General features: G+C 60.9%; 53 protein-coding genes, 4 tRNA genes and 2 pseudogenes (1 of these 59 only partly in view). 27 read left to right on the plus strand and 32 right to left on the minus strand.

The annotated features are described in order from the left end of the window. The coding region (locus ACQKEN_RS20985; protein ID WP_427688433.1) for a ribonuclease E/G at positions 1-2495 on the plus strand (2495 nt) is incomplete at its 5' end. Positions 2496-2595: 100 nt separating this feature from the next. Here ACQKEN_RS20985 and ACQKEN_RS20990 read toward each other — a convergent pair. The 8 genes from ACQKEN_RS20990 to ACQKEN_RS21025 all read right to left on the minus strand — a co-directional run bounded on the left by ACQKEN_RS20990 (position 2596) and on the right by ACQKEN_RS21025 (position 9680). Beyond that, positions 2596-3192, minus strand: coding sequence for a nucleotidyltransferase family protein (locus ACQKEN_RS20990; protein WP_427688435.1), 597 nt, complete (start codon positions 3190-3192; stop codon positions 2596-2598). A 59-nt stretch (positions 3193-3251) separates the two neighbouring features. Then, on the minus strand, positions 3252-4271 hold the full coding sequence (murB, locus tag ACQKEN_RS20995; RefSeq protein ID WP_427688437.1) for a UDP-N-acetylmuramate dehydrogenase: 1020 nt from the start codon (positions 4269-4271) through the stop codon (positions 3252-3254). Positions 4272-4317: 46 nt separating this feature from the next. Next, complete coding sequence (gene kdsB / locus ACQKEN_RS21000) at positions 4318-5082, minus strand: 3-deoxy-manno-octulosonate cytidylyltransferase (RefSeq protein WP_427688439.1); 765 nt, start codon at positions 5080-5082, stop codon at positions 4318-4320. Next, the gene (locus tag ACQKEN_RS21005) at positions 5079-5264 is read right to left on the minus strand and encodes a Trm112 family protein (RefSeq protein ID WP_003174668.1); all 186 of its coding nucleotides are present in this window, start codon (positions 5262-5264) and stop codon (positions 5079-5081) included. The genes kdsB and ACQKEN_RS21005 overlap by 4 nt, the downstream gene beginning before the upstream one ends. Before the next feature lie 17 nt (positions 5265-5281). After that, positions 5282-6277 (minus strand): tetraacyldisaccharide 4'-kinase, encoded by a 996-nt coding sequence (gene lpxK, locus ACQKEN_RS21010; RefSeq protein WP_427688441.1) that lies wholly within the window; start codon positions 6275-6277, stop codon positions 5282-5284. Then, entirely contained in the window at positions 6277-6708 is a 432-nt protein-coding gene (locus ACQKEN_RS21015; protein WP_427688442.1) for an ExbD/TolR family protein, read from the minus strand. The genes lpxK and ACQKEN_RS21015 overlap by 1 nt, the downstream gene beginning before the upstream one ends. After that, a complete protein-coding gene (locus tag ACQKEN_RS21020) occupies positions 6705-7379 on the minus strand; it encodes a MotA/TolQ/ExbB proton channel family protein (RefSeq protein ID WP_172609193.1) in 675 nt (224 codons plus the stop codon). Before ACQKEN_RS21020 ends, ACQKEN_RS21015 begins: the two co-directional genes overlap by 4 nt. Positions 7380-7463: 84 nt before the next feature. Further along, the gene (locus tag ACQKEN_RS21025; RefSeq protein WP_427688445.1) at positions 7464-9680 is read right to left on the minus strand and encodes a DNA internalization-related competence protein ComEC/Rec2; all 2217 of its coding nucleotides are present in this window, start codon (positions 9678-9680) and stop codon (positions 7464-7466) included. Between the two features lie 153 nt (positions 9681-9833). Here ACQKEN_RS21025 and ACQKEN_RS21030 point away from each other — a divergent pair, with 153 nt between their 5' ends. Further along, complete coding sequence (locus tag ACQKEN_RS21030) at positions 9834-10355, plus strand: DUF2062 domain-containing protein (RefSeq protein WP_427688447.1); 522 nt, start codon at positions 9834-9836, stop codon at positions 10353-10355. A 165-nt stretch (positions 10356-10520) separates the two neighbouring features. Here the strand turns inward: ACQKEN_RS21030 and ACQKEN_RS21035 are convergent, their stop codons facing one another. From ACQKEN_RS21035 to ACQKEN_RS21045, 3 genes are all read right to left on the minus strand, one after another. Then, on the minus strand, positions 10521-11300 hold the full coding sequence (locus tag ACQKEN_RS21035; RefSeq protein ID WP_065993104.1) for an ABC transporter permease: 780 nt from the start codon (positions 11298-11300) through the stop codon (positions 10521-10523). Continuing rightward, positions 11297-12229, minus strand: coding sequence for an ABC transporter ATP-binding protein (locus ACQKEN_RS21040; RefSeq protein WP_427688449.1), 933 nt, complete (start codon positions 12227-12229; stop codon positions 11297-11299). Before ACQKEN_RS21040 ends, ACQKEN_RS21035 begins: the two co-directional genes overlap by 4 nt. Before the next feature lie 216 nt (positions 12230-12445). Next, complete coding sequence (locus ACQKEN_RS21045) at positions 12446-13069, minus strand: glutathione S-transferase family protein (protein ID WP_427688451.1); 624 nt, start codon at positions 13067-13069, stop codon at positions 12446-12448. A gap of 213 nt (positions 13070-13282) precedes the next feature. Between ACQKEN_RS21045 and ACQKEN_RS21050 the strand changes: the two genes are divergently transcribed. The 3 genes from ACQKEN_RS21050 to ACQKEN_RS21060 all read left to right on the plus strand — a co-directional run bounded on the left by ACQKEN_RS21050 (position 13283) and on the right by ACQKEN_RS21060 (position 16608). Continuing rightward, on the plus strand, positions 13283-15727 hold the full coding sequence (locus ACQKEN_RS21050) for an acyl-CoA dehydrogenase (protein ID WP_427688453.1): 2445 nt from the start codon (positions 13283-13285) through the stop codon (positions 15725-15727). Between the two features lie 202 nt (positions 15728-15929). Beyond that, positions 15930-16133, plus strand: coding sequence for a hypothetical protein (locus ACQKEN_RS21055; protein ID WP_427688455.1), 204 nt, complete (start codon positions 15930-15932; stop codon positions 16131-16133). Between the two features lie 64 nt (positions 16134-16197). Beyond that, the gene (locus ACQKEN_RS21060; protein WP_133776461.1) at positions 16198-16608 is read left to right on the plus strand and encodes a PA2817 family protein; all 411 of its coding nucleotides are present in this window, start codon (positions 16198-16200) and stop codon (positions 16606-16608) included. A 662-nt stretch (positions 16609-17270) separates the two neighbouring features. Here the strand turns inward: ACQKEN_RS21060 and ACQKEN_RS21065 are convergent. Together ACQKEN_RS21065 and ACQKEN_RS21070 are read right to left on the minus strand one after the other, a co-directional pair. Next, on the minus strand, positions 17271-17915 hold the full coding sequence (locus ACQKEN_RS21065) for a DUF1109 domain-containing protein (protein WP_427688457.1): 645 nt from the start codon (positions 17913-17915) through the stop codon (positions 17271-17273). Further along, the gene (locus ACQKEN_RS21070) at positions 17915-18484 is read right to left on the minus strand and encodes a sigma-70 family RNA polymerase sigma factor (RefSeq protein WP_427688458.1); all 570 of its coding nucleotides are present in this window, start codon (positions 18482-18484) and stop codon (positions 17915-17917) included. Before ACQKEN_RS21070 ends, ACQKEN_RS21065 begins: the two co-directional genes overlap by 1 nt. A 261-nt stretch (positions 18485-18745) precedes the next feature. Between ACQKEN_RS21070 and ACQKEN_RS21075 the strand changes: the two genes are divergently transcribed. The 6 genes from ACQKEN_RS21075 to msrQ all read left to right on the plus strand — a co-directional run bounded on the left by ACQKEN_RS21075 (position 18746) and on the right by msrQ (position 22820). Then, a complete protein-coding gene (locus ACQKEN_RS21075) occupies positions 18746-19012 on the plus strand; it encodes a BufA1 family periplasmic bufferin-type metallophore (protein ID WP_073163725.1) in 267 nt (88 codons plus the stop codon). A 45-nt stretch (positions 19013-19057) separates the two neighbouring features. Then, positions 19058-19891, plus strand: a complete 834-nt coding sequence (locus tag ACQKEN_RS21080; protein WP_427688460.1) for a DUF692 domain-containing protein — start codon at positions 19058-19060, stop codon at positions 19889-19891. Beyond that, entirely contained in the window at positions 19891-20637 is a 747-nt protein-coding gene (locus ACQKEN_RS21085; protein ID WP_427688462.1) for a putative DNA-binding domain-containing protein, read from the plus strand. The genes ACQKEN_RS21080 and ACQKEN_RS21085 overlap by 1 nt, the downstream gene beginning before the upstream one ends. A gap of 21 nt (positions 20638-20658) precedes the next feature. Next, positions 20659-21099, plus strand: coding sequence for a DoxX family protein (locus tag ACQKEN_RS21090; protein ID WP_427688518.1), 441 nt, complete (start codon positions 20659-20661; stop codon positions 21097-21099). A 69-nt stretch (positions 21100-21168) separates the two neighbouring features. Continuing rightward, positions 21169-22182: a protein-methionine-sulfoxide reductase catalytic subunit MsrP gene (gene msrP / locus ACQKEN_RS21095; protein WP_427688464.1), complete on the plus strand. Its 1014-nt coding sequence runs from the start codon at positions 21169-21171 to the stop codon at positions 22180-22182. After that, a complete protein-coding gene (gene msrQ, locus ACQKEN_RS21100; protein WP_427688466.1) occupies positions 22182-22820 on the plus strand; it encodes a protein-methionine-sulfoxide reductase heme-binding subunit MsrQ in 639 nt (212 codons plus the stop codon). Before msrP ends, msrQ begins: the two co-directional genes overlap by 1 nt. 50 nt (positions 22821-22870) lie before the next feature. Here msrQ and ACQKEN_RS21105 read toward each other — a convergent pair whose 3' ends face one another. The 3 genes and pseudogenes from ACQKEN_RS21105 to ACQKEN_RS21115 all read right to left on the minus strand — a co-directional run. Beyond that, a complete protein-coding gene (locus ACQKEN_RS21105) occupies positions 22871-24112 on the minus strand; it encodes a cation:proton antiporter (RefSeq protein WP_427688468.1) in 1242 nt (413 codons plus the stop codon). A 155-nt stretch (positions 24113-24267) separates the two neighbouring features. Continuing rightward, entirely contained in the window at positions 24268-24966 is a 699-nt protein-coding gene (locus ACQKEN_RS21110; protein WP_427688470.1) for a haloacid dehalogenase type II, read from the minus strand. 308 nt (positions 24967-25274) lie between these two features. After that, positions 25275-25649, minus strand: a pseudogene (locus ACQKEN_RS21115) (efflux RND transporter permease subunit); the annotation flags it as partial. Between ACQKEN_RS21115 and ACQKEN_RS21120 the strand changes: the two are divergent. Continuing rightward, positions 25642-26454: pseudogene (locus ACQKEN_RS21120) on the plus strand (TolC family protein); the annotation flags it as partial. The pseudogenes ACQKEN_RS21115 and ACQKEN_RS21120 sit on opposite strands and share 8 nt — an antisense overlap. An 86-nt stretch (positions 26455-26540) precedes the next feature. Here the strand turns inward: ACQKEN_RS21120 and ACQKEN_RS21125 are convergent. After that, positions 26541-27446: a LysR family transcriptional regulator gene (locus tag ACQKEN_RS21125; RefSeq protein WP_427688472.1), complete on the minus strand. Its 906-nt coding sequence runs from the start codon at positions 27444-27446 to the stop codon at positions 26541-26543. A 211-nt stretch (positions 27447-27657) separates the two neighbouring features. Here ACQKEN_RS21125 and ACQKEN_RS21130 point away from each other — a divergent pair, with 211 nt between their 5' ends. The 4 genes from ACQKEN_RS21130 (at position 27658) to ACQKEN_RS21145 (ending at position 32592) form a co-directional block, all read left to right on the plus strand. Beyond that, positions 27658-28266: a cysteine dioxygenase gene (locus ACQKEN_RS21130; protein WP_427688474.1), complete on the plus strand. Its 609-nt coding sequence runs from the start codon at positions 27658-27660 to the stop codon at positions 28264-28266. Continuing rightward, the gene (locus ACQKEN_RS21135) at positions 28263-29843 is read left to right on the plus strand and encodes a rhodanese-related sulfurtransferase (protein WP_427688476.1); all 1581 of its coding nucleotides are present in this window, start codon (positions 28263-28265) and stop codon (positions 29841-29843) included. Before ACQKEN_RS21130 ends, ACQKEN_RS21135 begins: the two co-directional genes overlap by 4 nt. 331 nt (positions 29844-30174) lie before the next feature. Then, positions 30175-31197 (plus strand): ABC transporter substrate-binding protein, encoded by a 1023-nt coding sequence (locus tag ACQKEN_RS21140; protein WP_427688478.1) that lies wholly within the window; start codon positions 30175-30177, stop codon positions 31195-31197. A gap of 24 nt (positions 31198-31221) precedes the next feature. Further along, positions 31222-32592, plus strand: a complete 1371-nt coding sequence (locus tag ACQKEN_RS21145; RefSeq protein WP_427688480.1) for an LLM class flavin-dependent oxidoreductase — start codon at positions 31222-31224, stop codon at positions 32590-32592. A 250-nt stretch (positions 32593-32842) separates the two neighbouring features. Here the strand turns inward: ACQKEN_RS21145 and ACQKEN_RS21150 are convergent. From ACQKEN_RS21150 to ACQKEN_RS21165, 4 genes are all read right to left on the minus strand, one after another. Then, positions 32843-32918: transfer RNA gene (locus ACQKEN_RS21150), tRNA-Gly, on the minus strand. A gap of 3 nt (positions 32919-32921) precedes the next feature. Next, positions 32922-32997 (minus strand) — tRNA-Glu (locus ACQKEN_RS21155). A gap of 103 nt (positions 32998-33100) precedes the next feature. Then, a tRNA-Gly gene (locus ACQKEN_RS21160) sits at positions 33101-33176 on the minus strand. 2 nt (positions 33177-33178) lie between these two features. After that, positions 33179-33254, minus strand: a tRNA-Glu gene (locus ACQKEN_RS21165). Between the two features lie 264 nt (positions 33255-33518). On the opposite strand from ACQKEN_RS21165, the gene ACQKEN_RS21170 reads away from it, so the two are divergent. Continuing rightward, positions 33519-34292 (plus strand): hypothetical protein, encoded by a 774-nt coding sequence (locus tag ACQKEN_RS21170; protein WP_427688482.1) that lies wholly within the window; start codon positions 33519-33521, stop codon positions 34290-34292. 43 nt (positions 34293-34335) lie between these two features. On the opposite strand, the gene ACQKEN_RS21175 is transcribed toward ACQKEN_RS21170, so the two are convergent. Together ACQKEN_RS21175 and ACQKEN_RS21180 are read right to left on the minus strand one after the other, a co-directional pair. Continuing rightward, entirely contained in the window at positions 34336-34818 is a 483-nt protein-coding gene (locus tag ACQKEN_RS21175; protein WP_427688483.1) for a GAF domain-containing protein, read from the minus strand. Continuing rightward, complete coding sequence (locus ACQKEN_RS21180) at positions 34815-35708, minus strand: ATP-binding protein (RefSeq protein WP_427688485.1); 894 nt, start codon at positions 35706-35708, stop codon at positions 34815-34817. The genes ACQKEN_RS21175 and ACQKEN_RS21180 overlap by 4 nt, the downstream gene beginning before the upstream one ends. 86 nt (positions 35709-35794) lie before the next feature. Here ACQKEN_RS21180 and ACQKEN_RS21185 point away from each other — a divergent pair, with 86 nt between their 5' ends. Next, positions 35795-38113 (plus strand): response regulator, encoded by a 2319-nt coding sequence (locus ACQKEN_RS21185; RefSeq protein ID WP_427688487.1) that lies wholly within the window; start codon positions 35795-35797, stop codon positions 38111-38113. Between the two features lie 12 nt (positions 38114-38125). Here ACQKEN_RS21185 and ACQKEN_RS21190 read toward each other — a convergent pair whose 3' ends face one another. Beyond that, a complete protein-coding gene (locus ACQKEN_RS21190; RefSeq protein ID WP_133776433.1) occupies positions 38126-38626 on the minus strand; it encodes a glutathione peroxidase in 501 nt (166 codons plus the stop codon). An 85-nt stretch (positions 38627-38711) separates the two neighbouring features. Next, positions 38712-39110 (minus strand): peptide-methionine (R)-S-oxide reductase MsrB, encoded by a 399-nt coding sequence (gene msrB, locus ACQKEN_RS21195; protein ID WP_427688490.1) that lies wholly within the window; start codon positions 39108-39110, stop codon positions 38712-38714. 191 nt (positions 39111-39301) lie between these two features. On the opposite strand from msrB, the gene ACQKEN_RS21200 reads away from it, so the two are divergent. Both ACQKEN_RS21200 and htpX read left to right on the plus strand, forming a co-directional pair. Then, positions 39302-40513 carry a pyridoxal phosphate-dependent aminotransferase gene (locus ACQKEN_RS21200; protein ID WP_122535600.1) on the plus strand — a complete coding sequence of 404 codons (1212 nt, stop codon included), beginning with the start codon at positions 39302-39304 and terminating at the stop codon, positions 40511-40513. Positions 40514-40779: 266 nt separating this feature from the next. Continuing rightward, positions 40780-41667 (plus strand): protease HtpX, encoded by an 888-nt coding sequence (htpX, locus tag ACQKEN_RS21205; RefSeq protein ID WP_037011815.1) that lies wholly within the window; start codon positions 40780-40782, stop codon positions 41665-41667. 73 nt (positions 41668-41740) lie between these two features. Here htpX and ACQKEN_RS21210 read toward each other — a convergent pair whose 3' ends face one another. After that, complete coding sequence (locus tag ACQKEN_RS21210) at positions 41741-42397, minus strand: thiopurine S-methyltransferase (RefSeq protein WP_427688493.1); 657 nt, start codon at positions 42395-42397, stop codon at positions 41741-41743. Between the two features lie 105 nt (positions 42398-42502). Between ACQKEN_RS21210 and ACQKEN_RS21215 the strand changes: the two genes are divergently transcribed. Continuing rightward, positions 42503-43270: a DODA-type extradiol aromatic ring-opening family dioxygenase gene (locus tag ACQKEN_RS21215; RefSeq protein WP_427688495.1), complete on the plus strand. Its 768-nt coding sequence runs from the start codon at positions 42503-42505 to the stop codon at positions 43268-43270. A gap of 244 nt (positions 43271-43514) precedes the next feature. Here ACQKEN_RS21215 and ACQKEN_RS21220 read toward each other — a convergent pair whose 3' ends face one another. Next, on the minus strand, positions 43515-45191 hold the full coding sequence (locus ACQKEN_RS21220; protein ID WP_133776427.1) for a DEAD/DEAH box helicase: 1677 nt from the start codon (positions 45189-45191) through the stop codon (positions 43515-43517). A 415-nt stretch (positions 45192-45606) separates the two neighbouring features. On the opposite strand from ACQKEN_RS21220, the gene ACQKEN_RS21225 reads away from it, so the two are divergent. Continuing rightward, a complete protein-coding gene (locus ACQKEN_RS21225; RefSeq protein ID WP_427688498.1) occupies positions 45607-46398 on the plus strand; it encodes a crotonase/enoyl-CoA hydratase family protein in 792 nt (263 codons plus the stop codon). Here ACQKEN_RS21225 and ACQKEN_RS21230 read toward each other — a convergent pair whose 3' ends face one another. After that, on the minus strand, positions 46399-47154 hold the full coding sequence (locus tag ACQKEN_RS21230; protein WP_427688500.1) for a spermidine synthase: 756 nt from the start codon (positions 47152-47154) through the stop codon (positions 46399-46401). 226 nt (positions 47155-47380) lie between these two features. Between ACQKEN_RS21230 and ACQKEN_RS21235 the strand changes: the two genes are divergently transcribed. Then, a complete protein-coding gene (locus ACQKEN_RS21235; RefSeq protein WP_369306425.1) occupies positions 47381-48727 on the plus strand; it encodes a class II 3-deoxy-7-phosphoheptulonate synthase in 1347 nt (448 codons plus the stop codon). A gap of 260 nt (positions 48728-48987) precedes the next feature. On the opposite strand, the gene ACQKEN_RS21240 is transcribed toward ACQKEN_RS21235, so the two are convergent. Both ACQKEN_RS21240 and ACQKEN_RS21245 read right to left on the minus strand, forming a co-directional pair. Beyond that, on the minus strand, positions 48988-50235 hold the full coding sequence (locus ACQKEN_RS21240) for a winged helix-turn-helix domain-containing protein (protein WP_427688502.1): 1248 nt from the start codon (positions 50233-50235) through the stop codon (positions 48988-48990). Positions 50236-50284: 49 nt separating this feature from the next. Next, complete coding sequence (locus ACQKEN_RS21245) at positions 50285-50518, minus strand: DUF1127 domain-containing protein (RefSeq protein ID WP_427688504.1); 234 nt, start codon at positions 50516-50518, stop codon at positions 50285-50287. A gap of 96 nt (positions 50519-50614) precedes the next feature. Between ACQKEN_RS21245 and ACQKEN_RS21250 the strand changes: the two genes are divergently transcribed. Beyond that, entirely contained in the window at positions 50615-51469 is an 855-nt protein-coding gene (locus ACQKEN_RS21250) for a LysR substrate-binding domain-containing protein (protein WP_065993052.1), read from the plus strand. A 17-nt stretch (positions 51470-51486) separates the two neighbouring features. Here ACQKEN_RS21250 and ACQKEN_RS21255 read toward each other — a convergent pair whose 3' ends face one another. Next, positions 51487-52218: a sulfite exporter TauE/SafE family protein gene (locus tag ACQKEN_RS21255; protein ID WP_427688520.1), complete on the minus strand. Its 732-nt coding sequence runs from the start codon at positions 52216-52218 to the stop codon at positions 51487-51489. Positions 52219-52459: 241 nt separating this feature from the next. Here ACQKEN_RS21255 and ACQKEN_RS21260 point away from each other — a divergent pair, with 241 nt between their 5' ends. The 3 genes from ACQKEN_RS21260 (at position 52460) to ACQKEN_RS21270 (ending at position 54591) form a co-directional block, all read left to right on the plus strand. After that, on the plus strand, positions 52460-52933 hold the full coding sequence (locus tag ACQKEN_RS21260; protein WP_427688506.1) for a MarR family winged helix-turn-helix transcriptional regulator: 474 nt from the start codon (positions 52460-52462) through the stop codon (positions 52931-52933). Between the two features lie 167 nt (positions 52934-53100). After that, entirely contained in the window at positions 53101-53520 is a 420-nt protein-coding gene (locus tag ACQKEN_RS21265; RefSeq protein WP_065993050.1) for an organic hydroperoxide resistance protein, read from the plus strand. Between the two features lie 51 nt (positions 53521-53571). Beyond that, on the plus strand, positions 53572-54591 hold the full coding sequence (locus tag ACQKEN_RS21270) for an alpha/beta hydrolase (protein WP_427688509.1): 1020 nt from the start codon (positions 53572-53574) through the stop codon (positions 54589-54591). 210 nt (positions 54592-54801) lie between these two features. Here the strand turns inward: ACQKEN_RS21270 and ACQKEN_RS21275 are convergent, their stop codons facing one another. Then, on the minus strand, positions 54802-54942 hold the end of the coding sequence (locus tag ACQKEN_RS21275) for an elongation factor P (RefSeq protein WP_037011849.1). 429 nt of this gene lie beyond the right edge of the window; only the last 141 of its 570 coding nucleotides appear in the window; its start codon lies beyond the right edge, outside the window; the stop codon is at positions 54802-54804.

Raw genomic sequence — 54942 nt, forward strand, 5'->3', positions numbered from 1 at the left:
GCAAGCGCGAGGCGGCGCAGATCCGCTCTGCCGCCGAACGCGACGCGCGGATTGTCGAGGCCGACGCCACCGTGAAAGCCGCCGACATCGAAGCGACCGCCCTGCAGACCAACCTTGAAGCGGCTGAGGAAATCGCCCGTCAACTGCGTCTGCGCGACATCGGCGGCCTGATCGTCATCGACTTCATCGACATGACCCCGGCCAAGAACCAGCGCGCCGTGGAAGAAAAGGTCCGTGAAAGCCTTGAGGCCGACCGTGCCCGCGTTCAGGTCGGTCGCATCTCGCGTTTCGGCCTGCTGGAAATGTCCCGTCAGCGTCTGCGCCCCTCCCTGGGCGAGAGCAGCGGCATTGTCTGCCCGCGTTGCAACGGCACCGGCATCATCCGTGACGTTGAATCGCTGTCCCTGGCGATCCTGCGCCTGATCGAAGAAGAAGCGCTGAAAGACCGCACTGCCGAAGTGCGCGCTCAAGTGCCGATCCCGGTCGCTGCGTTCCTGCTCAACGAAAAACGCAACTCGATCACCAAGATCGAACTGCGCACCCGCGCGCGCATCATCATCCTGCCGAACGACCATCTCGAAACGCCGCACTTCGAAGTGCAGCGTCTGCGTGATGACAGTCCGGAAGCCCACAGCCTGCAGACCAGCTATGAAATCGCTGCCGCTGCTGCTGAAGTGGAAGAGGTTGCACCGCCTGCCGCCGCTACCCGCACCCTGGTTCGCCAGGAAGCAGCGGTCAAGACCGCCCCGGCCCGCGCCAACGCACCGGTTCCGGTTGAAGCCGCTGCGCCGGTTGCCGCTGCGCCTGCACCGGCCGCCCATGAGCCAAGCCTGTTCAAGGGCCTGGTGAAATCGCTTGTCAGCCTGTTCGCTTCCAAGGAAGAGCCTGCTGCTGCCGCGCCTGCCGCTGTGGTCGAAAAACCGGCTACGGAGCGCCCTGCACGCAACGACGAGCGCCGTAATGGCCGTCAGCAGAGCCGCAGCCGCAACGGCCGTCGCGACGAAGAACGCAAGCCGCGTGAAGAACGTGCCCCGCGTGCCGATCGCGAAGAACGCGCACCCCGTGAAGAACGGGCCCCACGCGAGGAGCGCGCGCCTCGTGAAGAGCGTGCACCGCGCGAGCCGCGTGAAACCCGTGACGAAACCACTGCACCGCGCGAAGAGCGCCCGGCCCGTGCGCCACGGGAAGAGCGTCAGCCACGTGCTGGGCGTGAAGACCGCAAGCCTCGTGAAGAGCGTGTGCGTGAACTGCGTGAGCCGATCGACGCCGCACCGGCTGTCAACCTGCCCCGCGAAGAACGCCCTGAGCGCGCCCCGCGTGAAGAGCGTCAGCCACGTGCGCCGCGTGAAGAGCGTCAACCACGCGTTGAACAGGCTGCGGTCGCTGCCGAAGACGAAACCCTGCTGACCACCGAAGAGCAACAGGATGACAACCAGGAGCACGCCGAAGGCGATCGCCCTCGTCGTCGTTCACGCGGTCAGCGTCGTCGCAGCAACCGTCGCGAGCGTCAGCGTGATGCCAATGGCAATGAAATCGAAGGCAGCGAAGGCGTCGAGGGTTCAGAAGGTTCTGAAGCCAATGACGGCGAAGGCAACGAGCACGGTCATGAGTCCCATGACGAAGTGCACGCGAACGCCGACCGTGGTGATGTCGCCGCCGGTGCAAGCGTTGCTGCTGTAGCCGAGCGCGTCATCAGTGCCACCGCCGAAGCCGATGCCCACCGCCAGGCTGAACGTGCCAACACGGCCGTTGAAGCCAGCGCGACTGAAGCAGCGCCGGTCGCTCAGGCGTACGACGCAGCGCCAGAAGCGCCGCTCGTCGAAACCCCTGCGCCTGAAGCCAAGCGTTCGGTGATGCCGGAAGTGGAAGTGGCCACATTCGACGCCTCGTTGAGCCCGTTCGAACGTCAGGTGAAAGCAGCCGCTGAAGCCGAATCGACCGACGCGCCAGCGAGTGCCGAGACTCCGGTCGCTGTTGAAGCGCCAGCGGTTGTCGAAGCCCCGGCTTTCATGCCGACTCCTGCGCTGGTGCATGAGGCGGTTGAAGTGGCCGTCGCCGAGCCGGTTCACGTCGTTGAGCCTGTTAAAGCGGCTGAGCCTGTTCAGGCTGCCGAGCCTGCCAAAGCACCCGAGCTCGTTCAGATCACTGAACCGGCTCAGGCTGCAGAGCCAGAGCAAGCCAAGGCGCCGGAAATCGAAGCACCGAAAGTCGTCGAACCGGTTGCTCAGCAGCCAGTGGCGGCTGAACCGGTCATCGCGCCAGCCGTGGAAGCAGCCGATCAGACCGCAGCGCCGGAAATCGTCGCTGCCCCAGTCGCTGTTGAACCTCCTCAGGCGCCGGTTGCAGAACCAGCCAAAGAAGAGGCGCCTGCGCTGCCGGTTGCCAGTAATGGCCGTGCACCGAACGATCCTCGTGAAGTGCGCCGCCGTCGTCTGGAAGCCGAGCGTCAGCAGAAAGAGGCGCAAGCCTCGGATGAGCCTAAACCGCTCGTTTAATCGGCTGTAACCAAAAAGCCCCACCTGTGTGAGCAGGTGGGGCTTTTTTATGCCTGGCGGTCAGGGTGTGACAATTAGCGCGGTCGGGCTTGACTGAGAATCAGCGCGGTTGGAAGGTCAACGCAGCAGGCACGTCCACGTCCCACAACACGCCTGGGTCGTCGACCTCGATCTCCTTGATCCGCGCGCCCTGGAAAAGCCTTTTGGCGCCCTTCTCCCCGGCCAGCGCCATGAGCGCCGGCCCGAACGCACGACCAAAAGCGACGGGGTGACCATACCGCCCACCATGGACCGGTACGCTGATGGCGTCGTCCTCCACCGAGCGGGCCATGCGCTCAAGGGTGTCAGCATGGATGAAGGGCATGTCGCCCAATGCAATCAACCAGCCGCAATGGGCTGGCTCGGCCGAAACGGCCGCGGCAATACTGTCGCCCATGCCGGGGGAATCCAGCACTACCACTTCGCAGCCGTGGCGCAAACCCAACTCGGCCACGCTGCAATAGTCGGATCGGGTCAGAAGGACGGTCTTATCGCTGAGAGGTCTTACGTGGGCGAGCACCTGCTCCAGCACCGATCGCTCCGCACCGTCACGCCCGATGCATTGCGCCAGCAGCTTGTTGCGGTGGTGACCGGCAACCGCTCGATAACGACTCCCGAGGCCCGCTGCCAGCACGATGGCACACAGGGTTTCACTCATGCTCAACCCTCACTGAGTACAGGCCAAGTGAAGCTCAAACCGGAAGAGGACGCAGCCGGTCAATAAAGGTTGGGTTCCATTTCCAGCGCAACACCGAAGCGCTCCAGGATGTCCGCCTGAATCCGTTGCGCGAGGCCGAGCAATTGGCCGCCCGATGCCTCGCCATAATTGACCAGCACCAGCGATTGCAGCGCATGAACCCCGGCGTCGCCATCACGAAAACCCTTCCAGCCCGCCTGCTCGATCAACCAGCCGGCCGCCAGCTTTACCTGGCCATCGGCCTGAGGGTAGCCGACCACACCAGGGTGCGTGAGTTTGATGACAGCCACACGATCGGCGGACACCAGCGGATTCTTGAAGAAACTCCCTGCATTGCCCAGCGTCGCGGGGTCCGGCAGTTTTTCGCTGCGAATGGCGCAGATCGCCCGGCTCACGTGCATCGGCGAAGGTTCTTTGATGCCCTGCTCTTCCAGCCGCTGACGCACCGGACCGTAATCGAGATGAAGGGTCGCCGAGTAACTGAGCTTGAAGCGAACCCGCAGGATCAGCCAGCGGTTGGGCTGATGCTTGAACAGGCTGTCGCGGTAGCCGAACTCGCAGTCGGCCAGGGCAAATTCCCGCAGCTCGCCGCTGTGTCGATCGATCGCGGTCAGGCTGTGGAAAACATCCTTGAGCTCAACGCCGTAAGCGCCGATGTTTTGCATTGGTGCGGCGCCGACGGTGCCGGGTATCAGGCTGAGGTTCTCCAGCCCGGCCAGGCCCTGGGCGAGCGTGTCCAGCACGAAAGGATGCCAGGGCTCCCCCGCCTCCGCCTCAACAATGGCGCCGCCGCAATCCTCGTGGGTGATGCGGATGCCACGGCTGGCCATGCGCAACACGAGGGCATCGACATCACGGGTCAGCAGCAGATTACTGCCGCCACCGATGACCATCAGTGGCACATCGTGGCTGGCCGAATACGCGAGAGCCTCGCGCACGTCGTCGTCGTTGAACGCCTCGGCAAAACGCCGGGCGCGAACCACCACGCCGAACGTGTTGTAGGGCTTGAGGGACACGTCGTGCTGCACATTCAGCGTCATGGGTGCATCCGCGAAAACAGTGGAAGAACGACCGGAGCCATGCTCATCAACCCTCCAGCAGACGACGAACGCGTTCCAGGTCTTCAGCGGTGTCGACGCCGGCCGGTGGCGCTTCAAGGGCATCGGCCACATGAATGCGCACGCCGTGCCACAGCGCACGCAATTGCTCGAGGTTTTCGGTGTTTTCCAGCCAGCATGGCCCCCAACTGACGAAGTCGTGCAGGAACCCGGAGCGGTAGGCATAAATGCCGATATGGCGGCGATACGGTACGCCTTCCGGCAGCTCGTCGCGGGTCTTCGCCAGCGCATCGCGAGCCCAGGGGAGCGGCGCGCGGCTGAAGGTCAGCGCCAGGCCGTTGAGGTCCGAGCAGACCTTGACCACGTTGGGATTGAACAGCGATGCCACGTCCTCGATTGGCTCGGCAAGGGTCGATATCCGCGCTTCAGGGTGCGCGGCGAGGTTGTCGGCGACCTGATCGATCACGGCGGGCGGGATCATCGGCTCATCGCCCTGGACGTTGACCACGATGGCGTTGTCGGCCAGACCCAGCTTGGCGGCGACTTCAGCCAGGCGGTCGGTGCCGGAATTGTGATCGTCGCGGGTCATCAGCACTTCGGCGCCGAACGCCTGGCAGGCCTCGACGATGCGCTGATCATCAGTGGCAACCACCACACGCTCCGCGCTGCTTTTGCGCGCCTGTTCCCAGACGTGCTGGATCATCGGCTTCCCGGCGATGGTTTTCAGCGGCTTGCCCGGAAAGCGACTCGACCCGTAGCGCGCCGGAATGACAACGGTAAACGCTGCGGTCATTTGTCCAGACGCTCGTCGGTGGTGAGGGTGCGCGCTTCGCTTTCCAGCATTACCGGGATGCCGTCGCGAATCGGATAGGCAAGGCCGGCGCCTTTGCTGATCAGCTCGGTTTTGTCAGCGCTGAGCTTGAGCGGACCCTTGCAGATCGGGCAGGCAAGAATGTCGAGCAATTTGGTGTCCATAAGAGATCCTGAGCGAGTCATGGCAAAAGACGGGTTAACTGCGAATCGAACCAACTGACGAACGCCGGCGAAGGCACGGCTTCGACGGTCAGGTACCACCAGTCCGGTGCGGCGAAGGACGCGCATTTGACGGCGTCCTTCTCGGTCATGACCACGGGCAATGCCGGGGTAAACGACAGGGCCTGGGCACCGAACACGGCGTGGTCGGCGAACGCATGTGGAACAGGCCGCCAGTGTAGTCCTTCGAGGGTGTTGAAGAAACGTTGCGGATTACCGATGCCCGCCACCGCGTGCACCTGTTGACCGGGCGGGAAATGATCGACCGGGCGGCGTTCACCAGTGACCAGATTGACCAGCGCCGAGGGCTTGAGCTGAAACCCGAAGCCGTCGTCGCGATCCGCGCCCGCGCCGTTGTACAGCAGCGCATCAACGCTCTGCAGCCGCTCGACCGGTTCGCGCAGCGGGCCTGCCGGCAGGCAGCGGCGATTGCCAAGCCCGCGAACGGCATCGATCAGCACCAGTTCGAGGTCGCGATTCAGGCGATAGTGCTGCAGGCCGTCGTCGGAAAGAATGAGATCGATGGGCTCTTCAGCCAGCAAGGCGCGCACGGCTTGCGAGCGTTCCGGGTCGATCATCAGCGGCACACCGGTACGATTGACGATCAGCAGGGGCTCATCGCCCGCGTGCTCGGCGGGCTGTTGCGGCAGTACGCGCCAGGGCAGGCTCGGCGGCTTGGCGCCGTAACCCCGGCTGACCACACCGACGCGCAGCCCGCGCGCCCGGCAATGGTCGATCATCCAGAGAATCAGCGGCGTCTTGCCGGTGCCGCCAATGGTGATATTGCCGACGACCACGACCGGAACGGGCGCTTTATAGCTGTTGCCCTGCCCTGCGAGAAAACGCGCGCGCTTGCGGTTCACCACGCGCCGGTACAGGCATTCGAGCGGGCGCAGCAGCACCAGCGCCGGGTGGCCTTTGTACCAGGCGTCGAGCAGTCGGTCGGTGAATGCCATCAGTTCGCCGATGCGGCCTCGACGGTGGTCATGCGCAAATGAGCGAAACCGAGTTTGCCGGCGGCATCCATGGCGGTAATCACCGCCTGATGGGGGGTCTTGCCGTCGGCGCTGATCGACAGCGGCAGACTGGTGTCGCCCTCGGATTCCTTCTGCAGGGCATCAATGAGGGTTTCCAGTTTGCTGTCGCCCAGCAACGTGTTGTTCACCGAATAAACGCCGTCGGCATTGATGGTGATGTCGAGGTGTTTTTTGTCGACGTCATCGGCCGAAGCGCCGGTCACCGCTTGGGGCAGGTCGACGCGCAGCTGGGTTTCCCGGGTGAACGTGGTGGTCACGACAAAGAACAGCAGGAGGATGAACACCACGTCGATCAGCGACACCAGATTGATGTCGATGGTATCCCTGGGCTTGCGACGGCGGAATTTCACTTCTTCTTGCCCTCGCCACGTGCGGCGGCCTTGATGTCGGGCTTGGCGTCGGTAAGGTCGACGTCACGGTCGCCCTGCACGACTTCAACCAGTTTGATGGCTTCCTGTTCCATGCCGACCACCAGCTCATCGACACGGGTTTGCAGGTAGCGATGGAAGAAAATCGCGGGAATCGCAACGGTCAGGCCCGAGGCGGTGCAGATCAGCGCCTTGCCGATACCGCCGGCGAGCATGCCGGCGTTGCCGGTCATGCCGCTGCTGGTGAATGAGCTGAAGATATCGATCATTCCGAGGACGGTACCCAGCAGACCCAGCAATGGCGCCATGGCAGCGATGGTGCCGAGTGTTGCCAGGTAGCGCTCGAGCTCGTGAATGACCCGGGCCGCGGCTTCCTCGATGCACTCCTTCATGATCTCGCGACCATGACGGGAATTGGCCAGACCGGCGGCGAGGATTTCACCCAGCGGCGAGTCGGCGCGTAGCTCCTTGAGCTTCTCGGCGCTCAGCTGCTTGTCCTGAATCCAGCGCCACACCTGGCCGAGCAAATGCGGCGGCGTGATGCGACTGGCGCGCAGGGTCCAGAGGCGTTCAATGATGATTCCGACGGCGGCGATGGAACTCAAAATGATCGGTAGCATCATCCAGCCACCTGATTTGACCAGCTCCCACACAGCGACCACCCCCTGAAAAAAAGTGGCGCCACTCTAACATAGCGTCGGCGCCTCGCCGAACGTGTCGATGAATAACCATCCCTTTCAGTCACGCCAGAAGCGTCGTGTCCTACGTTCAGCCCGGGCATCTTCGTAGGCGCCCAATTGCAGGGTGATGGCGCCCAGTTCGGCGCTGTCGTGAATCGCCATCCCTGACCACGCGTACCGCGACATCACCAGAGGATGGGGATGACCGAACGCATTATTACGGCCTCGGGAAATCAGCACGCCGCGCGCACCGACGGCGCGCAGAAACGCCCGGGACGATGAGCTGCGGCTGCCGTGGTGGGGGGATTGCAGCCAGTGGGCGCTGACGTTGAAGCTGTCCTCGATCATCGCGCGTTCCGCCGGCACGTCGATATCACCGGTGAGCAACAGCCGCTCGCCATTGGCCTCGACGCTGAGCACGCAGGAGGCCTGATTGCCCTCGGCGGCGTGCTCCCAACTCCAGGTGGAAAAAACGACTTCATCCCACGTCCAGGTTTCCCCGTTACGGCAGGGTTCGGCCGACAGTTCGGCAGGCATGCGCCCTACGTCGCCCGCCAGCACGCGTTCAACTGGCAGGCCCTTGCGAACAGCCGCAGCGCCACCGGCGTGGTCGGAGTCGGCATGACTGAGCAGCAGCGTATCCAGCTGTCTGACTCCGGTGCGGCGAATGGCCGGCAAGACCACGCGCTCACCGATATCGAAATCACCGAAACGCGGCCCCGCGTCATACAGCAGGGCGTGGTCGCGGGTGCGCAGCAGAATGGCCAGGCCCTGCCCCACGTCCAGTTGCAGCACTTCGACTTGCCCGACGGGCACGCTTTTCTGCGGCGGGAAGAGGCACAGCAACAGCAACGGCCAGCCCAAAGGGCGCATCGGCAGGCCTTTGGGCAGCAACAGCAGCAACGCGCCGAGCAGGCTCAAGGGCCAGACCCACACTGGCACGTGGGGGCCGGTCCATGCGGGGGCGAGATCGGCCATGAACGCCAGCCAGCGAAACAACCCGTCCATCGAACCGCCCGCCAGCCATAACAGCCTTTCGCCGATGGGCGGGATCGCCAGCAGCAGCGTGCCGAGCAACGCCAGCGGCAATATCAGCAGGCTTACCCACGGCACGGCGAGCAGATTGACGACGGGGCCGCTCACGCTCACTGGCAGGTTCAGCGCCAGCAGCACCGGCAACAGCCCCACCGCGATCAGCCACTGTGCGCGGGTCCAGCTCTGCAGCCAGCTCCAACGCCCGAGGCGACCGCTGAAGATCAGCATCAAGATCGCGACGGCCAGAAACGACAGCCAGAAACCGGGGCGCAGGGAGATCAACGGCTCGGCGATCAGCACCAGATTCAGCGCCAGCAACAGCGGCCACGTTGTGCCCAGATGGCGGAAGCGCAGACGCCAGAGCAGCACCAGACCCAGCATGATGAGGGCTCGCTGCACCGGCACTTCCAAGCCCGCCAGCACGCCATAGGCCAGTGCACCCGCGAACGCCGCGATGCACGCCGAGGGCAGCCAGGGCAGAAACGGCGGCCACGCGCCCCAGCGAGCCAGGCCGGCAACGAGGCCGTAGAGCAGGCCGGCGAGCAAGCCGATGTGCGTCCCGGAGATGACCAGTAAATGAACGGTGCCGGTGTCCTGCAGGACCTGCCAGTCGGCGGTGCTTAGTCCGGAATCGTCACCCAGCACCAAAGCAGCCAGCCCGCCCTGTCGGCCCTGGGCATCCACACTGAGCAGGCGCTGACGGATGCCGTCGCGCCAGTTGCCCCGCGCCGGCTCCAGCAACTGGCCGTCCACCACCGTGCCGGTGGCGCCAATGCGCTGGGCCAGCAGCCACGCCTGGTAATCGAACGCGCCGGGATTGACCAGCCCACCGGGGCGTTTGAGCTTGACCGCCAGACGCCAGCGCTCGCCGCTGCCGACCGGCGGACCGCCGTACCAGCCAATGCGGATCTGTTCGGGCAACCGCTCGCGTCGTGATACGGGATCATCCAGCTGAAACCGCACCACGCCGTCGAGGGTCTGCGGCAGCCCGACCACGCGCCCTTCCAGCCAGAGGGTCTGTCCGTCGAGACGCTCGGCCAGTCGATCATCCAGCGCCGACGACGCCGAGACACAGGCCCAGGTCAGCCCGAACAGATAAAACGCCAGAGGGTAGGTGCGAAACGGCAGCAGCATCAGCGCCACCATGGGCATCGCCAGCAGCAACCAGACCGGCGGTAATACGGGCAAAAAACGTAGCGTCAGCAATCCGAGTGCGAGGGCGAGCATCCCTGTGCGCATGAGGCTTTCCTTGTCTGCGGGCGAAATCGACTTCCATGGCTTAGTCGATGCCCCGGCATGCGCGCTTATTAATTGTCACAAAGTCTGAATTTGCGTTTGCGACTATCCGTGCATACTTCCCCGAATTTCCCGCCCTCCTCGCCGGATTCCCGTATGCCACGCCACCTGATCAAGCGGTACATGCCCGATCCGAACAGCATCCGGGAACATAAATCCTTACGCTTTCTTGGCTCACTTCTGCACGACCCCAACCTCTGGCACCTCAATCGACATTCCGTGGCACGCGCGATGGGGATCGGGCTGTTCGCCGCTTTGATGCCGATGCCGTTGCAGATGCTGCTGGCCGCTGTGTTGGCGATCTGGGTCCGGGCCAACATGCCGATCGCTGTCAGTCTGTGCTGGCTGACCAACCCGCTGACGATGCCGCCGGTGTTCTATTGCACCTATAAGATCGGCGCGCTGCTGATGGGCTTGCCGCCGCGGCATTTCCCGGACGAACTGAGCTGGGACTGGATCAGCGGGCAGCTCTCCACCTTGTGGCAGCCGTTCTTGCTGGGATCGGTGGTGGCGGGGATTGTGCTGGGGGTGGCGGGGTATTTCGGGACGATGGCCTACTGGCGCTGGTGGGTCGGACGGCAGTGGAAGGCGCGTCGGGTGCGGCGGAAGGCAGGTTAGGAAGAGGTTGTCAGCGGATCGTTGCGGCCAGTCAGGTGCATGATCGTTCCCACGCTCCGAGTGGTAATGGCCCGTTTGACGCTCTGCGTTACAGTCAACGCAGAGCGTTTGGGGCGGCGTTGCCACGCAGAGCGTGGGAATGATCTTACATCGTTCTGAAATCCGTTACTGACGCATCCCGCGCCCGCTCACCAGCAATCGCGCGCAGCCCAGGTACAGCACGATGGTCGCGACGACCATGAACGCCAGGGCGATGCTGATTTTGATGTCCGACACACCAAGGATCCCGAAGCGAAACGCGTTGACCATGTGCAGCACCGGGTTGGCCAGCGACACGGTCTGCCAGAACGGCGGCAGCAAGTTGATCGAATAGAACACCCCGCCCAGGTAGGTCAACGGCGTCAGCACGAAGGTCGGGATGATCGAGATATCATCGAAATTGCGCGCAAACACAGCGTTGATGAAGCCCAGCAGCGAGAAGATCGTCGCGGTCAGCAGTACCACAATGATGGTGATGCCCAGGTGATGCACCTGCAGGTCGGTGAAGAACATCGACAGCATCGTGACGATCACCCCCACCGCCAGCCCGCGCAGCACGCCGCCGATGGTGTAGCCGATCAGAATGGTGTGCGGCGACACCGGCGAGACCATCAGCTCTTCCACCGAGCGCTGGAACTTGGCACCGAAGAAGCTCGAGACCACGTTGCCGTAGGAGTTGGTGATCACCGACATCATGATCAGGCCGGGCACGATGTACTGCATGTAGGTGAAGCCACCCATGTCGCCGATCTGCCGGCCGATCAGGTTGCCGAAGATCACGAAGTACAGAACCATGGTGATCGCCGGCGGCAGCAGGGTCTGCGGCCAGATCCGCATGAAACGCCGGACCTCACGATAAACAATGGTGTTCAGGGCGATCAGGTTGGGGCGCAGCTCCGAGCTCATATCGCCACCTTCGCCAGATTCTTCTCGACCAGACCCACGAACAATTCCTCAAGACGATTGGTTTTATTGCGCAGGCTCAGCACCTGAATGTTCTGCAGCGACAACTGACTGAACAGCGACGTGATGCCGATGGTTTTATCGACCTGCACCTCAAGCGTCTGGTTATCCACCCGCTTCACCGGATAACCGTTGAGCTGAGGCGCGGCCTGCAGCGGATCGCGCAGGTCCAGCAGGAAGGTCTCAACGTGCAGCTTGTTGAGCAGGGTCTTCATGCTGGTGTTTTCGATGATCGTGCCGTGATCGATGATGCCGATGTTGCGGCACAGCTGCTCCGCCTCCTCCAGGTAATGAGTGGTGAGGATGATGGTGATGCCCTTCTCGTTCAGCTCGGTGAGGAAGGTCCACATCGAACGACGCAGCTCGATATCAACGCCGGCAGTAGGCTCGTCGAGGATTAACAGACGCGGCTCGTGAATCAGTGCGCGGGCGATCATCAGGCGGCGCTTCATGCCGCCGGACAAGGAACGTGACGGCGAATCGCGCTTGTCCCACAAGCCCAGCTGGGTCAGGTATTGCTCGGCGCGCTCCTTGGCGATCTTCGGCGGAATGCCGTAATAGCCCGCCTGGGTCACGACGATGTCGAAGGTCTTCTCGAACTGGTTGAAATTGAATTCCTGCGGCACCACGCCGATTGAGCGTTTGAGCTGCGCCGGATTGGTATCGAGGTCGTGGCCGAAAATGTTCACCGTGCCGCTGGTCTTGTTGACCAGGGTCGAGATGATCCCGATGGTGGTGGATTTGCCGGCGCCGTTGGGGCCGAGCAATGCGAAAAAATCACCCTCGGCGACGTCCAGATCAATGCCCTTGAGGGCCTGGAAACCGTTGCCGTAGGTCTTGGTTAGCTGCCGGATTGACAGAGCTGAACTCATGACTGAACACACACCAATAAAATGAAAAGGAAGATAAACGAATACGAGCGTGCAGTTGCCGGGTTGATAGGCGCGCTGACATTTACCGCGCCGCGCAGCTGGGATATCAGGCACAACACAAGGCTACAAACGCAGTGGCCGCAATGTTGCGTGCCGATGCCGCCCAAGTACAGCGACATCGATTGATAGTCAGTATTAACCCGACACGGGCTGAACTCAGGTCAGCGCGGTCATGACGGCCTTTCGATACGCCGGACGCTGTTGCAAACGTTCGTACCAGGCTTTGAGGTGGGGCAGCTCGCGACGTTCAATCGGCATTTCGAACCAGGGGTAAGCGAAGCAGCCGAGGGGAATGTCGCCCATGCCGAATTCATCGCCCGAGAGGTACGGCTGACGGGCCAGTGCTGCGTCGACGATGACCAGCAGGCGCTCGACGTCAGCTATAGCCGCGTTGATCTGCGTCCAGTCCTGTTTGTCGGCTGGGGTGCGCAACACGCCCCAGAACACCGGCCGGAAGGGGCCGGCCAGCGTCGACGTGGTCCAGTCCATCCACTTCTCGGCCTGGGCACGCGCCTTGGGGCTGGCCGGATAGAGAGCCGAGTCCGGCGCGTATTGCGCGGCCAGGTAGCGAACGATGGTGTTGGACTCCCATAGCACGAACTCGCCGTCTTCGATCATCGGCACCACACCGTTGGGGTTCTTCGCCAGGTACTCGGGCTGATCGTTGACACCGAAGGCGCCGCCGGCATTCAGCGACTCGTATTCCAGCCCCAGTTCCTCGGCGATCCACAATGCCTTGCGCACATTGGACGAGTTCTTGCGGCCCCAGATCTTCAACATGTTGTCATTCTCCGTGTGGTCAACGATCGATGAGTGGCGTTTGCGGCGGGCCACAGTCTACTCCGGGATGCGGGTGTTCAAGCCACAACTTCCTGCGCATCGGCCAGCCCCCGAACTCCCTTGGTAGCACGGGGTCACTATCGATGCGCGGGCCAGAGCGGTCGACTGCGCAGCCGGTCGCGCTTATCGCGCCGTCATCATGGAGGGCTGTTTATGTTGTTGCTGTGGATCGTAGTGTTGGTGGTTGGCGTGGCCTGGCTGGCCCATCGCAGAATTGCGCCCTTCCCCGCCCTGGGCATCGTCGCGGTGTACCTGCTGGCGATGGGCGCGTTCAGCCATGCCCACGGCTGGATGGTCATTCCATGGGTGTTGTGGCTGGGGGTCGCCTTGCTGCTGGCGCTGCCGGACCTGCGCCGCAAACACTTCAGTGCGCCGATGTTCGCGTGGTTTCAGAAAGTGCTGCCGCCGATGTCCGCCACCGAGCGTGACGCCATCGACGCCGGCACCGTGTGGTGGGATGGCGAGCTGTTCAGCGGCCGTCCGGACTGGAACACCCTGCTCAGCTACCCAAAGAGCAAACTGACCGACGAAGAGCAGGCCTTCCTTGATGGCCCGACCGAAGAACTCTGCGCCATGGTCAGCGACTGGGAAATCGGCCAGGCCATGGACCTGCCGCCGCAAGCGTGGGCGCATATAAAGGAACATGGTTTCTTCGCGCTGATCATTCCCAAGGAATACGGCGGTAAAGGCTTCTCGGCCTACGCCCACTCCCAAGTGGCGATGAAGCTGGCGACCCGCAGCGGCGATCTGGCCTCGACGGTGATGGTGCCCAACTCACTGGGCCCGGCAGAGCTGCTGCTGCATTACGGCACCGACGAGCAGCGCAACCACTATTTGCCACGCCTGGCCTGTGGCGACGAGATCCCGTGCTTCGCACTGACCGGCCCGCTGGCCGGCTCCGATGCTGGGGCGATGCCTGACACCGGGATCATCTGCAAGGGCCAGTGGGAAGGCGAAGAAGTCATCGGCCTGCGCCTGAACTGGGAAAAGCGCTACATCACCCTCGGCCCGGTCGCCACCCTGCTCGGCCTCGCTTTCAAGGCCTATGACCCTGAGCATCTGCTGGGCGACGAGGCGGATTTGGGCATCACCTTGGCGCTGATTCCGACCGACACCGCCGGTGTAGAGATCGGTCGCCGTCATGTGCCACTGGGCGCGGCGTTCATGAACGGCCCGAACTCGGGCAAAGACGTGTTCATTCCGCTGGAATACTTGATCGGCGGCAAAGACATGCTCGGCAAAGGCTGGATGATGCTGATGAATTGTCTGTCGGTCGGCCGTTCGATTTCACTGCCAGCGGTCGGTACCGGCGCCGCGAAGTTCACCAGCCTGGTCACCGGGCAGTACACCCAGGTGCGCGAACAATTCAACGTGCCGCTGGCGGCGTTCGAAGGCATTCAGGAATCCCTGGCGCGCATCGGCGGCAACGCCTGGCTGATGGACAGCGCGCGCATCCTGACCGCCAACGCCGTGGACCTGGGCGAGAAGCCTTCGGTGCTGTCGGCGATCCTGAAATACCACCTGACCGAGCGCGGTCGCGAATGCATCACCCACGCGATGGATGTGCACGGCGGCAAGGGCATCATCATGGGCCCGAACAATTACCTGGGGCGATCGTGGCAAGGCGCGCCGATCTTTATCACCGTGGAAGGCGCAAACATTCTGTCGCGCAACCTGATGATCTTTGGTCAGGGCGCCATCCGCTGCCATCCGTTCGTGCTGAAGGAAATGGCCCTCGCCGGTCGTAAGGATCATGACCGCGCGGTGGTGGAATTCGACGGACTTCTGATGCAGCACATTGGTTTCGCTGTGCGTAACGCCGCCAGCACGCTGGTGTTGAATCTGGGCCTGGGGCATTTCGAAAGCGTGCCGGGTGATCGCCTGAGTCAGGGGTACTTCCGCGCGCTGAACCGTCAGGCCGCTGCCTTCGCAATGCTGGCGGATCTGAGCATGATGCTGCTGGGCGGCGAACTGAAACGTCGCGAGCGTCTGTCGGCGCGCCTGGGCGATGTGCTGAGCCACATGTACCTGGCGTCCGCCGCTCTTAAGCGTTACCACGATCTGGACTATCCCGAAGCACTGGCGCCGCTGTTTTGCTGGTCCATGGAAGAAGCGCTGGGTGAGTCGGAGCGTGCGCTGGATGAGCTGCTGAGCAATTTCCCGAACCGCGTTCTCGGCGGGCTGCTGCGGGTAATCGTGTTCCCGTTCGGCCGTCGTCACAAAGGGCCATCGGACAGGCTGGATGCGCAGGTAGCGGAGATCCTTGGTCGCGCCAAAGGCGACCCGGCGCTGGAATCGGTGCTTGCCGGTTGCTATCGCCCGACCGACGCCGAGGATCCGGTCGGCGCGTTGCAGCACGCGAGCGACCTGCTCAGCGGCGCCAAGGCGATTCGCAGCAAACTGCATCACGCGGTGAAAAGCGGTCAGGTCAAGCCTGCGGGGGGTGAGCATCTGATCGACGCCGCGCTTAATGCAGGCGTGCTGCAGGTGCCGGAAGCAGAGACCTTGCGGGCAGCAGAGGCGGCGCGGCGCAAAGTGATCGATGTGGATGATTTCGACAAGGAAGAGCTGGTCGCCACTGAAGGCAAAATCCGCTGATTAATTGAGGCAAACCCCTGTAGGAGTGAGCTTGCTCGCGATGGCTTAGGTACAGACGCTGATGACAAGTCAGACCCACCGAGACCTTCGCGGGCAAGCGCGCTCCTGCACCTGCTCCCCGCGACTTACGTCTACATACACCGCTCTAGCGAATTGTCCTACACTCCTTGGTAACAACAAGAAAAACCCAAGGGGACGCACCATGATTAACCAACGCCTGACTCATCGCTGCCTGCTCTCTGAAATTGCCTCGGGGGAGGATCTCTACAGCGGCAAGCCGACCCAAACCCTGCAAACTCTTCTGATGATGGGCTTTGTCACCCGACTGCCCAGTCCTGACCGCACCTATGCTCATCTCGCGCTTACCGAAGCAGGTCATCGGTATCTGGCCGGGTTGTGGCATTGAGATAGCCGCAGGCGGCGGGGGCCTCTATACTCCCGCGCCTGTTTTTGTCTCTGAGGGCTTCATCATGGCCGACGCCAATCTCGACCACATCATGAATCTGCTGCTGCATTTGCGCGGCATCCTGGTCGCGCTGGGAGAGGCCGAGCAGGTCCCCGAAGAAAGTCATGCGCTGTTTCTGGAACGTTACGATGAGTTGCTGACGCTGTTGCCGGCTGATCCGATAGAGAGTCAGTATCTGGGGCAGGATTTGTTGTGTCAGGTGATTCAGCGTTATCCGCAGATTGCGCATTTGGTGCCGCGGGATTTGCTTTGGTTTTTCGCGGGCGATTGTCTGCATTTCATGCCGGACGATGAGATTGATTTGTATACGGCGCTGGAGGAGCGTCGGTTTGAGGCGATGGAGAACGAGGAGCCGTTTGACTGGAATCAGGAGAAGCAGTTGTTGGCGATGTCGCAGTCTGAGTCCAAGCACTGATCTGAGGTTGCCATCCAGATCAAGATCAGAAGCGTCGGCCTAACGGCCTCGGGTTTCGCCTTCGGCGATTTACTTGATAAAGCCCCAAGTAACCAAGGGCTTGTGCTCCTGGTTAGGCCCTTCCTTCGTCAGGGTTCCTTCACTCCGGGCCCACTCCGCGAGACCTGCGTTCAGCCTGCACCCAAGTCGCGTTCGGCGGTGTCCGAACCCTCTACGTTCAAAGATCAAGATCAACAACAGATCAACGGCTTCCCGGCTGAAGCCGATCCTACTGACTGCACGCGCTACTTTTCGTGGGACCGGCTTTAGCCGGGAAGAGGCCAGCCTGGGCACCATCGATTTCACGGTGAGACGCGGTGATCGTCCCCACGCTCTGGGTGGGAATGCAGCACAGGACGCTCCGCGTCATCCTGCGCTTGGGATCGAGGTCACGCCTGATAGTCCGGACCATGCCGTCCAGCTGGCGGATCAGCGTATTCCGGTAACTTGTCACACCCGGCCCGGTGCCGCGTTTGAGCACCTTGGCCTGCTCTTCCAAATTCTTCACCACCTCTACAGGCGGGAAGATCTAATACCATGCCCTCGACGTCAGTATCGGGTCGAAAATGGACGATGGTTATACTGCTTAAATAGACCCGGCTCGATCCGAGCGCTGTGATCAATCACGACCAACGCAACCACCGCGGCCCCATCGCAGCGCCGATCAAGGTCGGCACCAGCATCCCCAGAAAATACCAGATACCCCAGAACGGTATGGCCATTTCAGGGCAATGCAGGCAGTAGGCAAGCGTCGCCAGGGAGCTGGCGAGCAGGCCGCCGCAGGCGCCCGCAAGCTTCGGCCGGGTTGGCGCCAGGCCGCGCAAGGCCCAGAACACCGCAACAAAGCCTGGCACCGAGAGCACGGTGATGTTGAAGGCGCACACTTTCCAGGTTGTGCCCAATACCATAGCGATTCGATCATCTGCAGGTGCGACAGCCAGCCCGTACAACGTGCCGCCCCAGATCGCCGCCACCCCCAGGGTCACCCACAGCTTGCCGCCACCCGCACTCATGCCGGGACGAGCCAGGCGCGTCACCATCAGCAAAGCGCCCACCATCAGGCTCAGGGGAAAGGCGATCTTGGCCCAGAAAATCGGGGTCGTCGCGACTTCGGCCAGATCAGCCCGTACGCCGAAGCGCAGCAGGATCACCAACAGCGCCCCCACTCCGCCAATCAGCATCGCCAGGCTGAAACGCTTGGCGATCGCCTTGGGATCGACGGGTTCGACCCCGGTGGAGAGCATGGAAACAAGATCGTCTGTGTTCATCATTTACCTCTGATCATGGCCGCCAGGGCCTTGAGCCCGCGATGCACGCCAATCTTTACCGCGGACTCGGAAAGCCCGGTCAATTGCGCTGTCTGCGCCACGGAAAGCCCTTCGAGCTTGACATGCATGATCGGCAGCCGCTGCTTGTCCGGCAGTTCTTCGAGCAACTTGTCCAGATCGCGACTCGCCTGAGCCGGTTCCAGACAGGGCTCGGCAAACAGCTCCTCGGCGTCATCAATGGAATCGTTGAGGCCATCGTGCCGCGAGCGGGAACGATAGAAATCAGCCAGCTTGTAGCGCGCAATGGCAAACGCCCAGGCCGTCAACGGCTGATCGGATTGATAGGTCTGACGGCCGTTATGCACCGCCAGCAGAATCTCTTGCAGCAGATCCTCTATTTCATCTGGCTGACGCAGCAGCCGTGCCCTGAGAAAACCACGCAGGTGCGTACTCAACTCCCGCAGGAAACGCGCGTAATCAGCCTGATTGCCCTTGAGCCCTGACAGAAAGAGCGTCTGAAGATCGATCTCTCGCCTGCGCAACGAATCGTTATGTGTAGTTCGGTCCATCGATCGCCCTGGTTACACAGCAGTTAGAGATTTTTTAATTGTTCTTCTCATCAGGCGCGTTACGAGCGCGCACCGACTGAACGCACGGTGGGCAGTGAACTGAGAAACCCCGCGCGGCGCAAATTCTTTCACGATATTTCAAATATTTTTTTCGACCGCTGTAACCGGTTGGCATTTGGCGACGAATTACTTCACGGATCGCAAGCAAAGCGAAAAATCGCTGAACTGTCGACCAACTACCCAGATCCTCGGAGAAAGACCATGAAAACTATGAATATTGCCGCTATCGCAATCGCCCTGTCTTCCGTTGCTGCCGGTTCCGTCATGGCGGCCGAAAAACCAGCGGCCATGGAGAAGTGCTACGGCGTTTCCATGGCGGGCAAGAACGATTGCAAAGCAGGCGCAGGCACCACGTGTGCTGGCACTTCGAAGACCGACTACCAGGCCAACTCGTGGAAAAACGTTCCGGCCGGCACGTGCACCTCGATCAAGACGCCAAACGGCCACGGTACTCTCGAAGCCATGTAACCCGCCACATCACGGGACACGTCAATCAGGAAAACTTCCCCAAAGATGGGCGCTGGACTTGGCCTCAAGGCAGAGCATTACGAGGACGCACTCGATTGCACCGCCAGCGGCCTGTGGTTTGAAGTCCATCCGGAAAATTACATGGTTGACGGCGGCCCCCGACTGGCCTGGCTTGAAGCCATTGGCAGCCGTCACCCGCTGTCACTGCACGGTGTATCCCTGTCACTGGCGGCCGATTGCCCGCCGGACAGGGCCCACTTGCAACGGCTGAAGGTGCTTGCCGATCGCGTTCAACCGGCCCTGATGTCGGAACACCTGGCCTGGTCAACCTGGCGAGGCCAGTACCACCCCGACCTGCTGCCGTTTCCCCGTTCCCATGAAGCGCTGCAACGGATCGTCGACAACATTGATTGCACCCAGAACACCCTCGGGCGCCGGATTGCGATTGAAAATCCGACCCACTATTTAAAGCTCGACGGCCATGACTGGAGCGAGCTCGACTTCCTCACCGAGCTAAGCGACAGAACCGGTTGCGGCCTGCTGCTGGACGTGAACAACGTGTTTATCAGCGCGCATAACCAGGACTTCAACGCTGCCGGTTATCTGGACGCCTTCCCCGCTAATGCGGTCATGGAAATCCATCTGGCCGGCCATACCCCTGACCCTGGAGACTCAAACCTGCTGATCGACTCCCACGACAGTGCCATCAGCGAATCGGTCTGGTCGCTTTATCAACGATTGATCGAGCGCATCGGCCCCCGCCCGACGCTTATTGAACGCGATGACCAGATTCCCGCCTTTGATCAATTGATGATCGAGCGCAGCCGCGCTCAGGGCGTCCTGGACACCCATCGTCACCTGCAAATGGAGACTGCGTAATGAATCTGTCACTGGCCGGTTTTCAGGACGCCTTTATCAGCGCCTTGTATGGCAAGGACCCCGCGAGCTTGCCGGTGTTGACCGAGCAGTCGGGATTTCTGGTGTATCGCAACACCGTCATGAAAGGCGCCAGTGATGCCCTGTTGGCGAACTTTCCCACCGTGGAGCGTCTGGTAGGCACCGAATGGTTGCAGGCCGCCGCCGCGCGCTATGTCCGCCAATTCCCGCCTGCCGATGCGCGGTTGCTTCATTACGGCCAAGGCTTTCCGGACTTCCTTGACGCTTTCGAGCACGCCCGGGACCTGCCTTATCTGGGCAATGTGGCGCGCATCGATCTGCTATGGAGTGAAGCCCATGGCGCCGAAGACGACCTTGCCCTCGATGTCACCGCCTTTGCCGCCATCGAGCCGGCGCTGTTGGCCGGCGTAAGGCTCAAAGTGCGCGCCACGGCACTGTGGAAATGGTTCCCGGACCAACCGGCCTACACCCTCTGGCGCTGCAACCGCGAACTGATCGACGTACCTGCCGAGCTGGATTGGATCGGCGAAGGCGTTTTGATCAGCCGCAGCACCGCCGTCGTTGCCTGGTATCCGTTGAGCATGGGCGAGTGCGCTTTTCTGGACGCTTGCGCAGCCCATCTTCCCCTGGAAGAGGCTGCCGAATACGCGACCCAGGCCGAACCCGAGCTGGACCTGATGACCATGCTCAGCCGCCTGATCGCTGCCAACGTATTTGCCGCTCACTGAGCATTGGAGAACACCGTGAATATGCCTCGACTGCTTAACCTGTGGAACAGCCTCGCCGACCGTCTGCATGGCCTGATCAATGATTCGGTCTTGGCACTGGTGGCGCGGGTTTCTATTGCCGCGATCTTTATCATGTCCGGCCGAACCAAGGTCGAGGGCTTTTTAACCATCACCGACAGCACTTACGAGCTGTTCCGCACTGAATACAACTTGCCGTTGATAGCTCCGGAACTGGCTGCTCATCTTTCTGCCTATGCCGAACATCTGTTCCCTGCCCTGCTGATTCTTGGTCTGTTCAGTCGTCTTTCGGCCCTGGCACTGCTTGGCATGACATTGGTGATCGAGATATTTGTCTACCCCGATGCGTGGCCGACTCATTTGTCCTGGATCGGATTACTGCTGATTATCATCGCCAAGGGTGCCGGTACAGTTTCTCTCGATAGACGATTCGGCATTCGATGACTTCAAACAAGCGCAACAGTTTTAATCGTTTCGATAGATGCCTGATTTCTTAACAGCGGCGGACCCATCATGCTGATCAAGATACCCTCAACATCCGATTGCAAAGAGTCGGATGTCACGCCCGAATCTATTTATCTCTCCCGCCGTGCGTTGCTCGGGAGCACTCTTGCGGGGCTCGCTGTCAGCGCGATGCCTCGCTGGGCCCAGGCCGAGGAAGCCTCGCGCTACGCCGACGTCGAAGCCGGCGCGGCGCCTGACTGGTTCAAGGGCAAATTGCCTGCGACAAAGTGGCAAGCCGTTACCGTCAAAGACGAGACGATCACGCCATTCAAGGACGCGACCCACTACAACAACTTCTACGAGTTCGGCACCGACAAGGGCGATCCTGCGCAAAACGCCGGCTCTTTGAAAACCGAGCCCTGGAGCGTGGTCATTGACGGGGAGGTCGGCAAGCCTGGCCGCTATGCGCTTGAAGACTTCATGAAGCCTTATCAGTTGGAAGAGCGTATCTATCGTCTGCGCTGCGTAGAGGCGTGGTCGATGGTGATTCCATGGCTGGGTTTTCCGATCTCCGACCTGCTTAAGCAGGCTGAACCCACGGCGAACGCCAAATACATCCGCTTCGAAACGCTGCAGGACCCGAAGACGATGCCTGGTCAGCGCTCAGGTTTTGCGTTGATCGACTGGCCTTATGTGGAAGGGCTGCGGCTGGATGAAGCAATGAACCCGCTCGCGATTCTGGCGGTGGGCATGTATGGGCGAGAACTGCCCAATCAGAACGGCGCGCCGCTGCGTCTGGTGGTGCCTTGGAAATACGGCTTTAAAAGCGTGAAGTCCATCGTGCGCATCAGTCTGACCAGCGAGCAGCCGAAGACCACCTGGCAGAGCATCGCCGCGAGTGAATACGGCTTTTACGCCAATGTGAACCCGACAGTTGACCACCCACGCTGGACTCAGGCGCACGAGCGGCGTCTACCCAGCGGGTTGTTCAGCCCGAATATTCGCCAGACCGAGATGTTCAATGGGTATGGGGAGCAAGTCGCTTCTCTTTATACAGGCCTGGATTTACGGAAGAACTATTGATGCGCTTCATCTACTGGCGACTGTCCGTGTTCGCGGCTGCAGCTCTAGTGCCCATGTATTGGCTCTACCAGGCGTGGATCTTTGCTTTGGGGCCTGATCCCGGGAAAGTGCTGGTCGATCGCCTGGGCCTGGGAACATTGACCCTGCTTTTGATCACGCTGGCCATGACCCCATTGCAGCGCACGACCGGCTGGCCCGGCTGGATCGCGGTCCGCCGGCAGCTGGGGCTGTGGTGTTTTACTTATGTGTCGCTGCACCTGCTGGGTTATGGCTTCTTCATTTTAGGGTTCGACTGGACGCAATTGGGCGTGGAACTGGTGAAGCGACCGTACATCATTGTCGGCGCTTTAGGATTTCTCGGCTTACTGGCGCTGGCGGTCACGTCCAATCGATACAGCCAGCGCCGATTGGGCGCTCGCTGGAAAAAGCTGCATCGGCTCAGTTACCTGATTCTGGGATTGGGGTTGCTGCACATGTTGTGGATCGTGCGAGCTGATCTCAAGGAGTGGGCTATCTATGCAACGATCGGCGTGTTGCTTCTGGTGCTTAGAATGCCTGCCATTGCTCGGCGAGTTCAGCGAAGTCGAACTGGACGCAGCACCCTCGTCGTGAAAAGTGCGGCCGGGGATGCGAAGTAGTGACACTGACTAACAGATAGCAGCTTTGAGAGCGTGCTTTCAAGAGATCGTCATACACGAGTACACGGAATGACCCGCTTGACCAGTTTGCCGATGGACATGCCTTGAACCAAGATAGAAAACACTACGACAAGATAGGTGAGCGACACCACTACATCGCGGGAGTCGCCCGGCGGCAGAGACAGCGCCAATGCTACAGATATCCCGCCACGCAAACCGCCCCAGGTCATTACACTCCATGCACCTTTAGGTAGCTGAAAGCGTCTACCCATAATCGCGATCGGAAACCCCACTGTCAGCAGCCGCGATACCAGGGTAAGCACTATGACCAGCAGCCCTGTCGTAATAAGTGAAGGGGAAAACTGGATCAACACCACTTCCAGGCCGATGAGAACAAACAAAACGGCGTTGAGAATTTCATCGATCAGCTCCCAAAACATATCTACATTTCTTTCGGTCTGCTCAGACATCGCGTAGGTGCGTCCCTGATTACCTACGATGAGTCCCATCACCACCATCGCCAACGGCCCGGATACATGCAAATGCGTTGCGAGAGCATATCCGCCCAACACAGCAGCCAGGGTGATCAGCACTTCCTCTTGATAGCTGTCGATGCTCCTGAGCATCCGATAAGTGATGTAGCCAACGACACCCCCCAACACAACGCCTCCACCCGCCTCCTTGAACAAGAGCCCTGATACACCCGCTATGGAGGGTGCTTCACCACTGGCTATCATCGCCAGGATCAGGGAAAACAGAACGACCCCGACACCGTCATTAAAAAGCGACTCCCCGGAAATCACCAATTCAACACCCTTGGGTGCTCCAGCCGACTTCAGAATGCCCATGACGGCAATAGGATCGGTCGGCGAGATCAGAGCGCCAAACACCAGGCAATACGAAAGTGGTAATTCCAGATTGGTGATGGACAACAGCGCCCACAGCCCGAAACCGATAATCAGCGTTGATATCGTTGTCCCTACGACAGCCAGGGATGCCACTTGCCATTTATAGGCACGCAGCTGTGAAAGGTTGACATGCAACGCCCCTGCAAATAACAGTAACGACAACATGCCCTGCATCAACAACTCGGAAAAATCTATCGATTCAACCAGCGATTGCTCAAGGGTGTGCAGCGCGTGAAAGCCAAGCGCATCGGCACCCATATTGAATAGTGAAAGCGCCAAGGCTATCGCCATGACGCCGATGGCCGAGGGAAGTCCCACGTAGCGTCTGTTCAGAAAAGCGAATGCTGCCGTGATGCACAGAAAAATTGCGATGATGTCCAGCATTGGCCAAATGGCTCCCTGTAAAAGGCAATCTTTTCTCTTACGTGGTGCCAGCAGTGATGATATTCATCATCTCTGCGGCAACTAATTGTGCATTTACGCACAAATGATCACTCTGCTCACCTCACGGTCAAGATTTGCCTTGTTGAGCCCCCTGCTCACTGCGCCCCCCAGCGCTCTGTTATCTGCCTGGTGAGCATCGCTAGATCTGAAGCGATCAAGTCTGGTTCAGGCACCCCGGCGTCAGGCAAGAGGGCGTTGTGCGGCCGCGTCAACAGCGCGCCAAGACAACCGGCAGCTTGGGCACCCGCTGTATCCCAAAGATGGCAAGCGACCAGTAACATGCCTGACATCTCTACATTCAAGTCCCTGGCGACCATCTGATAAGTCTCTGCGGCAGGCTTGAATTTCCTCACTGCCTCAACACTGAAACTACGCTCAAAGAATTTGGCTAGCCCCGCGCGCTCAAGTGCCGAAGGCGATGCCCCGCTTGGCGAGTTACTCAATGTCACCAGCCGGAAGCCGGCATCCTGCAACACGGTCAGTGCCGGCAAAGCATCTGGGTGCGCCGGCATGGTATTCATCCGTGTCTTCAATTCATCTATATCGCCATCGTCGAGCGTGACTTGGTAAATAGTGGCGAGCATGCGCAGAGTGCCCACGGCCAGTTCGCCAAATGGACTGTAACGTCCACAAAGGGTCATCGTTTGCGAGTACAGAATCAGTTGGGCAAACCACTCGCGTAAAATCGCTCGACTCCCGAAGACACGTTCAAACAAAGGCTCAAGGGAGGTGATATCGAGCAGGGTCTCATTTACATCGAACACAATGATCGGCGTGAATCTTTGGTCTGCCATCGATTACCTTTTTTTCTTGAAGATGCACGCTGTCGCGCAAACCTGGATTTCGTCAGATGCTCACGTACTTGGTAGATCCGGGGCTCTTCAGCACGATCGTATCGGCCTTGAACGGTTAGACACATCTTTTGCGCTCCGTTCAAGGTCACAGGTCATCCCTGTGAAATCCGCGAATGCTTCGTCGACTCAAGGGAAAGAGGTCAGCCCGTGAACATGAGTGAAACTCGCGCCAACTCTCGTTTGCCGCTGGCCTGATTGCATGATTCGCGACAGGCAGGCCATAAGCGGAGCGCATCTCCGCCTTCTTGCTAAGAAGCCTGCGCTTGGGGACGAAGCTCTTTCGCGGGGCGAATCTTGAACCAGATGGAGTACATGGCTGGAAGGAAGACCAAAGTCATGATGGTTCCCCCCAAAGTGCCTCCAATCAAGGTATAAGCCAGGGTGCCCCAGAACACTGAATGGGTCAGCGGAATAAATGCGAGGATAGCCGCCATCGCTGTCAGCAACACCGGCCGCGCGCGCTGCACAGTCGCTTCAACCACCGCGTGAAAAGGATCGAGCCCCTGCTTTTCGTTTTGGTCAATCTGTCCGATCAGAATCAAGGTATTGCGCATCAGGATGCCGGACAAAGCGATCAGCCCTACCAGAGCGTTGATACCGAAAGGTTGGTTGAACAAGAGCAAGGGGCTGGCCCCGGAGTACGAACTGCATCAGACCGAAGGCGAGCTTGCACAGGCTAAGGCGACCGTGCCTGTTCTGCTCACCGGACTTGATGCGGCCATGAATGCGCTGGATATAATGCTTGGCGTACCTCCAGGCACCTATCGTCAGACGTTGGCGACGGTCAAAAGTATCCCGCACCCTCCCCTGCTGACGTCGACCGGCACACCAGCGGACCTTCTGCGCCGCAGGCCCGACCTCATCGTGGCAGAGCGTCGTCTGGCCGCCTCGAGCGCCCGTATCGGAATAGCTGTGAGCGAGTACTACCCAAAGTTATCCCTCAGTGCATTGCTGGGAAGTGCGACAGCAGTATCAAGCGGCAATCTGTTCAGCAGCGGAGCGAGCCAATCGGCGGGCGTTCTGGGGCTGCGCTGGAGACTGTTCGATTTTGGTCGCGTCAGCGCTCAGATCGAGCAGGCCAAGGGCGGAGAAGCTGAAGCCTTGGCTGCTTACCGACAGTCCGCCCTGCAGGCCACGGCCGACGTTGAAAATGCTTTCTCCTCCCTGGCCAACCGAGAAGCGCAGGCTACAACGCTGAGCGAAGGTGAAACCGCTCTCGCCGCCGCTAGACAATCTTCATTCGTGGGATACCAAAAAGGCGCGATCAGCTTGATTGAGGTGTTGCGTGCAGATGAAAAACTGCTGATGACATCCGATGCGCGCGCTCAGGCGCAGACTGAGTCGGCGCGCTCGGCTGTCGCGGCATTCAAAGCCCTGGGTGGCGGATGGCAACCGTCGGAGCCTGGCCGGAAACAGTCAGAAAGCTGAATACCACAGGCGCGTGCTCAGTTTTAGCGACGGCCAAGGCCAGCCACACATCACCAGCAGCCTGATCGTTCACGACGGTAAAGCCCTCAAGCCGCATCCCGCTCCTGTTTCAGCGACTGCGCCACCAAACTGCCGAAGGATGCCACCGGCGCCTGCAAGTTGCCGAGGAAGCGCGGATACATCAGCCACAGGTCCATCACCGGCTTGAAATCCTTGAGTGGCATGACCGCGAGTGAATCGCGGTGGACGCTGCGCTCCAGCAGCGGACGCGGCACAAGCCCCAGGCCCATGCCATCGGCAACCAGCCCCAGTTGCAGCTCGGTGCCGAAGGTTTCCAGATTGACCTTCAGGCTCAGCCCCTGATCAGCCAGCGTGCGTTGCAGCCCGGCGCGGAAACCGCAGCCGTCGGGGTTGAGCACCCAGCCCAGGTCGTAGCAGTCCGCCAGCTTCACCGGCTTTTTCGGCAGCGCGCCCTTGGCGCACACCACCACCAGCTCCATCTTGCCGATGGACTCGCCGACGATGCCTTCGGGGAAGATCTTGCCGGCCGGGAATAGCGCTGCGGCCGCGTCCAGTTCGCCGTTCTCGATTTTGCCGATCAGGTGGCTGCCCCAGCCGGTGACCACTTGCGCGCGCAGGTCGGGAAATTGCCCGCGCAGGTGTTTCAGCGCATCCAGCAGCACAACGTCGCCGATGGTTTGCGGCACGCCCAGCCGTAGCAAACCGCTGGGCGGCGTGTCGCTGGCGACGAGTTCGCGCAATGAATCCATTTCCCGCAGGATCGCCAGGCACTTCTGATAAACCTGCGTGCCCATTGGCGTCGGCTTGAGCGGCTTGGTATTACGGTCGAACAATTCAACGCCCAGCGCCTGCTCGAAATTCTGCACCCGGCGCGTGATGGCCGGTTGGGTCAGGTCCAGGGATTCAGCGGCATGGCTGATCGACTGGCAGCGAATGACCGCTACGAACGCATCGATGTCATCAATTTTCATTCAGATCGCACATGGAAGAAGGGAAACAAGATAGGCAAAAATCATAATGGCTATCGAGGGCTCTGGATAGCCTCTGGTTAACCTCACAGCAGCCACCAGCCTGTGATCCGGTTATCAGCTACGTTTTGGTTATAACCTAATCATCAATAACTAGCATATTAGGCTGATGCATTATGCTTATATTGAGCATCCTTCTTTACCCGGAGCCGTCATGACCCACATCCGACACCCTGAACGACTCAGGGCCTTTATCGGCGCGTTGGCCGAGCTGATCGATAGCAATCCGAGGGAAGGCGACTTGCTTTCCCGGGGTGGCAAGCTGCTGGGGCAACTGGTCAGCCATGACGACTGGCTGCCGGATGAGTTCGCCGTTCCCGATCCGACGCGCTATCAACAATTCCTGTTGCACGCCGACTCACGGCAGCGGTTTTCGGTCGTCAGCTTTGTGTGGGGGCCCGGCCAGAGCACGCCGATTCATGACCACCGGGTCTGGGGCTTGATCGGCATGCTGCGCGGCGCCGAGTATTCCCAGGGGTTCGCCCGCCGCGACGATGGCCGACTGGAACAGGAAGGCCCGGCGATCCGCCTGGAGCCCGGCCATGTCGAAGCGTTGTCGCCGCGCAGCAACGACATTCATCAGGTCAGCAATGCTTTCGACGACCAGGTGTCGATCAGTATTCATGTCTACGGTGCCAACATCGGCGCTGTGAAGCGCGCCGTTTACCAGCCCGATGGCAGCGAAAAGCTGTTCATCTCCGGTTATTCCAATGCCTTTCTCCCGAACATCTGGGATCTGTCAAAAGAGAACCAAGCCCAATGAGCCATCACACCCGTTCCTGCGCCGACATCCGCCGCGCCCTGCTCGCCCATGAGGAAGTCGCGCTGGTGGATGTCCGCGAAGAAGCCCCGTTCGCCGAAGCTCATCCACTGTTCGCCGCCAACATCCCGTTGTCGAAACTGGAGCTGGAAGTGCTCGCGCGCATCCCCCGTCTCGACACCGCCGTGACGGTTTATGACAACGGCGAGGGTCTGGCCGAACGCGCTTTGAAGCGTTTCGAGGACCTGGGTTACAGCGACGTCAAGCTGCTAGAAGGCGGGCTGCAAGGCTGGCGCGGTGCCGGCGGCGAGGTGTTTATCGACGTCAACGTGCCGAGCAAGGCGTTCGGCGAACTGGTGGAACATCATCGTCACACGCCTTCGTTGGCCGCCGAGGAGGTCAAGCAGTTGCTCGACACCAAGGCCGACGTAGTGGTGCTGGATGCGCGGCGGTTCGATGAATACCAGACCATGAGCATTCCCACGGGCGTCAGTGTGCCCGGCGCCGAACTGGTGCTGCGCGCCCGTGAGCTGGCGCCCGATCCCAACACCCGCATCATCGTCAACTGCGCCGGCCGTACGCGCAGCATCATCGGCACCCAATCGCTGGTGAATGCCGGCCTGCCCAACCCGATTTCCGCCCTGCGCAATGGCACGATCGGCTGGCTGTTGGCCGGGCAGACGCTGGATCATGGGCAATCCCGGCACTTCCCGCAGGTCAGTGAAACGACCCGGGAAGTCGCTCGGGCGGATGCGCGCAACGTGGCGGACAAGGCGCGAGTGAAACGCGGGAGCCGCGCGGACTTGCCGGTCTGGCAGGCAGAAACGACTCGCACGACCTACCTGTTCGATGTGCGCACGCCGGAAGAATTCGAAGCCGGCCATGTGCCAGGTGCCCGTTCGACGCCGGGCGGCCAGTTGGTGCAGGAGACTGACCATTACGCCAGCGTGCGCGGCGCACGAATCGTGCTGCTGGATGACGACGGCGTGCGCGCGAACATGTCTGCTTCGTGGCTCGCGCAACTGGGCTGGGAGGTATTCGTGGTGGACGACCTGAGTGCCGAGGATTTCAGCGAAACAGGCGGCTGGAATGCACCCAGTCCACCCGCGCCCGAGGTCGAGGAGATCAGCGCCGAAACGTTGCGCGAGTGGCGCGAGCACGGTGGCGTGGCAGTGCTGGATTTCACCGCCAGCGCCCACTACGTCAAGCAGCACATCCCGGGCGCCTGGTGGACGCTGCGTGCCGACCTGGCAAATGCACTGCAGAACATTCCGGTCGCCGAGCGTTACGTGTTGACCTGTGGCAGCAGCAAACTCGCGCGCCTGGCCGTGTCGGAGGTCGAAGCGCTAACGGGCAGGCCGGTGTTTGTGCTCAAGGACGGCACCGCCAGTTGGGTGGCGTCGGGGTTCGAGCTTGAGCACGGCGAAAGCCATCTGGCCTCCCCGCGCATTGACCGCTATCGCCGGCCTTATGAAGGCACCGATGCGCCGCGCGAAGCGATGCAAGCGTATCTGGATTGGGAGTTTGGATTGGTCGAGCAATTGGGGCGCGACGGGACCCACGGGTTTTATGTGATCTAGCCCCCCTGCATGACTGTAGGAGCCGGCTTGCTGGCGAACCGGGGGTGTCATGCACTTCCGTATCGTCTGACACTCCGGGTTCGCCAGCAAGCCGGCTCCTACGGAAAACGAGGTCAATGCGCTAAGCGAGGACCTGCGCAGAACTCATCGTCACGAGTTTTAAATGCATATAATTGATAAATAAAGCTCAAATAATCAGACAAATACATAATTACTATATAACCAAAAGATACTTCTATTTCGTTTCTTATAGGCTTAAGGTCAATTCCCTTGCCGACCCCTTCTCCAGGCGGAGGCCGAGATTTCCTGTTCATGCCTGGAGACACGCACCATGTCCGCCCCCTTCCCTCCCCTGCTCCGCGCCCGACGCGTGATCCTCGGCGCATTGCTCGCGCTGACGTTCGGCCAAACCACACAGGCGGCCGAGCCGCTTCCGCCGCTGCTCGTTGCCAACCAGAAATCCGCGCTCAAGGTGCTGCTGGAGGTGTCCGGCGAACTCAAAGACGTGCCCTACGAGATCAGGTTTTCCGAATTTCCCTCGGCGTCGCCACTGGGCGAAGCCCTGAACGCGGGGGCCGTGGACGTGGGCGCACTGGGCGACGCGCCGTATGTGTTTGCGCTGGGTGCCGGCGCGGCGTTGAAGGTCATCAGCATTACCCACGTCAGTGGGCGCTACACCACTGCGCTGATTGTGCGCAACGATTCGCCGATCAAGTCGGTTGCCGACCTCAAGGGAAAGCGCATCGTCACCGGGCGAGGTTCCATCGGCCATTACCTGGCAATACGTGCGCTGAACGAAGCAGGCCTGAAGACCAGCGACGTGAGTTTCGTTTACCTCTTACCCAGCGAGTCGCGGCTGATCCTCGACAATGGCGACGCCGATGCCTGGGCCACCTGGGCGCCCTACACCACCGTCGCGACGCAGAATGGCGCACGCATCCTGCCCAACGGGCCGGACCTGCTGACCAACCATTCCTACCTCGCGGCGACCGGCAAGGCCATCGCCGACAAGCGCGTGCAACTGGACGACTTCGTGGTGCGTCTCGACCGCGCCTACCGCTGGGCCAACGCCCATCCTGCCGAATACGCCGCCGCCCAGACCAAGGTGACCGGCCTGCCATTGGCCGTGCACCTGGCGGTCAATCAAGAGACGAAGATGGAACGCGTAAGCATCGATGACAACGTCATCAAGGGCCTGCAGAACACGGCGGACATCTATCAGCGCGAAGGCATCCTCAACAAGCACGTCGACGTGTCCCACGGCTTCGACCCGGATTTCAACGCCATCCGCCTGGCCGCCGAGCCATCAGCCGAACAAACCACCAGCCCAACCAATCCCCAAGCTGCGCGCTAAGCGCTGGACTCAGGAGCACAGATCATGAGCAAGCCTCGTCAACTCAAATTCGGTGCCATGGTTCACGGCGTGGGCCACGGTTGGGGCGAGTGGCGCCACCCGGACGCCCAGGCCGATGCCAGCACCAACTTCGACTGGTACAAGGGCCAGGCCCGGCTGGCCGAAGACGCGAAATTCGATTTCGTGTTCATCGCCGACAGCTTGCACATCCACGAGAACTCCAGTCCGCACTACCTCAACCGTTTCGAGCCGCTGACCATTCTCTCGGCGCTGGCGGCGACGACTTCAAAGATCGGCCTGGTGGCGACGGTGACCGTCAGCTACACCGAACCTTTTCAAGTGGCGCGACAGATCTCTTCGCTGGACCACATCAGCGGCGGCCGCGCCGGCTGGAACGTCGTCACCTCGTGGCTCAGCGGCACGGCCGAGAACTTCAGCAAGCGCGAACATCCACCCCACGCCGTGCGCTATCGCATCGCCAGGGAGCACGTGTCGGCGGTCAAAGGGCTGTGGGATTCCTGGGAGGACGACGCCTTCACCCGCAACAAGCAGACCGGCGAGTTTTTCGACCGCAGCAAGCTGCACGCCTTGAACCACGCGGGCGACTTCTTTCAGGTCAAAGGCCCGCTGAACATCGCCCGCTCGCGCCAGGGCCAGCCGGTGCTGTTTCAGGCCGGGACCTCCGAGGACGGGCGCAACTTCGCGGCGGAATATTCCGACGCGATCTTCGTCCACGCCGAGTCCCTGGAAGAAGCCCAGGCGTATTACGCCGATCTCAAGCGCCGCGCTGTCAGTTTCGGACGCAACCCGGATGAGCTGTCGATCCTGCCGGGGATTCGCCCGATCGTGGGTCGCGACGGCGAAGAGGTGGAGCGGCGTTATCAGCAAGCGGTGGAGCTGGTAAGCATCGAAGACGCTATCGTCGCGCTGGGCCGGCCGTTTAACGATCACGACTTCAGCCAATACCCGCTGGATGCGCCGTTTCCGGACCTGGGTGATCTCGGCGCCAACAGTCAGAAAGGCGGCTCCGATCGGATCAAGCAGCAAGCGAAAGAACAGAGCCTGACCCTGCGTCAGGTTGCGCTGGATTTCTCCCGTCCTCGCCGTGAGTTCGTCGGTACTCCCGAACAGGTCGCTGACCAGATTCAGCACTGGTTCGAGAACGGCGCCAGCGACGGTTTCATCATTAATTCGCTGCTGCCCGATGGCCTGAAATCCTTCACGGAACTGGTTATTCCGGTGCTGCAGCAGCGTGGCTTGCAACGCAGTGAATACACCGGCTCGACCCTGCGCGAACATTTCGGCCTGGAGTTTCCCGTCAATCGTCATACGGCGGCGCGGTTGGCAGGGGCTGCGAAGGTCACGAACGCTGAGAAGACGCAGGTGCCGGCATGAGTGCCGGATTGAATCGGCAGCCGGGCACGTTGGCGATTGCCGAAACGGAGGCGGCTATTGTTGCGCGCTTGCAGGGGTAAACCGAGCGACTGGCCGAGACCGCGCAGCAATAGGACGAAACGGCTGGATTCCCACACGAAAACTTCCGCTTGCTGCACGGATGTGCAGGAGGACGTGACGGTGGTGTGCACGGATACCAAATCCCGCACACACAAAAACGCCGCTCTGTTGAGCGGCGTTTTTGAGAATTTGGAGCGGGAAACGAGACTCGAACTCGCGACCCCGACCTTGGCAAGGTCGTGCTCTACCAACTGAGCTATTCCCGCAAATGGCGTCCCCTAGGGGACTCGAACCCCTGTTACCGCCGTGAAAGGGCGGTGTCCTAGGCCACTAGACGAAGGGGACACAGCCTGGAAACACCATGGTGTTGTGTTCCAGTTCCAGAAACACATCCGAAGACGCTTTCTGGTTTCACTCAACTTCGCCCTAAAGCAAAGCTGCTTAAAAATGGAGCGGGAAACGAGACTCGAACTCGCGACCCCGACCTTGGCAAGGTCGTGCTCTACCAACTGAGCTATTCCCGCAATGGCGTCCCCTAGGGGACTCGAACCCCTGTTACCGCCGTGAAAGGGCGGTGTCCTAGGCCACTAGACGAAGGGGACACGCTACAACATTCACTCCCTGCTACGCTCTGCTGTGTGCTTTACGCTGCAAGTGGCGCGCATTCTATGGATGGATATAGGGGTCGTCAACCCCCCAGTGAAAATATATTCAAATCAATGACTTCGCCCTCTATTTAGGCAACGGACGGCCGATACACACGTGTCAGCCGCCATGGGCAATATCAGGCGGAGTGACAGGACCACCTTCCCGCGATAGTGGATAGCCACTACACTCGCGCAAATTACTTGATTGAGGCTTGTGCGGTGACACCACTCTTTATCACCTTCTTGGTTGTAGCAGGCATCGTGCTCCTCATTGCGGTGGGCTATCTGAATCATGTCGCAGAAGGCAAAAAGGTCGAGCGCGCGCGAAGCATGGTCGAGCTCAATGATCGGCTACGCCGCTGCAGCGAGCTGTCCGAGACCTTCCCCGGTCAGTTGATGACGCCCCAGCTGAAGCTTTTGCTGGTTCGGCTGGAGCTGAACGTGGTCAAGCGTTTGCTCGCGCTGGAAAAAAGGAACAACCCGAACCTTCAGGAACGCCAGACCGAACTTGAAGCGCTGGTGGCCCAGGGCGAGGAAATCAAAGTCAGCAACCCGGCCAGCCCGATCCAGACCGAGGCCAAGGCCAAAGACGTGCGCTTCCTTCTGGAAGCCATGCACGGCCAAGTAACGCGGGCGGCCCACGACGGTTTCCTGCAAACCGCTGAGGCCAAGCACTGGATTCGCGAGATCCGCAACTTGCTGGTGCTGCTGCACATCGAGTTCTTCAACAACCTGGGCCAGCACGCGATGAGTCAGGAACAGCCCGGTCAGGCGCGTCTGGCATTCGAGCGTGGCGTTCAGTACTTGAAAAACCAGCCGGAACCCGCGCCCTGGAAAGCCCACTTGCAGGCCATGGAACGGCAACTCGCCAAAGCTAACTCCATGGTGCTGGACACCATCGCACCCACTGAAGACGACAATAACGAGCTGACCGAAGGCTTGAAGGTCGTGGACGCGGATGCCGAGTGGAAAAAGAAAGCCATCTACGACTGATGGCTCAAGCCTGACGCACTGCACAGTGCGTCAGGGCTTGATCTCAGCAATCGGTTGATTCCAGAAAGATCGCCGCCAGCCGTTCAATCCCCGCCTGATCCTCCTCGCTGAAGCGCCCGACACTCGGGCTGTCCAGATCCAGAACGCCAATCAGCTTTCCGTCCTTAATCAGGGGCACCACCACCTCGCTGTTGGACGCACTGTCGCAGGCGATGTGTCCGGGAAACTCATGGACATCGTGCACGCGCTGGGTTTCGCGGCTTTGTGCCGCTGTGCCGCAGACGCCCTTGCCGAACGGAATGCGCACGCAGGCGATCTGGCCCTGGAACGGACCCAGCACCAGCTCTTCATTGCGATTGAGGTAGAAGCCTGCCCAGTTCAAGTCGTCAAGCTGGGTATAAAGGAAGGCCGAAAACTGCGCAGCGTTGGCGATGAAGTCGCGCTCGTCCGCCAGCAGGGATTCCAGTTGTGCAGCGAGCAAACGGTAGCCATCAAGGCCCTCGCCCGCGGTATTCAAATCGATCATGCTTCTTGCTCCAGCATTTTCAAACCAACCCAGTAACGGGCGAACTGATACGCGCAACGGCCGTTGCGGTTGCCACGGCCGGTTGCCCAGCGCACGGCGTGAATCTCAAGCGCTTCATCGCGTTGCCATTGCAGCCCGGCCTTGGTCGCCAGTTCGCCGATCCAGTGCTCCACCACATCCAGAAAATGCTCCTGAGTGAAGGGGTAGAACGACAGCCAGAGGCCGAAGCGGTCGGACAGCGCGATCTTGTCCTCGACGGCTTCGCTCGGGTGAATCTCGCCGTCGTCACCACGCTGCCAGTGAGCGTTGTCGCTCTCCTTCTCCGGCACCAGATGGCGGCGGTTGGACGTGGCGTATAAAAGGACGTTGTCTGGAGCCTGCTCCAGCGAACCGTCGAGCACGCTCTTGAGCACCCGGTAATCGCCTTCGCCGGATTCAAACGACAGGTCATCGCAGAACAGCACGAAGCGCTGGGGCAACGTCTGCAGTAGCTCGACCACACGCGGCAGATCGCCCAGGTGATCACGCTCGATCTCGATCAGGCGCAGGCCGGCTTTCGCGTGCTCGGCCAGCAGCGCGCGGACCAGCGACGACTTGCCCGTGCCACGGGATCCCCAGAGCAGCGCATGGTTGGCGGGCAGGCCATCGATGAACTGCTGGGTATTGCGGCCCAGTTGCTCACGCTGACGGTCGACACCGATGAGGTCGGACAGGCGCATGTCCAGGGTGACCTGCAGCGGCATCAGGTAACCACCGCGGCCTTCGTGGACCCACCGCGCGGCCAGCGTCGTTTCCCAGTCCACGGGCTGCCGCACGGCAGGCAACAGAGGTTCGAGGCGCGCCAGTACCGACTCGGCGCGTTCCAGAAATGCGTTCAATCGCGAATCCACGGTTTCTCCTTGATTTAACGGGTTAACGCCCGGCCGCGATCAGCTATGCTTGCCACGCGACGGACACAAGAAGTGACAGTGCCTTTATGGATATAGCGATCACCCACCGGCTGTCATTCAAACAGGCCCGTTTGACTGTGCTGATCGGCTTTGTATTGGGCACGCTGCTCAGTCTGTTTCAAATTGCCCTCGATTATGCCAGCGAAGACGCGTCCATCGATCGTGAAATTCGCTCGTTGCTGCAAATCAGTCACAACCCCGCCTCGCGCATCGCCTACAACCTGGACGCAGAACTGGCGCAAGAACTGACCCTGGGCCTGCTGCACTCCCCTGCCGTGGTCGGCGCGCGGCTGACCGATAACAACAACCTGCAGCTCGCTGCCGTATCACGGCCGTTGGCGAAGAGCGCCTACCGGATGGTCAGTGATTTCCTGTTCGGCGGGAGTCGTCAGTTCGAAGACGTGCTGCACCTGGATCACATCCCCAATGAGTCCATCGGTACCCTGCACCTGGACGTCGACACTTTCGCCTTCGGCAGCCATTTTCTGCAGCGCGCCGGGATCACTCTGGTCAACGGCTTCGTGCGCAGCCTGGTGCTGGCCGGCCTGCTGCTGGCGCTGTTCTACTTCACCCTGACCAAACCGCTGACGGGAATGATCCGTGCGCTGTCGGAACGTGATCCGCGCAGCCCCGTTCAACCGCCGGTGCCCTGCCCGCCCGGCCACGAAAACGATGAAATCGGCGTGTTGGTGGCGGTCACCAATCGGCAGTTCGAGAGTGTTGCCAGTGAGTTTGCGCAGCGGCGGGAGGCGGAAAACCGCCTCACCGACCACCTCAATGAACTGGAAGACATTGTCTCCGCACGCACCAATCAGCTCGAAGCCAGCAACGCCCGGCTCAGCCAGTCCAACGAAGAACTGCAGATCGCGCGCAGCACGGCGCTGGACATGGCCCACGCGCGCTCTGCGTTTCTGGCCCACATGAGCCATGAAATCCGCACGCCGCTCAACGGTTTGCTGGGCATGCTGGCGTTGTCCCTTGATGGCCCGCTCAGCGCAGAACAGCGCCAGCAGCTGTCCATTGCCCACGACTCGGGCAAGGTGCTGGTCGAGCTGCTGAATGACATTCTCGACCTGTCGAAATTCGACGCCGGCCAGGTTGAGCTCGAACGCATTCCGTTCGATCTGGCCGCGTTGATCGAAGACACCGCCAGCCTGCTGTCGCAAAACGCGGCGCCGAATGTCGAGCTGACCTGCCTGATCGACCCGCGCTTTCCGGCGTCGGTGCTGGGTGACCCGACGCGGGTGCGGCAGATCGTCAGCAACCTGCTCTCCAACGCGCTCAAGTTCACCCGCGCCGGGCGCGTGGATGTGCGCCTCAGTCAGCATGGCGACCACGTGCGCATCGAGGTGTGCGACACGGGAATCGGCATCGCGCAGGACGCCCAGGCCAAGATCTTTCAGCCATTCACTCAAGCCGAAGCCGCGATCACCCGACAGTACGGCGGAACCGGTCTGGGCTTGACCCTGACCCACAACCTGACCGATGCCATGAACGGGCAATTGAGTATCGAATCTGTCCTTGGCGCCGGCAGCCGTTTCCGCGTGGACCTGCCGCTGCCGGCACACGCGCCCGCGCTGCAATGGCCGCTGCTTAAAGGCAAAGTCCTGGTGGGCAGCGACGAGAACAGCGGTTTGCTGGAAATGCTCAGCCGACTGCTGCCGGAATGGGGCGTTACCTGTCAGCCGCTGGCCGAAGACGCGCCGCCCGATGCTGACGCGGACCTGCTGATCACCGATTGCCCGCAGTGCCTGGTAGCCATCCGCGAGGCAAGCACGGTGCCGGTGTGGCTGGTGACGGCGTACGGCAACTTCATGCCCGGCGAGCAGGTGGCGGCCCTGGCGCCGCTGCAGCAACAGGCGCGGCCACTTTCGCGCAATGTATTGCATCAGAGCCTGGCGCGTATTCTGGACGCCAATGGTCAGGCAGGTATCAGCCAGGATCAGGGCGACCCTTCACCCACCCATCGGGCGCGTATTCTGCTGGTGGAGGACAACCCGGTTAATCAGCTCGTGGCGAAAGGCATGCTCAGCAAGCTCGGCTGCGATGTGGTCGTCAGCAGCAATGGCGCTGAGGCGCTGCAGCAGCTTGAGCAGGATCACTTCGATCTGGTGCTGATGGACTGCAACATGCCAGTGATGAACGGCTATGACGCTACGCGACGAATCCGGGAGAGCGATCGCTGGTCAGATCTGCCGATCATCGCGCTGACGGCCAACGCGATGCCGGAAGAGCGGGAGCACTGCAAAGTTGCGGGCATGAGCGACTACTTGGCCAAGCCGTTTCGTCGCGAAGAATTGATGGCGTTGCTGGATCAGTGGATCCCCGTAGAGCAGCCGCATTAAAGGCTGCTTCGATCAACCGGCGGCTTGTTCTTTCAACAACGCTTCGATGTCGGCCTTGATGTCTTCCGGCTTGGTCAATGGCGCGTAACGCTTGACCAGCTTGCCGTCGCGGCCCACCAGGAACTTGGTGAAATTCCACTTGATGCCTTCGGAACCGAGCAACCCCGGCGCGCGCTTCTTCAGCTGCACGAACAGCGGGTGGGCATGGCTGCCGTTGACGTCGATCTTTTTGAACAGCGGAAAGCTCACCCCGTAGTTGAGTTCGCAAAAGTCGGAAATCGCGCCTTCGTTGCCGGGCTCCTGCTTGCCGAACTGATTGCACGGAAAGCCCAGCACCACCAGCCCGCGATCCTTGTAGCCCTGCCACAATTCCTCAAGACCCTTGTATTGCGGCGTGAAACCGCACTTGCTGGCGGTGTTCACCACCAGTACCGCCTTGCCGCCGAAATCAGCCAGGGTCTTTTGCTCGCCCTTGATCGTTTGCACCGGAATATTCAGCAGCTCGTCGCTCATGGCGATGCCTCGAAAGTGGTAAACAGCCAAGCTAGCGCGCCATTGCCTGGCGCGCTATCCCATTGTTGCCGGTGATAGGCCTGCATCAGGCGCTGCGCGGCACCAAATCCAGGCACACGGAGTTGATGCAGTAGCGCAGACCGGTAGGCGGCGGACCATCCGGAAACACATGACCGAGGTGAGCATCGCATTGGCTGCAGACCACTTCGGTGCGAATCATGCCGTGACTGACGTCGCGCACTTCGACCACTGCGCTGCCTCCCAGCGGCGCGTAGAAGCTCGGCCAGCCGCAGCCCGAATCAAACTTCGTCTTCGAATCGAATAAGGGCTCGTTGCAGCAGATGCAGTGGTAAACGCCGTCAGTCTTGGTTTCGTTGTATTTGCCGCTGAATGGACGCTCCGTGCCCTTCAGCCGGCAGACGTTGTACTGCTCGGGATCGAGCATCGCTTTCCATTCTTCAAGGGTTTTATCCAGCTTAGCCACGGGTAGACCTCCGTAAATGAAAAAGCCGATCTGTGTCTTTTCCACGGATCGGGTGGCACGTATGATTGCGCCTTCGTTGGACGCCAGTCTGTCACCCGCGTTTCTCGCGTACAAACCCATTTTGATGGCGTCATGCTCAGCGGTCTGCGCTTCTTCATACAGCGGGCCGTCTCTTTTCGGGACCAATCACCATGCAGTTCAGCAAATCGAACAAGCTCGCCAACGTCTGCTACGACATTCGCGGGCCGGTGCTAAAGCACGCCAAGCGCCTGGAAGAGGAAGGCCATCGCATCCTCAAGCTGAACATCGGCAACCCGGCGCCGTTTGGTTTCGAGGCGCCGGACGAAATTCTGCAGGACGTCATCCGCAACCTGCCCATGGCCCAGGGCTACAGCGATTCCAAAGGCCTGTTCAGTGCACGCAAGGCGGTGATGCAGTACTACCAGCAGAAGCAGGTCGAAGGTGTCGGCATCGAAGACATCTACCTGGGCAACGGCGTCTCGGAACTGATCGTGATGTCGATGCAGGCCCTGCTCAACAACGGCGACGAAGTGCTGGTCCCGGCACCGGACTACCCGCTGTGGACCGCCGCCGTGGCGTTGTCCGGCGGCAACCCGGTGCATTACTTGTGCGACGAGCAGGCCAACTGGTGGCCTGATCTGGAGGACATGAAGGCCAAGATCACGCCGAACACCAAGGCGATGGTGATCATCAACCCGAACAACCCGACCGGCGCCGTGTATTCCCGTGAAGTGTTGCTGGGGATGCTGGAGATTGCCCGTCAGCACAATCTGGTGGTGTTCTCCGACGAAATCTACGACAAGATTCTCTACGATGACGCCGTGCACATCTGCACTGCCTCGCTGGCACCGGACCTGCTGTGCCTGACGTTCAACGGACTGTCGAAGTCCTACCGCGTGGCCGGTTTCCGTTCCGGCTGGATCGCGATTTCCGGGCCCAAGCACAACGCCCAGAGCTACATCGAAGGCATCGACATCCTGGCGAACATGCGCCTGTGCGCCAACGTGCCGAGCCAGCACGCGATCCAGACCGCGCTGGGCGGCTATCAGAGCATCAATGACCTGATCCTGCCGCCGGGCCGTCTACTGGAACAGCGCAACCGTACCTGGGAATTGCTCAACGATATTCCGGGCGTGAGCTGCGTGAAGCCGATGGGCGCGTTGTACGCCTTCCCGCGCATCGACCCGAAAGTCTGCCCGATCCACAACGACGAGAAGTTCGCGCTGGACCTGCTGCTGTCGGAAAAGCTGCTGATCGTTCAGGGCACAGCGTTCAACTGGCCGTGGCCGGACCACTTCCGCGTGGTGACGCTGCCGCGTGTGGATGATCTGGAACAGGCCATTGGCCGGATCGGCAACTTCCTGAAGACTTACAAGCAGTAATGCTGCCTGCAAGGAGCCGGCTTGCTGGCGAACGGGGTTGATCAGTGACGACGATGTCGCCTGACACACCGGGGTTCGCCAGCAAGCCGGCTTCTACGGTTTCAAGCCCCATGGCTTCGCACCTGCCCTGTCGCCGGCGACCTTGATTGTCGTGCCAACGCCAGACGACACAGTTTGAAATGATCCCCCGGTTGAATACGCCCCGACATCACCTTATATACCCCCGCAGTACGTTACATATTCTTCCCGAGGAGAAACTCTTAACCATGATGCGCATTTTGCTGTTTTTGGCCACTAACCTTGCGGTCGTGCTGATTGCCAGCATTACCCTGAGCCTTTTTGGCTTCAACGGGTTCATGGCGGCCAACGGGGTTGATCTGAACCTCAATCAGCTGCTGATCTTCTGCGCAGTGTTCGGTTTCGCCGGTTCGCTGTTCTCGCTGTTCATCTCCAAGTGGATGGCGAAGATGAGCACGGGCACCGAGATCATTACCCAACCCCGCACCCGTCATGAGCAATGGCTGCTGCAGACCGTGGAACAACTGTCCCGCGATGCGGGCATCAAGATGCCGGAAGTGGGCATTTTTCCTGCCTACGAGGCCAACGCCTTTGCCACCGGCTGGAACAAGAATGACGCGCTGGTCGCGGTCAGCCAGGGCCTGCTGGAGCGTTTTTCGCCCGATGAAGTGAAAGCAGTGCTGGCTCACGAGATCGGTCACGTCGCCAACGGCGACATGGTGACGCTGGCGCTGGTCCAGGGCGTGGTCAACACCTTCGTCATGTTCTTCGCGCGAATCATCGGCAACTTCGTCGACAAGGTGATCTTCAAGAACGAAGAAGGCCGTGGCATCGCGTTCTACATCGCGACCATCTTCGCCGAAATCGTGCTGGGCTTCCTCGCCAGCGCCATCGTCATGTGGTTCTCGCGCAAGCGTGAATACCGCGCCGACGACGCCGGTGCCCGCCTGGCCGGTACGGGAGCAATGATCAGCGCGCTGCAGCGTCTGCGCTCGGAACAGGGCGTGCCGGTGCAAATGCCTGAGAGCATGACCGCGTTCGGTATCAACGGTGGTTTGAAGCACGGCCTGGCCGGGCTGTTCATGAGCCACCCGCCGCTGGAAGAGCGCATCGAGGCGCTTCGTCGTCGCGGTTGATTGCTTAAGGCTGCAACGAGAAAGGGCGACGTGAAGTCGCCCTTTTCTTTTGTGCTCATTTCTATGCGCTGCGCTATCGGCGATACAGCCGATACGCATATTCCATCAGGGACGTCGCGCCCGCCTGCTTGAACTTAACGCCCTGCTCCAACACGTCCAGATCCGCGACGCGCTTGACCCGCCAATCGGGGGACAACAACTGCAGCACTTCATCCTCATCCACCGAGAACGGCGGGCCGGCAATCAGCGACTGGTCGTAATCCAGGGTCACCAGCAAGCCGCAGGCATCGTTGGACAGCAGATGATTGAGCTGTCTGACGTAACGCCAGCGCAAGTCCGGCGGCAGCGCGATCAGGGCGGCACGGTCATAAAAGGCGGTGCAGTCGCCAACGTCTTCGGGCTTAAGAGAGAAGAAGTCGCCGCACCAGATCTCGCAGCCCTCCGCACCATAGACCTTGAGCGCGCCACGCTCCTCGATCGTGGCCTGCAAGCCGTTCTCGCTGAAGAATCCGGCCACCGCTATTTCAGACAGTTCCGCGCCCACCACGTGAAAACCCTGGTTGAGCAGCCACACCATGTCGATGCTTTTGCCGCACAACGGCACCAGCACGCGCTCCCCTGGCATGGCAGTGAGCTCTGGCCACAGGCGCAACAGGTGCGAATTCACAGACGCCTGATTGAAACCGATCTGATTGATCGCCCAGCGCTCATGCCAAAAACGCGGCTCCATAGACACTCCTGATATCCCGATCAAAACGGACGAAAACTTATATTAGATTTAGATGGATGTACTGCCCGATCATGCCACTCACCTTATACGCTCAGGACACTGCAAATGCTGCCTAGCCTGTTCATTTCCCACGGCTCGCCCATGCTTGCGCTCGAACCGGGCGAAAGCGGGCCGGCGCTCGCACGTCTCGCCTCCGCCCTGCCGCGCCCTAAAGCCATCGTGATGGTCTCCGCACATTGGGAAAGCAACGACCTGCTGGTCAACGGCAATCCTCAGCCAGAAACCTGGCATGACTTTGGCGGCTTCCCGCCCGAGCTTTTCGCCGTGCAGTACCCGGCGCCCGGCATGCCGGAGCTGACGCACCACGTGCTGGAGTTGCTGGCGGAGGCTGACCTGCCGGCGCGCATGACCACCCAACGGCCGTTCGACCATGGCGTCTGGGTGCCGTTGTCATTGATGTACCCGAAGGCGGATATTCCCATCGTGCAGGTCTCGCTGCCTACGGGCATGGGCCCCGCCCTGCAGACGAAGGTCGGGCAGGCGCTGAATAGACTGCGTCAGGAAAACGTTCTGCTGATCGGTTCTGGCAGCATCACCCATAACTTGCGAGAGCTGGACTGGCAGGCGGGACCTGAAAGCATCACCCCGTGGGCCCTGGCGTTCCGCGACTGGATGGTGGAAAAGCTGGCGGCCGACGATCTGCAAGCGCTGCATGATTATCGAAACCAGGCACCCCACGCCGCGCGCAACCACCCGACGGATGAACACCTGCTGCCCCTGTATTTCGCACGGGCGGCGGGCGGGGAGTTCAGCATCGAGCACCAGGGTTTCACCATGGGTGCGCTGGGGATGGACATCTATCGGTTTGGGTGAGTTGGGCTGGACTGGGTCCTGTAGGACCGGCTTTAGCCGGGAATAGGCCAGGTCAGTCGACATCAATTATGGAGCGTGCCATCTGACACCTTCCCGGCTAAAGCCGGTCCCACTGACATCAAAAGCCTGCGTGCTCGGATGCGCTATTAGAACCGCCCCGACACCGGACTTCCCAAATCCTACACAAAAAAATCCCCGAACCAGTCGGGGATTTTTTTGTTCAGACGATCAGCTCAAGAGCCGATCAGTCCTCGCGATAGCGACGCAGCTTCAGCTGCTTGCCGGCAACGCGGGTGTCTTTCAGCTTGGCCAGCAGACGCTCGAGACCGTCTTCCGGCAGCTCGACGAGGCTGAAGCTGTCACGCACCTGGATGCGACCGATGGCTTCACGAGCCAGACCGCCTTCGTTGAGGATGGCGCCCAGCAGGTTTTTCGCAGCGATGCCGTCACGGGCACCCAGTGCGGTGCGGCAGCGAGCACGGCCTTCGGCCAACGGCACCGGGGCACGACGTTCACGGTCGCCACGATCAGGACGATCGCCTGCTGGACGCTCAGGACGATCACCACGTGGTGCGTTGTTCGGCACCAGTGGACGTTCTTTCTCGATTGCGCCCAGGGTCAGCGCCTGACCATTGGTGGCCTTGCGCAGCAGAGCAGCGGCCAGTGCACGCGGGGTGCAACCGATGTCGGCAGTCAGGCGGTCCAGCAATTCGCCATGGCTTGCTTCGGCATCAGCGACCAGCGGCGACAGGCTGTTGGTCAGTTTCTTGATGCGGGCATCGAGAACGGCCTGGGAATCCGGCAGGCGGACTTCGGCGATTTTCTGACCGGTCATGCGCTCGATCACTTGCAGCATGCGACGCTCACGCGGCGTTACCAGCAACAGGGCGCGGCCTTCGCGACCGGCACGGCCAGTACGGCCGATACGGTGAACGTAGGCTTCCGGGTCGTACGGCATATCAACGTTGAACACGTGAGTGATGCGCGGAACGTCCAGACCACGGGCAGCAACGTCAGTCGCAACAACGATGTCCAGACGGCCATCCTTGAGGGAGTCGATGACGCGCTCACGCTGGTTCTGGGCGATGTCGCCGTTCAGCGCAGCAGCCTTGTAGCCTTTGGCTTCAAGGGCGCTGGCCAGATCCAGAGTGGCCTGCTTGGTACGTACGAACATGATCAGGGCGTCGAAGTCTTCGACTTCCAGCAGGCTCAGAACGGCAGAGGTCTTCTGGTCAGCGTGAACCAGCAGGTGAGCCTGCTCGATCGCGGTAACGGTCTGGGTCTTGCTCTGGATCTTGACGTGTTTCGGGTCTTTCAGGTGACGCTCGGCGATCGCACGGATCGACTGCGGCAGGGTCGCCGAGAACAGCACGGTCTGGCGGGTTTCAGGCATGGCCTTGAAGATGACTTCGAGGTCATCCATGAAGCCCAGCTTGAGCATTTCGTCGGCTTCGTCAAGAACCAGGTGGTTCACGGTCGCCAGGACTTTTTCGTCACGACGCAGGTGGTCACACAGACGACCCGGGGTAGCGACGACGATTTGAGCGCCGTTACGAATGGCTTTCAGCTGCGGGCCCATCGGCGCGCCGCCGTAGACAGCCACAACGGTCACGCCCGGCATTTGCTTGGCGTAGGTTTCGAACGCGGTGGCCACTTGCAGGGCCAGCTCACGAGTCGGCGCGAGGATCAGCGCTTGCGGCTCGCGTTTCGTCGGGTCGATCAGGCTCAGGATTGGCAGAGCGAAGGCGGCGGTTTTACCGGTACCTGTCTGCGCCTGACCGATCATGTCGTGACCGGCGAGGATAATCGGGATCGATTGCTGCTGAATGGCAGAAGGCTCTTCGTAGCCAGTCGCGATAACAGCGGCAAGAATGGTCGGGTGAAGGTTAAGAGCGGCGAAGCCGCCGGATTCCTGGGTCATGGGTCTGCCTCTGAGTGCATCCGCAAAGACCCATGCTTCAAAGCTGCGCGTGCCGTGTAAGACCCTAGAGTCACCCTGGCTGCTTTGTCGGCGGGGATTTGCGAAAACGTATTGATGAATGGATCGTCATGGGTGGTTCGTGACCGAACCGATTCGAGAAGATGGCTTCGCGAACCTAAACCGTGACGAGGGCCCTATGAAAGGCCGGCGCGCACTATACCGGAAATGCTGAAACAAGTGAGGATTTTTTTCGCGAAACAGCCCCTTGCGGCCAACTGTCACAGGCTTTGCGCAAAGCTGCGTCAGTGTCTACTTTTCAAGTGCCCGGTATCGGTTGCGAGCAGAGCTTAAACGATTCACCCAGACAGTGCGACACCCCACCCTCCCTTTCTCCTCATCTGCAGGAAACAGCGACATGACCTCATTGATCAAAGGCCACGTCAGCCGGGAACAGCGCGGCGCAATCATGCTCATCGGCCTGGACCGGGTCGCCAAACGCAACGCCTTCGACCTGGACATGCTCAATCAGCTGAGCCTGGCCTACGGCGAGTTCGAGCGTAACGACCAGGCACGGGTCGCGGTGGTGTTTGCCCATGGCGAGCATTTCACCGGCGGGCTCGATCTGGCCGAGGCCGGGCCGGCACTGAGAGAGGGCTGGACGCTACCGCCCGGCGGTTACGATCCCTGGGGGCTGTCGATCGGTCCGCGGGTCAGCAAGCCGGTGATTGTCGCGGCCCAGGGCTGGTGCCTGACCTTGGGCATCGAGCTGATGCTCGCCTCCGATATCAATCTGTGCGCGAGCAATGCCCGCTTTGCCCATCTGGAAGTGCAGCGCGGCATTTTTGCCTGCGCCGGCGCGACCCTGAGGCTGCACCAGATCGCGGGTTGGGGCAATGCGATGCGCTGGCTGCTGACGGGCGATGAATTCGACGCTCACGAAGCCTGCCGAATGGGCCTGGTGCAGGAAGTGATGGCCCCCGAGGACCTTCTGCCCTCGGCGCTGCGCCTGGCCCAACACATTGCCGACCGCGCGCCATTGGGTATTCGCACTACCCTGGAGTCCGCGCGTCAGGCAGTGCTCGAGGGTGAAAGCGTTGCGGCCGAGGCCTTGCCGGCACTGGTCCGGCGGGTGCTGGACAGCGAGGACGCCAAAGAAGGCCTGCAGGCGCTGCAGGAAAAACGCCCGCCGCTATTTAGAGGATGCTGATCAGGTCGCGGGCCGCAGCGTCTTGATCAGCGGCAACAGCGAATAGCCCAGTTGCGGCGCGAGGCTTTCGGCGCGTTGGGTCAGCGCGTCAATGTCCAGCGTCTGGTCTAGGTCGGCGGGGACGATCAGGATGACGTTGCCCTCCTTCACCGGCAGCTCCCAGTAATGACGGTGGTACAAACCGCGCAGCAGGGCCGCGCCCAAAGGTTTGCCATCGTCCGACGCCCACTGATTGATGATCAGCCAGCCGCCGGGGTTGAGGCGCTGTTGGCATTTCTCGAGAAACCCCCAGGCCAGATGGCCCACGGCAGGGCCGGTGTCGGTGTACAGGTCGACGAAGATCAGGTCCGCGTCTTCGGCGGTCGGCAGCAGGTGGAGGGCGTCGCCGATGCGCACATACAACCGGGGATCGTCCTGCAGGCCCATGTATTCCATGGCCAGACGCGGCACATCGGGGCGCAGTTCAATGGCTTCGACGTCGTCCAGGGGCAGAAACTTCAGACACGCCTGGGTCAGCGTACCCGCGCCCAGCCCCATGAACAGCGCGCTTTCGGGGGACGGATGGCACAGCGCGCCAATGAACATGGCGCGGGTGTAGTCGTACTCAAGCCAGGCCGGATCGGCCGTGAACGTGCAACTCTGTTCGATGGCATCACCGAACTCCAGGAAGCGGTAATCGGCCACTTCAAGTACGCGGATCTTGCCGAATTCGTCGTGAACTTCGGCCAACACGTGCTCTACGCGTTCCTCGGTCATTGCTGTTCTCGTGCCCATGGTCAGAGTGATTCGGGATCGCGCCCGCAGGGACTGGCATCGCCGCACTCAGCGATCGGCGCTGCTGCGTGCCGCGCCTGATGTGCAGACAAACGCAAGGCGCCCCGTAAAAGCGCGGATTGTCGGCGAATCGCGCCCCGCAGGTCACGCAAATTCTCGGGTTGAGCTGCTAACATGCCTGTCCGATCGCACTGACTTCGAGTTCAACATGAGCCAACCCTGGAGCCCCGACAGCTGGCGGAACCTGCCTATCCAGCAGCAACCTCAATACCCCGACGCCGACCACGTTCGCCGTGTCGAGCAGACCCTCGCCAGCTATCCACCGCTGGTGTTTGCCGGGGAAGCGCGCGAGCTGCGCCGACAGTTTGCCGAGGTCACCGAGGGCCGGGCGTTCCTGTTGCAGGGTGGCGATTGCGCGGAGAGCTTCTTCGAATTCTCGGCCGCGAAAATTCGCGACACCTTCAAGGTGCTGCTGCAAATGGCGATCGTCATGACCTTTGCCGCCGGCTGCCCGGTGGTCAAGGTCGGACGCATGGCCGGGCAATTCGCCAAACCGCGCTCTTCCAACGACGAGACCATAGACGGCGTGACGCTGCCGGCGTACCGCGGCGACATCGTCAACGGCATCGGCTTCGACGAGAAAAGCCGCGTGCCGGACCCTGATCGTCTGCTGCAGGCGTATCACCAGTCCACCGCGACCCTCAACCTGCTGCGCGCTTTCGCTCAGGGCGGTTTTGCCGATCTGCATCAAGTCCACAAGTGGAACCTGGATTTCATCGCCAACTCGGCGCTGTCGGACAAATACAGCCAGCTCGCCGATCGCATCGACGAGACCCTGGCGTTCATGCGCGCTTGCGGCATGGACACCTCGCCGCAGTTGCGCGAAACCAGTTTCTTCACCGCCCACGAAGCGCTGCTTCTGAATTTCGAAGAAGCCTTCGTTCGCCGCGACAGCCTGACCAATGATTTCTACGATTGCTCGGCACACATGCTGTGGATCGGCGACCGCACGCGGCAGCTGGACGGGGCCCATGTGGAATTCCTGCGCGGCGTGAAGAACCCGATCGGCGTCAAGGTCGGTCCGAGCATGAACACCGACGACCTGATTCGCCTGATCGACATCCTCAACCCCGACAACGATCCGGGCCGCCTGAACCTGATTGCGCGCATGGGCGCCAACAAGGTCGGCGACCATTTGCCGGGGCTGATCCGTGCCGTGGAGCGCGAAGGCAAAAAGGTGCTGTGGAGTTCGGACCCGATGCATGGCAACACGATCAAGGCCAGCAGCGGTTACAAGACCCGCGACTTCGCCCAGATCCTGGCGGAAGTGAAGCAGTTCTTCCAGGTGCATCAGGCGGAAGGGACCTACGCCGGCGGCATCCACATCGAGATGACCGGGCAGAACGTCACCGAATGCATCGGCGGCGCGCGTCCGATTACCGAAGATGGCTTGTCGGACCGCTACCACACTCACTGCGATCCACGGATGAATGCCGATCAGTCCCTGGAGCTGGCGTTTTTGATCGCCGAGACATTGAAGCAGGTGCGTCGGTAGGTCATTGCTGCCTTTGACTGAATGCTCCGCACATCCGATGCTGCATCCGCTGAATTGGCTGGATGCTGCACCGAATCTGTAGGAGCCGGCTTGCTGGCGAAGGGGACTGTCAGGCAGAGTGCAGCGTCGGGAAATTTTTTCGCGGGCAAGCGCGCTCCTACAGTCGCCGGCGAGGCGTGCGTCCTGTCAGCGGGGTCGGGGGAGGAATCCCAGGCCCATTCTTGGCTGAAGCCGGTCCTACAAAAAGCAGGCAGCTGCCGCTACAGATGATCAAAACCGCTGGCCACAAACGCCTCCCGCAAGCGCGCCGCACTGGCGCGCTGGCAGTTGATCAACACGTGCGGCAACTCCAGCCAGTTGGCCAGTTGCCGCAGGTGAAATGCGAGGGCGTGCATGCCTTCGTCATCCAGTCCGGGTTGCTCTTCATGAACCCCATGAACCGCCAGACGCCCCGCCGCCCTTTCAGCGCGCAGGTCAATGCGCGCAGCGATGCGCTCGTTGTGCAGAAACGGCAGCACGTAATAGCCGTAAACCCGCTTGTGGGCAGGGGTGTAGATCTCCAGCCGGTAGTGAAAATCGAACAGCCGCTCCGTCCGCGCCCGCTCCCAGATCAATGAATCAAACGGCGACAGCAACGCGCTGGCCGCGACCTTGCGCGGCACTGTCAGCCCCGGAAGCGTGTACGCCGGTTGCTTCCAGCCCTGCACCTGAACAAGCTGAACCGCGCCCTCCTCCAGCAGCTCTGCCAAACCGCGCTTGGCCGGTGCCGGGTCCTGTCGGAAATAATCGCGCACGTCTTTTTCGGTACCGACACCCAGCGCTTTTACCGCGTGCAGCAGCAAGCCGCGCTGGGCATCGGGTGCGGTTATAGCGGAATGATTGATGATCCCCGACGGCAGAACGCGCTCGGGCAAGTCGTACAGCCGCTCGAAACCGCGACGGCCGGCGACCGTGACCTCACCCGCCGCAAACAGCCATTCCAGCGCATGCTTTTCGGCGCTCCAGTCCCACCAGGGTCCGGCGCGCTCCTGACGGGTGCTGATGCTGCCCGCGCCCAACGCGCCCTGCTCGCGAACGGTCTGCAACACCCGGGCAATAACGGTCTGCTGCTCGCGGCCGAACTTCGCCAGTTGCTGATAAATGCCCTCGCCCTGGGACGCGCGCTGCATCCGCCAGCGCATCAGCGGGTACAGCTCGACCGGCAGCAACGACGCCTCGTGGCCCCAGTACTCAAACAGATTGCGCTGCCGACCCTGGCTCCACGCCGCCTGCTCCAGCAATGTGCGCGAATAAGGGCCGAGCCGGGAAAACAGCGGCAAGTAGTGCGATCGCACCAGCGCGTTGACCGAATCGATCTGCAGCACGCCGAGCCGTTCGATCAGCTGTGTGACGTGCGCCGCCTTGATCGTCGCTGGTGGCTGGCGGCTGTTGAAGCCTTGAGCCGCCAGCGCCAGACGGCGCGCGTGCTTGAGGGAAAGTGGCGGGTGGATCGGCGGTTCGACGGGCATTACGACCTCCATGGCGGTGCCCAACGCTAACCGATCACCCGCTGCCCTGTCAGCGCTTCATCGGGTCGTCCCAGAAAGGACGCTCGATTTCTTCGTAGACATCCGCCCGACTCAGGCCCATATCCTTCAGGGCATCATCGCTCAGCGTGGCCAGTTCGACGCGCTGCTGATGCAGCTTGCGCCAGCGAGCGACCTGCGCCACAAACGACTTCCACCAATGTTCCGGCGCGGATTGCCGCGACAGAGGTTTTGCGACCAGTACGAAACCTTTTTGACCTTTCATCGTCTTGCCCTCCAGTGGGGATGGGCAGATTCTCTCGCCGCGCCTAAGATCAATCCAACGAATGTTTCTTATGCACTGCATCTGGGAGATTGATGCATGACCACCTACCCGAGTATCGACAGCGAGCTGCTGCGCACCTTCGTCGCGATCGCCGATGAGGGCGGTTACACCAAGGCGGGCGAGGTGGTGAATCGCACTCAGTCGGCCGTGAGCATGCAGATGAAACGGCTGGAGGAAGACGTGGTGCGGCGCCCGTTGTTTCTGAAGGACGGCCGCACCATCAGCTTCACGGCGGAAGGCCAGGTGCTGCTGGGTTACGCGCGACGGATTCTGAAACTGCACAGCGAGGTGTTCAACACCCTGCGCGAGCCGCACATGGTCGGCACGGTGAAGATCGGTACGCCGGACGATTACGTGATGCGCTTTCTGCCAGGCATTCTGCAGCGCTTTGCCCAGGCCTACCCGCTGGTGCAGGTGGAAGTGCATTGCGAGTCGTCGTCGCAATTGCTGCAACGCCAGGACCTGGACCTGAGTATCGTCACCCGTGAGCCCGGCAAGGAAATCGGCCAGATCCTGCGCCAGGAGCGGTTTGTCTGGGCCGTCGGCGCAGGCTTTTGCCCACAGGAGCAGACGCCCATGCCGCTGGCGATGTTCAACACCGATTGCTTTTGCCGGCAGTGGGCGATCAATGCGCTGCAGGCGTCCGGCCGCGAGTTCCGGGTGGCCTACACCAGCGCGAGCCTGTCAGCGATCATGGCGGTGGTCAGCGCCGGGCTGGCGGTGACCGCGCAGCTGCAAAGCCTGATCACCTCGGACCTGGAAGTGCTCGGCGAACAGCACGGGCTGCCGCAGTTGCCGTCGGCGAGCATCGTGCTGCTGCGCAACCCCAACAATCCGTCGCCGATCACCGAGTGCCTGGCCGATCACATTGCCGAAGGGTTCAGGCTATAACGGGAGCTACAAGCAGCTCACAGCTTGAAGCACAGCATGATCGCGCAGATCACCAGAAAGCCGCAGAACAGCGAGCGCAATACGCGTTCCGGCAGACTGTGCGCCAGGGCGACGCCCCAGCTGATGCTGGCCAGCCCGCCGATGGCCAGGGGAATGCCCATCAGCCAGTCGACGTGACCGTGCAAGGCGTAGGTCGCCAGCGTGATCGCCGTGCTCGGCGCCGCCAGTGCCAGCGCAAGGCCCTGAGCCGCCACCTGCGTCGCGCCGAACAGGCCGGTCAGAATGGGCGTTGCGATGACTCCGCCACCGACGCCGAACAGCCCGGCGGTGACGCCCGAGCCCAAGCCCAGCAGCCACAACCATCGGGTGTGGCGCAGCTCGGCGCCCACAATGCCTTTGCGCCAGACCATCTGGATCAGGTTGAACAGCGTCAGCACAACGAGAAACCCGACGAAGCCCAGGCGCATGCTTTGCGGGTCAACGCGCACAGCCCACAGCGAGGTCAGCCAGGACATCGTGAAACTGGGCACGATGAGCATCAGCGCATGGCGCACCGACACCCGATTGCGCTGGTTGTAACGCCACAGCGCCAGGAGCACATTGGGCAGCACCATCAATAACGCCGTGCCCTGGGCCAGTTGCTGATCAAGCCCGAACAACACCCCCAGCGCCGGAATGGCCACCAGCCCGCCGCCAATGCCGAACAGTCCGCCCAGCGTGCCCATCGCGGCGCCCAGCAGCAGGTACATCAATACATCGACAATCACGGTCGACCCTCTAATCCGATTTCAGCGTGCATGCTACGCAGTCAGTGCCGTCGAGGAAATCCGCGTTGACGATATCCAGGGCTCATCAACCATTCACAAAAAAGTCGGCACCTGCCACCGATCGATAGAGAGCTACACGCCCGCCCATTACCGAAATTATGTGGTGCATTAAACATCAGGGCACTAAATTACCGAACATTACTGACTGAGCGAGGGACACCCCATGAACGCCAACGAGCCCACCCACAAGGCTGGCGCTGGCAGTTGCGACGAACTGCTGCTGGATAACCAGCTGTGTTTCGCCCTGTACTCGACGTCGCTGATGATGACCAAGGTGTACAAGCCACTGCTGCAGGAGCTGAACCTGACCTACCCGCAATACCTGGCGATGCTGGTGTTGTGGGAGCGCGACGGCCTGACCGTCGGAGAAGTCAGCACCCGCCTGCTCACTGATCCGGGCTCGCTGACGCCGCTGCTCAAACGGCTGGAAGCAGAAGGCCTGATCCGTCGAACCCGCAGCAAGGAAGATGAGCGCGTCGTGCTGCTGACCCTGACCGAACAAGGCAAGGCGTTGCACGCAAAGGCGCAGAGCGTTCCGCAATGCATTCTGGCCGCCAGCGGAATCAACCTTGAGCAACTGAAAGCCCTGCAGAAAGACCTGCTCGCCCTGCGTGGAAATCTGCACGAAAGCATCTGATCCGTCCTACGAAATCCGCCCCTTTGAAAAATCCTGAAAATTTATCTTGCGCACTAAACATTAGCGCAGTACATTCAACCTCACTTGCTTAGCGCACAAAACTTTAGCGCAAAGCGGACCCTGTTTCAGTCATCAGTACCCAACCCATCAGCACGTGAGGAATTACCATGCAAGCTCTCTACACTGCAGTCGCAACCGCAACCGGTGGCCGTGATGGCCGCGCTGTTTCCGACAACAAGATCCTCGACGTCAAACTGGCCACTCCGAAAGAACTGGGCGGTGCAGGCGGCGAAGCCACCAACCCTGAGCAACTGTTCGCTGCCGGTTACTCGGCCTGCTTCATCGGCGCACTGAAGTTCGTCGCCGGCCAGAGCAAGAAAACCATCCCGGCTGACGCCTCGATCACTGCCCATGTCGGCATCGGCCAGATCCCCGGCGGTTTCGGTCTGGATATCGACCTGCACATCAGCCTGCCGGGCCTTGAACAAGCCGAAGCTCAGGCGTTGGTCGATGCAGCCCACCAGGTCTGCCCTTACTCCAACGCCACACGCGGCAACGTCGATGTCCGTCTGCACGTGACTGTGTAAAGGCTCGTCACAAGACCTCGTCCCCAACACTCGTTTGACCGGGAGAAGAACATGAACACGTTTGGCAAGATTCTGGCTGGCTCGCTCCTCGCACTGTCGATCGGCAACGCTTATGCGGCGACCGACACGGGCGTCGAGCACAACACGCAGGCGTTTCTGGACGCGCTGAATTCGGGAAGCGGCAAGCCGATCGAACAGCTTTCTCCCAAAGATGCCCGCGCTGTCCTGACCGGTGCCCAGGCCGGGGTCAAGCTGACTCTGCCCAAGGCCGATGTCAGCCAGAAGACCATTTCGGTGGACGGCCAGAACATCAGCCTGACGATCGTTCGTCCGGCGGGCGTCAAAGGCACCTTGCCAGTGTTCATGTACTTCCACGGCGGCGGCTGGGTGCTCGGCGATTACCCGACCCACGAACGTCTGGTACGGGATCTGGTAGAGGGTTCGGGCGCAGTGGCGGTGTTCGTCAACTACACGCCTTCGCCTGAAGCGCACTACCCGACGGCGATCAACCAGGCCTATGCGGCGACCAAATGGGTCGCCGAGCATGGCAAGGAAATCAACGTCGACGGCAAGCGTCTGGCGGTGGCGGGCAACAGCGTCGGCGGCAACATGGCGGCGGTCGTCAGCCTGATGGCCAAAGACAAAGGCACCCCGGCGATCCGTTACCAGGTGCTGCTGTGGCCGGTGACTGACGCCAACTTCGATACCGGTTCGTATGATCAGTTTGCCGAGGGTCACTTCCTCACCCGCAACATGATGAAGTGGTTCTGGGACAACTACACCACCGATCCGAAACAACGTGCCGAGATCTATGCCTCACCTCTGCGGGCCACGACCGATCAGTTGAAAGGTCTGCCGCCTGCCCTGGTGCAAACGGCGGGTGCTGACGTGCTGCGCGACGAAGGTGAAGCCTACGCCCGCAAACTGGACCAGGCCGGTGTGCCGGTGACGGCAGTTCGCTACAACGGCATGATTCACGATTACGGGCTGTTGAATGTGGTCAGTCAGGTGCCGGAAGTGCGCTCCGCATTGCTGCAGGCTTCACAAGAGCTGAAAGTGCATTTGAAGTAAGGCGGCACGAGCTGTAGAGGCCGGCTTGCTGGCGAACGCGTTAGTCAGTCGCAACCGTATTGGCCCGTCTGACGCATTCGCCAGCAAGCCGGCTCCTACAGGGTCAGCGTGTGCTGGAACTGCCCTTTCACGCAGCCACAAAAAAGCCCGACTCTATGGTCGGGCTTTTTCGTGTCCGGCGTTACATCACCGGCCTTACAAGAGCAGTGCTTATTTGGCACGGCCTTTGTAGGAACCACCTTCGCGGGTGTCGATTTCGATCTTGTCACCGATTTCGATGAAGTCAGCAACCTGAAGCTCGGTGCCGTTGGCCAGTTTGGCCGGCTTCATGACCTTGCCCGACGTGTCGCC

This window comes from Pseudomonas sp. NPDC078416 (assembly GCF_050268485.1).
Taxonomy (GTDB): Bacteria; Pseudomonadota; Gammaproteobacteria; order Pseudomonadales; family Pseudomonadaceae; genus Aquipseudomonas.

What these genes read in the sequence shown, in the direction of transcription:
- ACQKEN_RS20990 (WP_427688435.1), bottom strand. Translation starts at nt 3,192, where the DNA reads ATGAGTGAAACCCTGTGTGCCATCGTGCTGGCAGCGGGCCTCGGGAGT.
- murB (WP_427688437.1), bottom strand. Translation starts at nt 4,271, where the DNA reads ATGACGCTGAATGTGCAGCACGACGTGTCCCTCAAGCCCTACAACACG.
- kdsB (WP_427688439.1), bottom strand. Translation starts at nt 5,082, where the DNA reads ATGACCGCAGCGTTTACCGTTGTCATTCCGGCGCGCTACGGGTCGAGT.
- ACQKEN_RS21005 (WP_003174668.1), bottom strand. Translation starts at nt 5,264, where the DNA reads ATGGACACCAAATTGCTCGACATTCTTGCCTGCCCGATCTGCAAGGGT.
- lpxK (WP_427688441.1), bottom strand. Translation starts at nt 6,277, where the DNA reads ATGGCATTCACCGACCGACTGCTCGACGCCTGGTACAAAGGCCACCCG.
- ACQKEN_RS21025 (WP_427688445.1), bottom strand. Translation starts at nt 9,680, where the DNA reads ATGCGCACAGGGATGCTCGCCCTCGCACTCGGATTGCTGACGCTACGT.
- ACQKEN_RS21030 (WP_427688447.1), top strand. Translation starts at nt 9,834, where the DNA reads ATGCCACGCCACCTGATCAAGCGGTACATGCCCGATCCGAACAGCATC.
- ACQKEN_RS21035 (WP_065993104.1), bottom strand. Translation starts at nt 11,300, where the DNA reads ATGAGCTCGGAGCTGCGCCCCAACCTGATCGCCCTGAACACCATTGTT.
- ACQKEN_RS21040 (WP_427688449.1), bottom strand. Translation starts at nt 12,229, where the DNA reads ATGAGTTCAGCTCTGTCAATCCGGCAGCTAACCAAGACCTACGGCAAC.
- ACQKEN_RS21045 (WP_427688451.1), bottom strand. Translation starts at nt 13,069, where the DNA reads ATGTTGAAGATCTGGGGCCGCAAGAACTCGTCCAATGTGCGCAAGGCA.
- ACQKEN_RS21050 (WP_427688453.1), top strand. Translation starts at nt 13,283, where the DNA reads ATGTTGTTGCTGTGGATCGTAGTGTTGGTGGTTGGCGTGGCCTGGCTG.
- ACQKEN_RS21055 (WP_427688455.1), top strand. Translation starts at nt 15,930, where the DNA reads ATGATTAACCAACGCCTGACTCATCGCTGCCTGCTCTCTGAAATTGCC.
- ACQKEN_RS21060 (WP_133776461.1), top strand. Translation starts at nt 16,198, where the DNA reads ATGGCCGACGCCAATCTCGACCACATCATGAATCTGCTGCTGCATTTG.
- ACQKEN_RS21065 (WP_427688457.1), bottom strand. Translation starts at nt 17,915, where the DNA reads ATGAACACAGACGATCTTGTTTCCATGCTCTCCACCGGGGTCGAACCC.
- ACQKEN_RS21070 (WP_427688458.1), bottom strand. Translation starts at nt 18,484, where the DNA reads ATGGACCGAACTACACATAACGATTCGTTGCGCAGGCGAGAGATCGAT.
- ACQKEN_RS21075 (WP_073163725.1), top strand. Translation starts at nt 18,746, where the DNA reads ATGAAAACTATGAATATTGCCGCTATCGCAATCGCCCTGTCTTCCGTT.
- ACQKEN_RS21080 (WP_427688460.1), top strand. Translation starts at nt 19,058, where the DNA reads ATGGGCGCTGGACTTGGCCTCAAGGCAGAGCATTACGAGGACGCACTC.
- ACQKEN_RS21085 (WP_427688462.1), top strand. Translation starts at nt 19,891, where the DNA reads ATGAATCTGTCACTGGCCGGTTTTCAGGACGCCTTTATCAGCGCCTTG.
- ACQKEN_RS21090 (WP_427688518.1), top strand. Translation starts at nt 20,659, where the DNA reads ATGCCTCGACTGCTTAACCTGTGGAACAGCCTCGCCGACCGTCTGCAT.
- msrP (WP_427688464.1), top strand. Translation starts at nt 21,169, where the DNA reads ATGCTGATCAAGATACCCTCAACATCCGATTGCAAAGAGTCGGATGTC.
- msrQ (WP_427688466.1), top strand. Translation starts at nt 22,182, where the DNA reads ATGCGCTTCATCTACTGGCGACTGTCCGTGTTCGCGGCTGCAGCTCTA.
- ACQKEN_RS21105 (WP_427688468.1), bottom strand. Translation starts at nt 24,112, where the DNA reads ATGCTGGACATCATCGCAATTTTTCTGTGCATCACGGCAGCATTCGCT.
- ACQKEN_RS21110 (WP_427688470.1), bottom strand. Translation starts at nt 24,966, where the DNA reads ATGGCAGACCAAAGATTCACGCCGATCATTGTGTTCGATGTAAATGAG.
- ACQKEN_RS21125 (WP_427688472.1), bottom strand. Translation starts at nt 27,446, where the DNA reads ATGAAAATTGATGACATCGATGCGTTCGTAGCGGTCATTCGCTGCCAG.
- ACQKEN_RS21130 (WP_427688474.1), top strand. Translation starts at nt 27,658, where the DNA reads ATGACCCACATCCGACACCCTGAACGACTCAGGGCCTTTATCGGCGCG.
- ACQKEN_RS21135 (WP_427688476.1), top strand. Translation starts at nt 28,263, where the DNA reads ATGAGCCATCACACCCGTTCCTGCGCCGACATCCGCCGCGCCCTGCTC.
- ACQKEN_RS21140 (WP_427688478.1), top strand. Translation starts at nt 30,175, where the DNA reads ATGTCCGCCCCCTTCCCTCCCCTGCTCCGCGCCCGACGCGTGATCCTC.
- ACQKEN_RS21145 (WP_427688480.1), top strand. Translation starts at nt 31,222, where the DNA reads ATGAGCAAGCCTCGTCAACTCAAATTCGGTGCCATGGTTCACGGCGTG.
- ACQKEN_RS21175 (WP_427688483.1), bottom strand. Translation starts at nt 34,818, where the DNA reads ATGATCGATTTGAATACCGCGGGCGAGGGCCTTGATGGCTACCGTTTG.
- ACQKEN_RS21185 (WP_427688487.1), top strand. Translation starts at nt 35,795, where the DNA reads ATGGATATAGCGATCACCCACCGGCTGTCATTCAAACAGGCCCGTTTG.
- ACQKEN_RS21190 (WP_133776433.1), bottom strand. Translation starts at nt 38,626, where the DNA reads ATGAGCGACGAGCTGCTGAATATTCCGGTGCAAACGATCAAGGGCGAG.
- ACQKEN_RS21200 (WP_122535600.1), top strand. Translation starts at nt 39,302, where the DNA reads ATGCAGTTCAGCAAATCGAACAAGCTCGCCAACGTCTGCTACGACATT.
- htpX (WP_037011815.1), top strand. Translation starts at nt 40,780, where the DNA reads ATGATGCGCATTTTGCTGTTTTTGGCCACTAACCTTGCGGTCGTGCTG.
- ACQKEN_RS21210 (WP_427688493.1), bottom strand. Translation starts at nt 42,397, where the DNA reads ATGGAGCCGCGTTTTTGGCATGAGCGCTGGGCGATCAATCAGATCGGT.
- ACQKEN_RS21215 (WP_427688495.1), top strand. Translation starts at nt 42,503, where the DNA reads ATGCTGCCTAGCCTGTTCATTTCCCACGGCTCGCCCATGCTTGCGCTC.
- ACQKEN_RS21220 (WP_133776427.1), bottom strand. Translation starts at nt 45,191, where the DNA reads ATGACCCAGGAATCCGGCGGCTTCGCCGCTCTTAACCTTCACCCGACC.
- ACQKEN_RS21225 (WP_427688498.1), top strand. Translation starts at nt 45,607, where the DNA reads ATGACCTCATTGATCAAAGGCCACGTCAGCCGGGAACAGCGCGGCGCA.
- ACQKEN_RS21230 (WP_427688500.1), bottom strand. Translation starts at nt 47,154, where the DNA reads ATGACCGAGGAACGCGTAGAGCACGTGTTGGCCGAAGTTCACGACGAA.
- ACQKEN_RS21235 (WP_369306425.1), top strand. Translation starts at nt 47,381, where the DNA reads ATGAGCCAACCCTGGAGCCCCGACAGCTGGCGGAACCTGCCTATCCAG.
- ACQKEN_RS21240 (WP_427688502.1), bottom strand. Translation starts at nt 50,235, where the DNA reads ATGCCCGTCGAACCGCCGATCCACCCGCCACTTTCCCTCAAGCACGCG.
- ACQKEN_RS21245 (WP_427688504.1), bottom strand. Translation starts at nt 50,518, where the DNA reads ATGAAAGGTCAAAAAGGTTTCGTACTGGTCGCAAAACCTCTGTCGCGG.
- ACQKEN_RS21250 (WP_065993052.1), top strand. Translation starts at nt 50,615, where the DNA reads ATGACCACCTACCCGAGTATCGACAGCGAGCTGCTGCGCACCTTCGTC.
- ACQKEN_RS21255 (WP_427688520.1), bottom strand. Translation starts at nt 52,218, where the DNA reads ATGTACCTGCTGCTGGGCGCCGCGATGGGCACGCTGGGCGGACTGTTC.
- ACQKEN_RS21260 (WP_427688506.1), top strand. Translation starts at nt 52,460, where the DNA reads ATGAACGCCAACGAGCCCACCCACAAGGCTGGCGCTGGCAGTTGCGAC.
- ACQKEN_RS21265 (WP_065993050.1), top strand. Translation starts at nt 53,101, where the DNA reads ATGCAAGCTCTCTACACTGCAGTCGCAACCGCAACCGGTGGCCGTGAT.
- ACQKEN_RS21270 (WP_427688509.1), top strand. Translation starts at nt 53,572, where the DNA reads ATGAACACGTTTGGCAAGATTCTGGCTGGCTCGCTCCTCGCACTGTCG.